Here is a 57,671-nt window from a genome sequence, read left to right on the forward strand (position 1 = left end):
CTCAGGGTCAGAGTACTTTCCGAACGAATGTACTCTGACCCCATAACTCTCTTATCTTCAACAAAAAGTAGTAATCCTAACCAATGTCGAATTGATTCAACGTGATAGCTTGCGTATTCTCAACGTACTTTGTGAGATAACTGCTATAGGTAATAAACGCTGTGTGTGAACTTTTAGGCATGAGTGCTAACACGCCAACCGACCTCTGTTTTAGTTTTACTGGGCTAACTCGTCGCGGTGGTGAAACAGGGCCGCATAAAGATGGCTGGGGCGTCGCTTTTTACGAGGGAAAGGGCGTGCGTATGTTTCACGATCCTGAGCCTTGCGCCACATCACCCATTGCTGATTTTGTTTCGAAGCTGCCTATAAAAAGCAAAAATGCGATATGTCATATTCGTCAGGCAAATGTGGGTAATATCAACTTAGCTAACACGCACCCCTTTACTCGCGAACTGTGGGGAAGATATTGGGTGTTTGCGCACAACGGGCAACTCCCTAACTTTTCACGCCGAACAGGTATTTACGAAGCGGTTGGAGATACCGATAGCGAAGAGCTTTTCTGCGATATTATGAATAATGTCAGGCAAAACCTTCCCCGAGACGCTATGTCTGAGCAGTTAGCCGAAACGCTGGTGGCGCTTTCAAAAGAGTATGCTCAACAAGGTGTATTCAATTGCTTACTGAGTAACGGCGATTGGCTATTTACCTTCTGTAGTACAAAGTTAGCCAGCATTACCCGCAGAGCACCGTTTGGGCCCGCTTGTTTAAGCGATGTTGAGGTGGAAATTGATTTTGCAGCGGAAACCACGCCAAAAGATGTGGTGAGTATTATTGCTACCGAACCACTAACGAATGACGAGCAGTGGGATATTTACGAACGGGGCGAGTGGAAGCTATGGCAAGAGGGGGAAGTTATTGCCTCGGGTAAAGTGGATGTACCTGAACATAAAAGAGAAGCAGAGATGGTAGCGCCCGATCCGTCGCTTCACGACTAATTACGAATTGTGGGGTCAGAGTAACTTTAATAATCTGCTTTCAAAATGCTCGGCGCTTAGTTGGTAAGCCAGCTTAATAATGTACTCTGACCCCCAAGCTTAGCTCAACAATGTACTCTGACCCCCAAGCTTCACCCCAATACTTGTATGATGGCTTGTTTTATTACTTGGTAGCGGGCGGGCAGTTCGCTGTGTGCGGTTTGAACGCTGTAAAGAGGTTCGGTTACGTCGTTTTTTCCGTTGTATACAGTGAGTTTGTCTGCAAAGCTAACAAAGTCTAGTGTGCTGGTGGGGAGCACGGTGAAACCCAGTCCTTCGCTTACCGGCAGCAGAATTTGCGAAAGCTGGTTAATGTAGCCGGCATGAGGCAGCTTGTTCGGGTTGACGTTAGCCAATTCAGGTTCTCCGCAATCATTAAAGTAGCGCTGTAAGTAATGCATCGCATCGGGGTGATTGATGAGCCCTAAAGTGTTGATAATGTCTTTTAAAGCGCTCGTATCATTTAGTTCCAAGTTTCCAGCTCTGGATGAGCGTTGTGTCTTAGCATTAGCAAGCGGAATAGCGCTCTGCTCATTTTTAAATGGATTTGTAGACTTTTCTTCAAGCGCACTCGATAAGCTACTGGGTAGTATAATCCCTAATGCTTCCTCGCCTAAGTATTCGCTATGTATATCCTCGCTCTCTGGCTGGTTTGTCACAATACCAAGTTCAAGCGTATTGTTCGCTATTCCGGATAAAATTGTGCGGCGAGGCGCGACTTCCACATGAATATTAAGCCCGCTATGCTGTTTTTGCAGTACCAGCAGAGCGGGGTAAATACGCTGAGCAATTGCACCTGAGCAGGCCACAATGCACTTACCTTCAAAAGGGGCGTCAAACTTTAAGCTGGCAATAAAATTTTGTTCTTTTAACTGCTGCTCTTTGGCGTAGTGGTAAACACGTTGGCCCTGTTCAGTAAGCTGGATCCCTTTTCCTAAGCGGACCACTAATTCACACTGGCATACCTCTTCAAGTTTTTTTAGGTGCTGGCTTACACCGGGCTGCGTCATAAATCGCTGCTCAGCGGTACGAGTGAAATTTCCTGTTTCTACCAAAGTAATGAAGGTGTCTAGCCAAATAGGGTTTATCATTGAGGTATAATCTTAATTTATCATATTTAGAAAATATCATAATTTCATGTTTTTTCTTTGTCTAGCTACTATGTATGCACGTTCACTTAAGCGGTGTTCGAGTAGGTCTTCTAGTCGAGGAGGTTTGTAATAACGTCTATATCAAACGGCTTATTGAGCCTGCATTGATCTTGAATTTGAACTTGCTTTGATCTGGGCACCGAAACAGCCTAGAGGGCGGCCGCTTAAGCTATTTTATTAACTTGCACTACAGAGGAGTAAGTGATGACTGAAGCAGTAAAAACACCGTATCCACGTACGTTTTCTCATATTGGTATTTCAGTACCTGACTTAGAAGCTGCCGTAAAGTTTTACACCGAAGTACTTGGCTGGTATCTCATCATGAAGCCCACCGAAATTGTTGAAGATGACTCAGCCATTGGTGAAATGTGTACTGACGTATTTGGCGCAGGTTGGGGGAAATTTCGTATTGCGCACCTTTCAACAGGTGATCGCGTAGGCGTTGAAATTTTCGAGTTTAGTAACCAAGAGAACCCTGAAAACAACTTCGAGTATTGGAAAACCGGTATCTTCCATTTCTGTGTTCAAGACCCAGATGTAGAAGGCTTAGCCGAAAAGATTGTTGCCGCTGGTGGTAAGAAGCGAATGAAGGCGCCGCGTTATTACTATCCCGGTGAAAAGCCTTACCGCATGATTTACATGGAAGACCCGTTTGGCAACATTCTTGAAATTTATAGCCACAGCTATGAATTGCACTATGCAAGCGGTGCTTACGAATAAGCATTCATTGCTAATACCTGTTGCATATCGCTATAAGCATGTTTGTAACAGGCATGAAATAAAAAATGCGAGGGCGCTGCAGTTAAACGTACCTCGCCTTTTTCATTTTATTAGTACTTAGGCTACCCAAACCTGCCAGACACATAAGGATTCGTGGCCTTTTCAGTCGCAACGGTAGTGGTTGGTCCGTGGCCCGGGTAAATCGTCATATCATCGGGCAATACCATGATTTTTTGCTTAATAGAGTCGATAAGCTGCTGATGATTTCCCTGTGGGAAGTCGGTTCTGCCAATTGAGCCTGCAAATATCACATCGCCGACAATAACCCGTTTGCTTGAGCGCTCTACCAACACCACATGTCCTGGCGTATGGCCCGGGCAATGAAGCACCTCAAGAGTCAAATTTCCTACCGATATCGTGTCGTTGTCGTTTAACCACTCGTTAGGTGCAAAGGGCTGAGCCGGTGGAAAGCCAAACATCTGGCTTTGCTGCATAAGTGCATCTAACCAGAATTTATCGCCGATATGAGGCCCAACAATAGGTACACCGTAATGTTCTGCGATGGCGACAGTGCCGCCAACGTGATCTAAGTGCCCATGAGTGAGAATTATTTTTTCAATACTCACGCTCTTATTTGTCGCAGCTGCAATAAGCTTTTCAATGTCGCCGCCTGGGTCGACAAACGCACCTTTGTTAGTGGATGAGTCCCAAATTAACGAGCAGTTTTGGGCAAAGGGCGTAACCGGTATAACTTGAATTTCCACTGTTTAACCTTTTGATACTTTTTTGCTTGGAGTGAAATGAAAAAGCGCTAAATAGAGCAGTGCGCCAACTGCTAATTCGCCGAGTAAAAACAACCATGCGTTGGTTGACGACTGTGCAATAGACCATGCGCAAACCGCAAATGCGACAAAGGGTATCAAACGCTTTAACAAGTTTGTAGGACTGACTTTTGAGCCTGCAGTGCCTTGAACAGAAGCGCTCTGCTGAAACGCGCTACGCAAAGAGCTTTGCTGCGCTTTCATCAGCACGACCACACACATGGCGTACACCACAAGCCGCGCCAATACGCTGGAAATCGCAAGCCACACAAAGCTGCCGCTAAGCGCCATAGCACCAGCGAAAAGACCAAGTACTAATATGGACAGATACGGCGTTGCAAACTTGTTGTGAACCCTTCCCAATATATTACCTAGCTTCCCAGGAACGAGTGACTGCTGCGCCATAGAATAGGTAAGGCGGGAGGTGGAAATCATGTTTGCCAGCAAGTTTCCGGCAACCGAGACTACAGCGGTTAGAGTCATAACAAGCGCCCCGGTTTCGCCAAATATCATGTTGGCGAGTGCGATAAGTGGTGCGCTATCGGGTTTCTCTGGTCCGACGGTCTGCCAATAAAGCCACTGCACGCAAAAGTAAAATATGGCAATGCCTGAAACAGTAAGCATTAATGCGCGAGGTATTGTTTTTTTCGGTGAATTGGTTTCGCCACTAGTCACCACCACAGTTTCAAAACCAATAAAGGCATAAAGCGTAAGTAGAGCGCCGGCTGAAATGGTATCAAATGCTGGAATAACCGGAGCAGCAGAGCTGGTTAATGCAGTAGAAAAGTCTAGCTGCCAATAGCCCGCTATAATCAATGCCACGAAGGGCAACAGCTTAAGCACCGAGATAGTATCGAGTGATCGCATGGCGGCTTTAAGTCCGACAATATTCACGAGAATTAATGCTGTTGTCAGTACAACAATCGCAAATGACTTACCTGACCCTGTATTAATTTCCGGCCATATATAGCCTGCGTACAGCAATAAAACATGCATATTAGCTGCTATAGCGGTGGCGCGAGCGAGGTAATAAACAAAGCCGGTTTGAAACGCAGCGGCATCGCCGAACCCTTTGCGCGCATATACTACAGGCCCACCGGTTTCCTGGTACAGGGCTGCCAACTGCCCAAAGCACCACACAATGGCAAGCATGAGCGCGCCAAAAATCAAAAAGATATAAGGGCTAAAGGCACCGAGCTCTGCGGCCATTTTGGCGGGCAGCGCAAAAATACCTGCCCCAATTAGCCCGTTTAATACCAAAAGGGCAGCGCCAATACTGCCGATGCCTTTGGTTAAAAGCCCTTTATTTGAACTACTCATTATTAATGCTTAGCTTCTCTTTAATAAACGCTATTGTTTCGGTGCTTGCTTGGAAAACACTTGTTCACCCGCCACATAGGTTGCGTGTACTTCTGTCTTCCAAATGTCTTTGGCATCAATAGTGAAAATATCTTGATCAACTAGAATAAAATCTGCCCATTTGCCTGGCGTTAACGTACCTAACGAATCCTCCATATGCCCCGAGTAGGCCGCATCGAGCGTAAAACCTTTAAATGCTTGTTTAACAGTTAATGCTTCATGGGCATACCACCCCTTTACCGGCTGGTTATTTCTGTCTTGACGGGTAACCGCCGCGTGAAGACCGTAAAACGGGTTGGCTAATTCAACGGGAAAATCAGAGCCTAATGGGAGTGGGATACCAGAATCTAAAAGTGTCTTCCACGCGTAAGCGCCTTTCATACGGTCTTTACCAATGCGATCCTCTGCCATGTTTTTATCGCTGGTAGCGTGAGTAGGTTGCATGGAGGGAAGTACTTTTAACGATGCAAAGCGCGCTAAATCGTCTGGAGCGATGACTTGAGCGTGCTCAATACGATTGCGCAATTCGCTGCCGCCGATGTTTTCAAAAGTGGCCTCAAATTCATTCAACGCAACATGGTTAGCTTTGTCGCCAATGGCGTGGTAGTTAAGCTGAAAGCCTGCGCCGATAACGGTAGTGAAAAGCTCTGTCATGTCCTCCGGTTGTGTCAGCAATAGGCCATGTTGATGAGGCGCATCTGAGTAGGGTTCTAGCAATGCGGCTCCTCGGCTACCTAATGCGCCATCGCCATAAGCTTTTACCGAACGAATATACAGAAAATCGTCATCATCGCGTATTGGTCCATTACCCAACATGGTTGAAAGTTCAGGGTCAGTAGCGCTTACCATAGCGTAAATACGCACCGGTAAATCACCTTCCACGGCCTCTTTCAAATAGAAATCGTAAACATCTCTGCTCACGCCGGCATCGTGCATTGATGTCACGCCATTTGCTAGTAAGTGCTCACCTGCAGCATTGAGTTGCTGTTCATATATTGCATTGCTGGCTTTAGGTAAATGTTCTTCAATGAGTAGTGATGCGTTGTCAATGAACACGCCAGTAGGGTTGCCGTTTACGTCTTTTATTATTTCGCCGCCAACGGGGGACTTGGTGTCTTTAGTGATACCAGCTAGCTCCATAGCCTTAGTATTAACCCAGGCTGCATGACCATCGACCCGAGTCAGGAATACCGGCCTGTCAGACACGACTTTGTCTAAATCGGTAGCGGTGGGAAAAGCTCTGTCAGACCATAATTCTTGATTCCAGCCGCGGCCAGTAATCCAAGATTGTTGACTATTAGCAAACGCATAGTCAGCAACCATCTTGGCCGCGTCTTGCGCACTGCTACTTTCTCGCAAATTAACTTCGAGTAAGTTTGCCCCTAAGCCAAGTAAATGACCGTGAGCATCAATGAGCCCTGGTAGCATCACTTTGCCATCACCATTAATAGTCTCGTCGATGCTAGCTGTAATATCAGGCGCTGTTTTATTTACGTCTAGGGCAACCACTTTACCCTCATCCATTACAAGGTTTTTGAACGAGATAAGTTCGCCAGCCTCATTAAGCGTATACCCTTTAACATTTTCAACGAGAGTAGCCGCGCTAGCACTTCCTATGGCTGCAAAAGACAGTGCAGTGAATAATGCAGAGCTTATGGCGCCAAGTCTTAATTGTTTTCTCGTTTTTGATTTACGTAAAGTAGAGTTCATGGAGTTTTCTGCCTTTATTTAATTATTCTAAGATTGTTATTCTGCGTAACTTGTATCGTTATTCTTTGAGCTTTTTACGCCTTGGCCTAACTCGTTTCATCAAGCTCGTCGGCCTCGCTAAAATCAAGAATAGGGGGCTGTAGTAAAAAGTCACGTTCCCATATTTTTGCCATGCTCGACTGGCTAATATTTCCGCCGCTTAATATGACCAACGCAGTTTGACCTGGAGGCGTGTTTGCTGCCCATGCTGTAACCGCAGCCATAGTCATGGCGCAAGTTGGCTCAATGTGAAGCTTCAGTAAATGATGAAGCCATTGAGTCCAGTAAGCAATTTGTAGTTCATCAACTTCATAAAAATCGTCAAGTTCTTGAAGAAGTGGGAATGTGACATCGCCAACAGAAGGCGTAGCTGCGCCATCTGCCAAGGTGTCTGGAGTATGGTTTAAAGCAACAATTTCCCCTGCCTGAAGCGACATTGATGCATCATTGGCTTCAGCCGGCTCAGCCCCAATAACCAGTGCGTCGGGTTGTAACGCGCGAGTCGCCAAAAGTGTACCCGACAACAATCCGCCACCGCCGCATGGCGCAAAGACGGCATCTACCTTACCCACCTCATTAAGTGCCTCAAGCGCCGCGGTGCCTTGCCCTGCCACAATATCCTCATGATTGAACGGGGGGATCCAGACAGTATCTGGCGCTTTCGATGCATCTTTAACCGCAGCGTCGGCTTCTAGGCGGTTGGGAAATAGCTTTAATTCAGCACCATAACTTTGTGTGGCCGCGGCTTTGATAGGTGATATCGTTTCGCTTGCAAAAATTGTCGCTTTAACGCCGAAGTGAGCAGCTGCATAGGCTACCGCCTGTGCATGATTCCCAGAACTATTTGCAACCACATGCTTTGGTAAACGGCCTTCTTCTTTTAAACGAGCCAAAAAATTCATTGCACCGCGAATTTTAAACGCCCCGATGGTTTGCAAACATTCTGCTTTAAATAAAATACGGTTACCCATCCATTGGTTAAGCAACGAAGATTCCACGATAGGGGTTTTCTTAACGTTATTTTTTATACGCTCGTAAGCAAGCTTAATGCTATCAAAGCTGGGAGGTGTTCTCATTTTCTGAATGCTCTTTTATTCTTTATTTTTCAATGCATATAAGGTTTTAGCGTTTGTGCCAAAATTGCAAAAGCTACTTTAAGTCTCTGTAACGTTTTATTTTAAACGTCTCAATACGCATCAAAAGAAAACTGATTTCATACAGTGCCAGATACTTTTCACTTACGCCAGTATCCTCACCGCATCGTGTATAAGGCAATTCATATTTATTTCATAATTCTACTTTAGTATACCGCCTGCAGTTTTCGGAGATAGACACATGTTAAGCAAAATAAACCATCGCATATACGCCCTGCCTGCGGTGTTATTTCTGCTTCTTTCTTTAATCTTCATATCTGCAGGCGCCTTTATTCAAAACGACGAACGTGCAGCCCGAATTTCCAAAGCCCAGTCAGTTGCCGAACAAGTAAAGATCAGTCTTGAAGTGTTCTCAAATGAACGCATTAAAGCGGTGCATAACCTTATGCAGAACTGGCCCACCTTTGAACCAAACCAAGTGGATTGGTTTAATGCTCAATCCCTGTCGTTAATGGGTATGCAACAAGGATTTTCCTCGCTAGTATTTGTTGATGCCACTGGAAAAATCGCTTGGGTAACAACGCCCAATACGGGTATCAAGACGCGCATTGACAATACGCTTATTGGGAAGCCAATGGAGGCGCTAGGATTAAACGTCTCTAGCCTGTCTGAAGATTTAGAAAGTACGCTGCTTTATTCTCAGGAAGCTGAACATCATTTTATCGTAGTAGGCAGAGCCATAAGCCCTCAAGAACCCGATCACGGCTATTTAATAGCGGGGTTCGATGTTCAAACCATATTGGGGGTTATGTTGGGTGAATTAGTTGGCCCTCAGTTTAACTTCCAAATCTATTCTGACGACGCCACGTTATTTAAAAGCGGCGAATTTGCTGACGACGGTACGATTGTTTCTTTGGCTCCCTTTACGTTTTTAGAAAGAGACTTTTATCTTTCTATGCAGTCCCAGCTAAGCCCCTACAACGCAGGGCTCCTCATCATACTAACGGGCTTACTGATGTCAGCGCTGGTTAGCTACGTACTGCACAAACAGTTAAAGGGGGCGGTTAGTTTATCGCTCAGCCAACAGCGTTACTTAACCGCCAGCGAAGCCTCTCTCGATGCGTTGCTTATCTATCAGCCTAAAGAAAGCGACTTTTCGCTAGTCGAAGCCAATTCCTATACCCGCTATCTATTTCGCGGGGCGTGTGAAGCACTGCGCTCAATGACATTGGCAGAGCAAATGCGGTATTTAGGGTTGAGTCACGAATTTATAAATGCGCAAAACGTGTATAAGGGTGGCATACCTTATGAAGCCCATATTGCCATTGAAAGTACCGAAATTAGCCCTGAATGGATAAAAGTTCAGGTGGTAAAGGCGGGGGAGAATATCGCTTTAACAATAAGGGATGTTACCGAACGTTTTCGTGCCCAAAATGACCTTAAACGCAGCGAGGAAAAATACCGCCGCTTAGTTGATGGGATGCATAGACACTTTGTTTACACAAAAACTGTCGAGCATAATTTTATCTACGTGAGTGCTGGTATTGAAAAAATTCTTGGCTTTTCTGCGGATGATTTTTGCGTAAATGAATCGCGCTATGTACGCCAAGTACCTGATGAAACTTTCCAGATTCGCCAAACCATTGCTCGTGGCGAAAAGCCTGAACCTTATGTCGTTCATTATCAAGGCAAAGTAGGTGAGCCATTGGCGCTAGAGTTCTCCGACACACCAATATTAGATGAGGAAGGCAGGTTAGTGGCCGTTGAAGGCATAGCGCGAGACGTCACTAAGGAACTAGCGCTTCAGGAAGAAGTCTACTTTCAAGCAAATCATGATCAATTAACAGGGCTCTTCAACCGTTATGCTTTTGATGAAAAGTTAAGAGAGATCCTTAACGACACACATCGCAGCAATAAGCAAAACGCGAGTGGTAAAAACGTTGAGCTCGCCGAGCTAGAAGAGAACAATATCGTAAGTCGCGCGGGTTACAATGAGGTGACCTTCTTAAACATGCCTCATGCTCAACACAAACAAAGTGTGATGTGCTTTATCGACATGGACCGTTTTAAATTGGTGAATGATAGCTGTGGTCATCCCGCTGGCGACAAGCTACTGAAAGAGATATCTACCATATTCAGACAGTATGTAAACGGGCAAGACTTGCTAGCGCGAATAGGCGGAGATGAATTTTGTATTATATTTCGTAATCAAAGTTTAGAAGAGGTGACCAAGCGCCTAGATAAACTATTGTTGGCTATCTCCAATTACCGTTTTGTATATGACGACAAGTTGTTTTTTGTGGGCGCAAGCATTGGCGTAATCGAAATAAACGAAAGCACACAAAGCGCGGAAGCATTGATCAAGGCTGCCGACAATGCCTGCTATAAAGCAAAACACTTGGGGCGAAACCGTTACTTTGTGTTTCACGACAACGACTCACAAATGGCCATCGACGATAGTGAGAATCAAGTACTGCATGCGTTACACCACGCGCTGCAAAACGACGGCTTTGAATTATATAGCCAAGCTATTATGCCGCTTAATGTGCCCAATGAAGATAAAGCGGGACACCTTCAACATTATGAAATATTGCTTCGTCTAAACGCTAGAGAGGGCGGTCTTATCAGCCCAGGATTATTTATCCCGTTAGCTGAACGTCACGGTTTAATGAATAAAGTGGATTTGTGGGTGGTAGATAACACCCTCAAAACCCTTGAAAGTAACCCAGCGCATATTGATAACGTTGGCAAAGTGGCTATTAACTTATCGGGCATAACGCTAGGTGACGAGATGGCTCTTCATAAAATTACGCAAAGAATGCAAAGCACGTCGGTACCTGCAGAGAAGATTTGCTTTGAAATAACAGAGACAACGGCGGTAACGAATTTAAGTGCCGCTAAACACTTTATATCCACGCTGCGAGATTTAGGTTGTAGCTTTGCCTTAGATGATTTTGGTGCAGGTATGTCGTCGTTTACTTACCTTAAGCACCTTGACGTAGACTACGTGAAGATAGACGGTTCCTTTGTGCGAAACATTGTTCACGATCCAATTGATCATGCTACAGTTACTGCGATTAATAATATTGCGCACAGTATGGGTAAACAAACGGTAGCTGAGTTTGTAGTGGACAACGCTACTGCAGAGGTGCTTAGAGAGCTTAAAGTCGACTATGGTCAGGGCTTTGCTTTAGATAAACCCAAGCCACTGGCGCACAGAGTTCAATGGCGAGTAAAACTTGCCTCTGCCTAAAAGGAAATAATTATGGGTTTATTTGATACCATTATGGGTAATGCGAGCGAGACAAGCGCTTCTGATGTACAAGAAGAGCTGACGCCCATACTCGCGGCTAACGAGACCGTTACTTCTGCGTTTAAATTAGTGCGCGATTTAAGTGTATTCACGAACAAGCGCCTGATCCTTATCGATAAGCAAGGGCTTACTGGGCGCAAAGTGAACTATCACTCTATTCCTTACAAATCGATTACGCAGTTCATCGTTGAGACGGCAGGACACTTTGATACGGACGCCGAGCTTAAAATCTGGTTGTCGGGTAAAGCCGATCCTATTGAGATTGAGCTGAGTGCGTCGTCTGCGCAGGCTGTACAGCAAAACCTAGCAACCCAGATGTTTAGCTAGGCACTATTGCCAAGCTAATTTAAGGCTAATAAAAAGAAAGCGAGCAGTATAAAACTGCCCGCTATTTTAGTTTCTTTCTTTAAGATTTCGTTTCCACAATGGTTAGCTCATTATTGCAACCTCTGGCAAAAACATAATCTATGAAAGGTTTAGAAAACAACGCTAACACTTGCTGAACAGGTAGTTGTGCCTGCTTCACACACTTGATAACTATAAGTAGCACCGCCTTTTGAGCTAAGAGCATCGGTATACGCGCCGTCGTTTGCTGTGGTAGCAATCACACTTCCGTTGCGATATATATCAACATTTGACGACATAGCATCAGCCCAAGAAAGATCTACACGTTGTGTGCCTTTTACTTTGTAGCCGGTAGCCGTAAGGGTTAAGTCGCCGGTGCCGCCTGTATCACCGCCACCGTTATCACCACCGCCATTGTCACCACCGCCGTTGCCGCCAGCGCAACCATTTTGAGTTAGGTAAGCATTCATATCGGCCGCTTGAGCGATACCATAGCCAAAGAAGTCGTCTTTACCTGCGGCGCCTGCATCCATTGCAGTCGCTTTAAGCGCGCTACGGATCTCTTCACCGGTACACGTTGGGTGATTTGACCATACCAGCGCAGCAATACCTGCAACGGCTGGCGTCGCCATTGAAGTTCCGCTCATGTAGCCGTAGTCACTTGCGCCAATTGAAATGTCGATAGTAGATGCTGCTACTAATGCGCTTCTATCTTCGAACGCTGCACCTACAGCAGGGATTGAGGTATTGTTAGTATCACCTAGCGTGCCGTAAAGCATGCCTGGTTCGTTGTTGATAATAACGGCACCTACACCACCAGATAGTTCACAGTTGTTAACCTTGTCGTAGAACGACACGCTACCGCGGTCAATAACACAAACCTTGCCCGCTGCGCCAGTATCTACCGCATCGCCTAAGCCTAGGAAGTAAGTCGCCGCTGATACCGTACCGGTATTTTCCATCGCCGATGATGCAAAGCCAACACCGTCAGCGCTCATTGCAGATAGTGACGCACCGCCTGCAGGATAGGTTGAAAGGGTGTCTACGCCACCTGCAGTTACCTCAACACAGATAGTTTCGTCGGTAGTAACGCGCTTACCGCGGCCCGAGCTACACGATGGGTATTGAGAAAAGTCCGCAATATTGTTATCCGCATCGTTTGCGCCAATCATCATCACTGACGAGTAGCCTGCAGGATAAGAACGAACGCTATTGCCGTCATTTCCAGCAGCAGCCACAACTAAGCCGCCCGCTGCAACGAAGTTTTTAAACGCGTTTTCTTCTGTAGAGTTTGCGCCACCGCCACCAAGGCTCATGTTTATGATGTTAGCACCAGCCTGAGAACACAGCTGAGCTGCTTGTGCTAAATCTGATGAATAGCCCCAGCCAGAAGCGTTAAATACCTTGATGATGTGCATATCAACGCCAGGCGCCATGCCCACTACACCAAAGCCGTTATCAGCCGCGCCGATGGTACCGGCTACGTGTGTGCCGTGAGGGCCACCATTTTCAAACCAATTACCAGTGCCAACATCATTATCGCCGGTAATTGCAGACCAGTTGAAATCAGCATTCGATGAATCTAGCCCGGAGTCAATAACACACACTTTCATGCCAGCGTTGCTATCAAATACAACTTGGTCAGCCTGCGATTGATAAACAGCGTATGGCGTTAATTGGGTTTGTGTTGGGTCGCCCGCGTCATCGTTAAATAAGGCCATTGGCACGCGTTTTAGGTCAGCTTCAACTAATTTAACGTGTGGGTTGTTAAGTAACCCTTTCACGTCACTCAAAGATTTACCGCTGAACGTCGCAGCGATGAAGCCATCGGCATCAACGTGAATTTCTGCACCAGATTGTTTTGCCAGTGCTTTCACAATGCCTTTTGCGTTGTTGTCTACCTGAATGATGTAACGGTCGTCGTCTGCAAGTGCTGTAAAGCTTGAAAGTGCTAAGCCAGCTGCGATTAAAGATGGGGTAAATTTATTATTTTTCATAGGTACCACTCTGTTTCACCTGTTGTTTAATCCCACCTTTTTGATTGTTTTTTGTGGTGGGTAAGCGAATTGCTCACTTTCGAACCTACACTATGAAAAAAAATTTAACAAACCTTGTAGCAAAAAATTATTATAAAGTTTAATAACCAAAAAAAAGGGTATAAAGATAAATTATCTTTATACCCCTATATTTCAGTTGTTTATATTTACTTAATCGTTCTATTGAAAAAATTGGTTATGGTTTTGTATAAGTGAATGCCCGTTTGCTTGCCACGAATACTGTGCTTCTTGCCAGGGTAATCCATAGTTTCAAACGGGATGGCCAAGTCTTGAAGGTGCTTGTATAGCATAGTCGAGTGAGTAAACAGTACGTTGTCATCCGCCATACCGTGGTAAATTAAAAGGTCGCCTTTAAGATCTTTTGCGTAAGGGAATACTGAAGATGCAGTATAAGCATCGTCATCCGTGTTTGGGTTACCCATGTAGCGTTCCGTGTAGTGGGTGTCATATAGGCGCCAGTCAGTTACAGGCGCACCCGACACTCCAGCTGCGAAGTAATCGCCCGCTTTGAACATGGTCATGAGAGTCATGTAGCCGCCATAGCTGTGACCGTGAACACCGATACGCTCAGCATCAACGAAAGGAAGTGTGCGTAAGAACTCTACGCCAGCAACCTGATCGTCCACCTCAATAAAGCCCATTTTTTTATAAATAGGATCTTCAAAGCCTTTACCGCGATAATTAGAACCGCGGTTATCTAGCGTAAATACCACATAGCCTTGATCAACCCAATGCTGGAATAACAAACCACGGTTACCCGCCCAGCTGTTTGTTACCACTTGTGCGTGCGGGCCGCCGTAAAGGTAAACAATAACAGGGTGCTTCTGTTTAGGGTTTTGCTTGGCACTGTCAGGCGTGTAAATTCGATACTTAAGGGTTGCGCCGTCCTTTGTGGTGATGTCACCAAACTCAGGTGCTGTCCAGCTATCCATATAGGTGTGCAGCGGGTGGCCTTCTTCAACCTTGTTCTCTTCAAGCCAGGTAATTCGCTCGCCGTTGGCGGTATTTAGGCTAACCTGTGCAGGTGAATTAATGGTCGAGAAACGATCGATAAAAATAGAGGCATCTTTGCTAAACGCAGCGCTGTGATATGCGCCTAGTTCAGTGATACGCGAAATCTCGCCGCCCTCTAAAGGCACGCTGTAAACATGACTTTCAAGTGGCGTGTCTTTGCGACCAGAGAAATACAAACGGTTGTTTGCGGTATCTATAGCTTCAACACTGTCTACAACCCAATCACCTTTGGTTAATTGCTTAACAAGCTTGCCGTTATTGTCGAAAAGGTAAAGGTGTTTATATCCATCGCGCTCAGACGCCCAGATAAACTGGCCTTTTTCTTTCAAGAAATAAAGGTCGTCGTGCAAATTTACCCACGTAGTGCTTTTTTCTGTAAGCAGTACGTTTTCTTTTTTACTATTAAGATCGAAGGCGCGCAGTTCTAAGGTTTGCTGATCTCGCGTTTGCCACTGGTAGGTAAATGTGGTGCTGTTTGGCATCCACTTGCCTCGTGCAAAATAAATGTCTTTATCTTCGCCTAAATCAACCCATGTGCGGTCGCCAGAACTGATGTCTTGAATAGCAAGTTCCACCAACACGTTCGGCGTGCCTGCCTTAGGATATTTTTGTTCGATAAGTTTGATATCGTCAGCATAAATTTCAGAGCGGGTGATCACGTCTACCGGGCTTTCATCCACCTTGGTAAATGCAATTTTTGTTTCATCAGGTGACCACCAATATCCAGTCATGCGGCCCATTTCTTCTTGCGCCACAAACTCCGCCATACCAAACTTGATGTTGCCGCCACCTTCTTTGGTAATGGCGGTTTCTTTACCTGATTCAATGTGTTTCACATAAAGGTTCTGGTCGCGAATAAACGAGATGTAGTTACCTTTTGGTGATAATTTAATATCAGTTTCAAAAGCGTCAGTGTCAAGTAACTGTTTTGCGCCCTTTTCACCGAGTTTGTGATAAAACACGTCGCCGCCTAGCGGGAACAACAACGCTTTGCCATCGTCAGACCATTGGTAGCTAACAATACCGCTGCCTGATAAGCGCATACGTTCCCGTCGCGCTTTTTCTTCATCAGAAAGCACTTCTTCGCCGCTTTGAAGGTCGTTTGAATCGAACAGCATGCGGGTTTGACCGCTTTCAATATGGTATTCCCATAAATCTAAGCGTTCGTAGTCAGTTTGTTTGCCTTTAAGGAATGTAACGCGCTGACCGTCAGGTGATACTTTTAATGAACGGGGGGCGTTGCCATCTAGTGAAGGTGAGGAGAAAATACGCTCAATTGTGAGCGTTTCAGCGTTTAAAGCAGTAGAGAGCATAGCGGCTCCAATTAAAAGGGCTTTTTTCATTTTTATCTGCATATTTGACTGTCGAAGGTTTGATTGTAGTTATATCAATTTATGATACAAGGTGCGACGTATGAAATCCGCAATGGTGCTAGGAGCGACAGGTTTAGTAGGACGAACGCTTGTAAATATGCTGTTACAGGACAGGCGTTACAGTGAAGTCACGTGTTTAGTTAGAAAGCCTCTTTCTTCGAGCATGTTTAAAGACCCTTATAACAAATTAAAACCTGTTGTTATCGACTTTGATTACTTTCAAGATTACCAAGGTTATTTCAGCGTAAACCATGTGTATTGTTGTTTAGGTACAACGCTTAAAAAGGCAGGCTCTAAACAGGCATTTCGCCGCGTCGATTTTGAATACGTCCATGTGGCAGCCCAGCTCACCCGTGCGCAACGCGCAGACAGCTTTGTCTGGATATCTTCGGTAGGTGCCGATGCGAAAAGCAGTAACTTCTATTTGAAGGTAAAAGGTGAGTTAGAAAATGCGATTATGCGTATGCCGCAACTGCCAAATGCCGCGGCGGTAAGACCATCTTTATTGCTTGGTGACAGAGAAGAGTCACGCACTTTAGAAGATTTAGCACAAAAAACCGCACCTATTTGGCAAAGTTTGATGAAGGGACCACTCAAAAAGTACCGGCCAGTACACGCGATTGATGTAGCAAGAAACATGATGTCGCTGCAGCGCTGGTAGTGAACTATCATAACCTTAACGTGAAGCGTTTTAGAACTTGGTATAGAATGCGCGGCTTTTAAACGTCTCGGTAACTTACCCCTCTATGTTTCGCTGCAAACAATTTACGGTGACTCAAGACCGCTGTGCGATGAAGGTGAATACAGATAGCCTGATTTTAGGGAGTTGGGTGAACGTCGGTGCTGCCGCGCATATTCTAGATGTTGGGACCGGCAGCGGCATACTAGCGCTAATGATGGCGCAAAAAGCCTTATCTTCATCGAAGATCGACGCTATAGAGATAGACGATAACGCTGCAGCGCAAGCGGCTTTTAATTTTGATAATGCTAAATGGTCACGCCAGCTGTCTGTTTACCATTGTGATATCTGTAAATTTGAGCCACTTTGCCTTTATGATTTAGTCGTTTCAAATCCTCCATACTTTGATGAAGCACTCAACATTACAAACGCCTATAAAGCTCAAAGTGAAGCTCGAAATCTGGCAAGGCAAACATCAGCCCTTCGCCCCGATACACTTTTCAGCGTAAGTAATGCGGTCTTAAATGAACGAGGTAGCATGTATTGTTTATACCCTTCATCTTTAGACGCCGACATAGTGCAGGTAGCAGAAACTTACGGTCTCCAGTTGCAGAGAATTCTTTACATAAAACATTCAAAAACCAAGTCGCCTTATCTTTGCGCCTTTCATTTTATTAAATCTTCTTCCGCGTCCTCATTACATGGCTGTAAGAACACGCAGGAACAAAACACTTTGGTTAGTAAAAATATACTGACGATAAGGAATGAAAAGGGCGATTACACGGATGAATATAAAGCGCTTTGTGAGCCTTTCTATTTGAAATTTTAATGAGCATTAGCACAGGAATATAGACTCAATGAATATTGTTGCGGAAGCTTTTGGTGCGATTGCTGTAGTTCTGAACTTCATAGGCTATCGTCAAACAAATGTGGACAAATATTTACTTATCTCGGCCTTTGCATTAGCGGCGTTGAGTGCACATTTTTTTATGCTCGACGCAATGGCTGCAGGGGTTGGTACTCTGCTCGCGAGCGTGCGTAACTTTATTGCGATTAAGCATAGAAGTAACGTTATCCTGTTTTTATTTATCGCAATAAATATGGGGTTCTTGGCCTATGAGTGGTTCGTGCTCAACCACAACTGGATAATATTTGTTGCCTATACGTCATCGCTTATTTTCACCGTTGGCTCTCTTGTCATTAGAAATACCCACACCATTAGAAAAGTATTCCTTGTTGCCGAAACCCTAGGGCTAATTTATGCCATTTCTGTTGGCAGTATTTTCGGTACAGTATTTAACGTGAGTAACTTAATAAGCATTGTCAGCAAATTGAGAAAGCCTTAAATATTGAGGTCGAAAATAGTGCTCCCCTTGTCGTATTAGACATATACCAAAGTACCGTATACCAAAGTGCAATGGGCTAAAGTTCAATTTAAAATTAGGTATGTAAGCGTATCATTATTAATCAGTGAGTATAGTTTCAGTAATTTTTCCTTGAGATGAGCGGAAGTAGACTCTGTATGCAGTAGTGAGGAGAGTATACGCGATGAACTCAATTGATAATTCTAAAAAAGTTGAACGCTCTGATTTGCTTGAACAATCATTTCAAAGCGCCATTAACAATGGTGCGGCGGTCAATGTATATGAGCAAGCCCAATTTTTCCGAAACGCCGCTTCGGCAAACGACAAGCCACGTCTAGTTGAAGCTCGAACCAGCCTAGAGACAGAGACGCTTTGGAAAAAGCGACTCTTTATGCTGTTGGAAGCTGAAAACAAATTGTTAAAAGTTATACGCTTACGTAAAATTACTGGTATATTTACAGTATTGAGTGTGGCTGTTTTTATATTTTCCCTGTTTGTAGCCCCTTCGATGTCTCCTAAAGCATTTTACAGCTTGGTCGCTGTGGCAGCATTTGGTATAGCCACTTACCCAGCATGGTTTTTACTTTCAAAAAGCAATAGGAAGCGACGAGACCAAATCTCTAGTTTGTTTTACAAGAGCAATCATGAAGTAGAGACGGCAGATGGCAAAATGACCTTAATAAACAGGGCGAACTATGCAAGTGTAACGCAAATACACATACTGGATCGCAAACTTGGATTATTCCCAAACACATAGGCATCATTATACTTCCAAGCTAATTATAGTACTTTTAGTAGCGTCCCTTATTCTTGGGGCGTTACTGCTAGCGCCCATGGATGCACTCGGGCAACTTCTCTCTTCAATAGTCATTCTTATTTTCATATCGCTTTGCAGTAAAGAAGCGAGGCACACTCAAAAATATCAGCATTTATTTCGCGTGTTCGCACTGGTGTTAGCAATAGCCCTTAGTGTTAGATACTTATTATGGCGAGGTATTTACACGCTGACTTATTCTGACTTTCTTTCAATGATAGCCGTCTTGTTGCTGTTTGGCGCTGAAATATACGCTGGCGTCACATCTGTACTGGGGGCTATCGTTAATGCGTTTCCACTCAGTCGACCTTTACTATCTCTAGAAGGTGTAGATAGATCCACACTGCCTAGTGTAGATGTCATGATCCCAAGCTACAACGAAGATGATGATATATTAGAAGTAACCATTCGAGCCGCGAAAATGCTAGATTATCCAAAGGATAAACTTCATATTCACCTGCTTGATGATGGCGGAACAGACCAAAAAATTAATGCTGAAAACCCAGCTTCAGCAGCGTCGGCAAAACAACGAAGAGAGAGGCTTCAGGGCCTTTGCGAACGTTTGGACATCACCTACCACACGCGGGCAAAAAATGAGTTCGCTAAGGCAGGTAATGTTAATAGTGCAATTCAAAATACCACTGGTGATTTAATAGTTATCTTAGACGCAGACCATGTGCCTACCGCTGACTTTTTAGATAGAACCGTCCCTTGGATGCTCAAAAACGAGAAAGTATTCCTTGTTCAAACCCCCCATTTTATGGCGAACCCTGATCCCGTTGAGCGTAACTACTTCTCGGCATTCACTCGTATGCCGTCAGAAAACGACATGTTTTATGGAACCATACAAAAGGGGTTAGATTACTGGGGAAGCTCATTTTTCTGTGGTTCTGCTGCGCTAATGCGTCGGAAACATTTAGATTTAGTTGGCGGTATTTCTGGCGACTCCATTACCGAAGATGCAGAAACTGCCCTAGATTTGCACAAAATGGGTTACGAATCTGTGTATGTTGATAGGCCCATGGTGAGTGGTTTAGCGCCAGAAACTTTCGATGCATTTATTCAACAGCGTATGCGCTGGGCTCAGGGAATGACTCAGATTCTACTGCTTAAAAAACCTTTTAAAGCCGAAGGTTTAAAATGGTATCAGCGAGTTGGCTACATGAGTTCAATCATGTTTTGGCTATTTCCTTTTGCTCGGATTATTTTTCTACTAATGCCGCTAGCGTATCTTGTATTTGGCCTTCAGGTTTATCACGCCTCTATACTGGAAATTTTTGCGTTCACACTGCCCCACGTTATAGCCACTTACATGATTTCCACTATGCTGTTTGGGCGAACCCGATGGCCTCTGGTTTCCGAGCTTTATGAGATACTCCAATGTGCGTTTACGCTAAATGCTCTGATCAAAGTCTTTTTAAAGCCAAGGGCCCCTTCATTTGTGGTTACGCCAAAGGGTGAAAGCCTAGAAAAAACCTTCATATCACCGTTATCCAACATCTTCTATTGGTTGATATTAATCATAACTTTTGCTCTGGGTAGTGGGGTTTATAAATTTATTACAGAACCGCTTACGAGAGAGTTAACGGTAGTAGTAATGCTATGGAATATTTTCAACTTAATTTTATTATTATCGGTTCTTAGTGTTTTACTTGAGCGAAAACAAGTAAGAAGCCAAGCGCGACTGCCAGCAACAAATAGCGTTGTGATTAAAACGAGTACCGACGAAGCCTGGGTGGGGGATCTGGTCGATCTTTCATTAGGAGGTGCGCGACTAAGACTAAAAGGGGCAGGGGCGCTTGTACCTGAAAGCGCTACTTTTACCTCGTGGAGTCACGCACTTAGTAAAAATGTGCATATACCCATCAAGGTACTGCACTACGACAGTTCGTCGAAAATATTGAGGGTGCGTTTTGCCCCTCAAAACGACGAACAAGAAAACGAAGTTGTCGCTTATTCACTATGTGATAGTTTGCGTTGGATGTCATTTCAACGAAGAAGAACAAGAGCTATTTCATACTGGTTTGGCGCAAAACACGTGCTAAAAGTCGGGCTAAAGCCGGCTTTACTGCATATGCTTGTACTAATGGGGAAATTCGCCGGTAAATTAGGATTACTTGCTAAGCCGGCAAAGGAAAATCAATGATAAAAAAATACCTTATTCCACTATGGCTTTTGTGCATGCCTTTTACCCTTGCAGCACAAACAAACTCGTACCGACTAACCGATTTTTACGGTGGTGACGGAACGGTTCGACTTCAAGGTAAATCCGCGTCGGTAGACATTCCCATTCCCCTGAGTTTCGTCGCAGACGTGGATAGCGCCCTATTAACGCTTGAAGTGGTGAGTTCGCAAGCCTTAATTAGAAAGCGTTCGCAGCTGTATGTCAGATTCAACAATGCAACCATCGGACAGATTGCTTTTGACCCTGACAGACCTTCCCTTGTATCTGAGGTTACTATTCCCAACGCTCTCTGGCGTGCGGGGTTTAACTCACTTACTCTTGCGGTGAGCCAGCACTACGCAGAGCAATGTGTAGACGGCAACGCACCGGAATTGTGGAGTGAAATCAATGTGTATAGTTCTACATTAAAGATAGCCACCTCAATCAATGAGAAGCGTTTCACATTAGATGCATTGAGCGGGTTCTTTAACCCTGGAATTGGCGGTCAGCGTAATGTTCACCTCTATACTGCACGGGAAGTGAACCCATTATTAAAGCAAAAAACACTGCCCATTGTTGCGCAGGCATTGGCCCTTCGAAATCAGTACCAGCCACTTATTATCCAGCAGGAGAGTTTTGATGATGGCTACGTGCTTCCGCAGACCGAAGATGATTTTTGGAATGAGCAAAACATAGCACAATACGAGCGCACCGCGTGGTACCTCGAGCCAGAGCAAGAGCAACCTGTTCACGTGCTAGTGGGTACTGTTGAAGCTTTATCGCCAGTGTTATCTGATGAAGTGATCAACGATATCGACGGCGCATTTTTAAAAGCGCAGCGCACCCCAGCCTTTGTGAAAGACAAAAAGATTATTGTGCCAGCTAGCTATAGGCTGATTGTAAGTGGAACGACACAAAATGAAGTGCTAGAAGCGGCCAAGGCCTTGGCGGTTATGGATGATGCTATCAACCCCGTTTCTCAGGTAAAGGTGCTTTCTCAGTCTCAAATGCAGCCAGATACTCTTCAGCGTAACCGTATCTTGAACCCTGATAACCACTATACGTTTGAAGATTTTGGCGTACCGACAACGCAATTTAGGGATGAGGGCGACTTTAACAAGCGCGTCTCCTTTAGGCTACCCGCTGATTTTTATGTTCCTGAAAACGCATCGGTCAGTTTGCTTTTAGATTTCGGTTACGGTGCAGGATTTGGACCTGGCTCAGTAATGAACGTAAAAGTAAATGATGAGTTGGTCCACGGCTTGGCACTTAACAATATTAATGGTCAATCGTACAGAGATTACCAGTTACGCATTCCTGCTCGATTCTTCAAAGGCGGCGTTAACAATCTAGATTTTGCAGTTACCTTAAGACCTCCGCTCGCCGGCGTAGCGTGCGACGACGTGCCAGGGTCCCATCTCGTTTTTCAGCTAGATAACTCTTCGGTTATTGAGCTTCCAAGTGCGGGACATGTCGCAGTGCAGCCCAATTTAGCCATGCTCTCTGAAACTGCTTATCCATTTGCGCGCTTCAAATCTGCGCCTGTTTCGAGTATTGCAATACCGTCAGATGACTACTTGAATACGGCGTTAACGTTGTCTGCTAAGTTTGCGCAAGCAGCTCAAGCTCCGTTACTAAACGTTGAAATCGTATCGGGGAGTGATATTTCTGCCGAAGGTTCGGTCCTTGTGCTTGGAACGCCAGATACCCTTTCAAGCATTGAGCAGGAAGAATTTAGTACAGCAATAGATGCGACTAAGCGCTGGTCTTACAGACTTCAAAATAATCTGTACAACCAAATAAGAAATATGACGGATGACAAGTCTTTTAAAGAAATGCGAATTGATGGAAACACTGTACAGGAAAGTGATTTGGGGGCGCAGGCGATACTCACAGCGCAAGCACATCCCGTTTCATCAGACACCGATACACTTTTCATCATGGCTGCGCAAACGCCAGAGTTACTTCAAGCGAGAGTAGAAGACTTGGTTAGCTTGTCGTTGTGGGGGCAAATGGCAGGGGATTTCTTTGCTTGGAAAGATGCGTTATCGCCATCGCTTATCATGCAAGTAAGTGAAAAATATGAAGTGGGTGAAGCTGACGATAACTGGCTGCACTTAAGACTTTGGCTTTCCAACAATCCTTGGTATTGGCTGATTGGCTTTATCATTTTGGTCTTTATCGTAAGCATGGTGATTTACCTACTGCTTAAACGTAGAAATGAACAAGTACAAGACTCATGGTAGCGCTAAGAAAAGCAACAAGGGCGCTGTCTTTTATTGGCTTTTTGTGTGTTCTGATGTCTTGTACTACAAAAGACGATAGCGAGTTCAAAGCTCAGTTCATGGCCTACAAAGCGCTATTTATTGATGGCGGTCGCGTAATTGATACGGGAAACGGTGACGTTTCCCATAGCGAGGGGCAGGGCTACGGTATGCTTTTCGCTATTGCCGCCGATGATAAAGAGACCTTTGATGCACTATGGCAATGGACTAAAAGTACGCTTATGCGTAAAGATGGGCTCTTTAGTTGGCGATATCGACCGTGCACCGGCAGCCCGTCTTCTTGTATTGATGATCCTAACAATGCCTCTGATGGAGATTTATTGATTGCGTGGGCGCTTTTAAGAGCAAGTGAAAAGTGGGGCGTGAACGAGCTTAAAGAAGATGCGCGAAACATCGTCGGAGCGATTGAAAGCACCCTGTTGGTTAAGTATGACAAGGCCGTTTTACTTTTGCCGGGTGAGTACGGATTCAGTGTAAAATCAGATGAAATCACCAGCATGCAGCTCAATATGTCCTACTGGATTTTTCCGGCACTTTCTGAGCTATCGTCCCTTTCATCAACGCCATCAAAATGGGACAACCTCTTTGAAACAGGCTTGTTTCTACTTTCGAATATGCAGTTTTCATCTTACCGTTTACCGAGCGACTGGGTTCGCTTTGAACCCAAAAGTGTGGACATCGATAACGATAAGTTTAAAGGCAGGTTGACGTTAGAAAATGTCGTATCACCAGAGTTTGGTTTCAACGCCGTTCGGATCCCGCTCCAATTAGTTTGGTCTGAAGGCGTTCGAGACGATAATGAGTTAGCAGAGCGATTGCTTGAACCCTATTATGAGTGGTGGGCGCTTGAACCAACCCCTGCGACAATAAACCTGCTTACCGAGCAAACGGCTGAGTATGAAATGACAGACGGCATGCGTTCGGTGAAACTTGCAGTAGATGAAATTATGAATTCGAAAGCCGCAAAATGGCCCACAGTTAATCGAAAAATGGATTACTATTCAGCCAGCTTAACTTTGCTTTCCATGCTAGCAGTAGCGGATAACGCCTCGTGAAAGATACATTTAAACGTACTGCTCTCGTGCTTGCTTTGGGTGCCATAACGGCTTTACTTGTGCCAACCCAGGCTATTGGGCAAACAAAAACAACCTATAAAGAGAAGGACTTAGGTCTTCTACCATCACAGCAGGTGCAGCCTGATTTGACCGGTCTTTGGTATCATATCAACGAGCGACAGGTGAAGCAGGCCAATGACGAATTTGGACGTTTAAAGGCGCTTTACCCTGGGTGGCAAGTACCAAAAGAAGTCGAAACTGAACTAAACAGACTAAATGGTAGATTAAAAGGTACATTAAAGCCTGCTCCTGTAAAGCCGCTAGAATCAGACGAGCCCAAACGAGCCTCACAAGAGCGCGAGTCAACGCTTCTCAAAGCGTCACCAAAGGTTTCGGCGCTAGAGGAATTTGCTCAGCGTACGCCAAAGGCCCGCGCCAATGCCTCAGAGCAACAAGTGAGACGATTAGTTGAACTTAGTAACCAATTGAAGCGAACAGACTTTTATTTGTTGATGGGATGGACCGCTATCGATAAAGGTATGCTCGACATAGCGACGAAGCAGTTCTCTTTGGCGTTAGAAACGGCTGTACGTGACATAGATAAGCAGTCGGCGCAGCAGGGACTTGATAGCGTTACGGGTATCTGGTTACAGCAAGCGCTAGCGTTACGAGACTTTGAAGCGCTTGAAACCTTCCTTGAGCTAGATAATAGCAACTATGTCAAAGATGTACTCATAGGAGAGGCGTGGCAGCAATATGATGCTAAAAACTATACATTTTCTGAAGCGCTCTTTCATTTGGTAGATGATGATGAAGGTAAGTACTTAGCGCTGATTGCGCAGGAAACAGAGTCCTCTAAACAAGACGCTTTCGCTTTAGCGTGCAGTATTAATACCGACGTTTTTATTCGTCGCTGTGCTGATGCGCTAGCAACGCGACAAGCGCAGTTTTATGACTCAATGCGTTACAAACAAAGTATTGAGGCGGGTGAAGCACTTTCCCAGTTAAGGCGACTGAGTCTTGATGAGCAAGCCCTGATTGGTTGGGCTGCGAAAGAAATACAAGATACTACAACCGCCACTGCAGCGTTTGAGCGTGTGTTATCGAAAACGCCAAATGATAGCGTTATTGCTAACGAACTGGTTTCACTTAATCAAAGTGACGATACCACATTGAATAGGTTGGCACTTAAATACACTGAAGTAAAACGTATTTTGCAAGAGCGCACTACTCGCAATGCTTGGCCAAGAAAACAGTTTTGGCTCGCTTATCAAAACGACGATCCACGAGGGGTTTTATCACAAACTAAAGATGGTCTAAGTGCTGTCTATGGAATGAATACCCGCAGTCGAAGTGGCGGAGAAGGGCTTGGCAACTTCGACGTTCTGTCGCAATACGTCGGCATTGGCAGCGGTTATAAAAACTGGCTATGGCAAGTATCGCTCGACTACAAGCAGTTCTATAGCGGTCGTCCACAAACTAATGATTGGTTTGGTGATAGGCAATTAGGCAGTACATTTTCAGGAATAAGCGGTTTTGAAGATACAGCCCTTCGGGCTGAAGCGTTTTATCAGGCACCAGACTTTAATTTTTACGTTAATTTAGATTATGCCATGTTTGACCAGCCTGTGAAGGCGGAAGTGACAGGGCAAATCTCGGCAACAAAGTTCTTAGCAAATACTACCGTCGCGGCTACCTTATTTCGAAAAGCGAAAGAAGATAGCTTATTAAGCCAGACCGGCACATTCTATACTGACCATACGCAAGCTTGGGGCTACGTTATAGAAAGTGGGGTTCGGGGTTTGGTGGCTCACTCCATAACTGACAAAGTGTCTGTCGCAGGAACGGCTCAGGTAAGCCGACTCGAAGGCGAACGCGTTGCCAATAATAGCTCGCTATCAGTCCGTGGTGATATGAGTTATGACATTGCAAGTTTGGTCTCCCCCAAACTTGATTACTGGCGTGTTGGGCCATTCTTGAGCTATACAAGCTATGATAAAAATTTAAGTGGCTTTACGGTCGGCAATGGTGGCTACTTTAGCCCAAGCCAGTTCATCAGTATTGGCGGCTATTCAGAGCTATTGACGCTTGAAGCACTTAACTGGCAAATTAAGCTACGAAGCTCACTTGCGTTTTCACGTGTTGAACAAGACGATGATCTGCGCTTTCCTACAGGAGAAGCGTTTCGTCCTCAAGACTTAGATGAGGCTTTTGGTGAAAGCTCAGATACGGGCTTAAGCGGCAACTTTATGGCTGAGGGCCAATATCGTTTCAACGACAACTGGATTGCGGCAGGTTATATTGGAAAAGCGTTCGCTGTTGAGTATCAGGCGTTTGAAGCGGGAATTCAAATTAGATGGAGAGCAGGGAAAGGTGATGGCGTTACCAGCGATGAGTTGTTGCTATCATCCCCAAGAATAAGCGGCTTTGCATTGTAAAGCCGCTTCCAACTGCATTCTTTGCTATCTTTTCTTAAGATTTAAAGATTTTTTGGACGCTAGCTAGTCTTTCTACGCCTGGTTAGCATAAGACATCCTGCGCCAAACAAAATAGCGATTGAAGCCGGTTCACTGACGTTAATAGCGCCAAACCGATAGTTATTTATTTGGCCTGTGGGCGCAACATAGGTTTCGCCATTGTCATTAACCAGCTCCTTGAACGGCGTTTCAAATCTATTAGCAACCACGTTGCCATCAACATGACCATTGTAAAAACTTAGCTCTGCGTATGGCGCTAGTACACTACCTTTTACGCCCACACTGTGCAGGGTAAGATCTACAGCATCAACAAAATTAAATAAAATATTGTTAGTATAACGACCATCGTGACGCTGGCCGACATTGTTGTCGTTGTCTCTATACTGGCCGTTCTCTCTGAAATATTCATTTTCCTGCGTAAACGCGGTATTAAAGAAGCCAGTATTGAAAAGCTCTACCGTCTCACCATACACATTAATAATGTTGTAGCTGGTGGTAGAGAAATCATAAACAATGCCTTTGTCGCCAGCGCTAAACCAACTTGAATCAATGTTATAGATATTTATATCATCAGTGCCAGAAAAGGTGATGGTATGTAGTTTAGTGGTATTAGGATCGCTGCACGTTATCGCTTGTTTGGGATCCTTTACGTCTGTGCAGGACAATGTTGTTGTACCATTCGCGGTCATTGACGCAAATTCTTGAGACTGCGCTGTAGCCTCAGCTGCGATCCCGTTAAAATCAATGTTATTGACGTCGACTTTGTTCACGCTGCCCTGCTTAACAGAAGCGGCTTTTGAGCCATTAATTGCCGAGAAGTTATTGATGTCGTTCAGCGTAACAACGCCTTTCACTTCACTACTATCAAGCTCAACGCCGGACTCAGCAAAAACATTTCCGTTTTCAACCTGAGAGCCATATTCACTGGTATTGCTAATACTGCCATAAACGCTATTAGGCCCACCAAGCTTGACGGTGTTCGCGTAGACATCACCGGAAACTACTTTTGAATTCCCTAGTTTTACGTCGCCTTGCGATGAAATACCGCCAGATTCGACAGTAGAGTTGATTAGGTTTACGGTCTGCTCGGCATTTACTGCCTTATCGAAAGAGAGTTCAGAGCCAAATACCATACCCGATACGGTAGTCGAGCCGCCGTGTACGTCGCCGCGAGTGAAATGCAGGTTACCACCTACAGCAAGCGCCGACTCTGATAAGTCTGGAGACAGCAATAAGCCAACGTTAAAGTCGGTGACGCGCATCTCTCCACCAACAGCAAGACGACCTTCTACATCAGAAGACTTTCCTTCAAAATCTTGGAAGATAAACGCGTTGTAATTAAACGCTTCGCTTAATTCAATTTTGGCTGCCGACACCTGAGGTGCTGACACCACTGCTACTAATACAGCAGTGTTGAGTATTGTTTTGTGCATAATGGCTCCAGTGACATCCGAGTCTGGAACCGAGTTTCAACATGGATTTTCCAGACACACCGAATAGTACGATCTGAACAAAATTCATGCGATAGCACAAGAGATACTTTGGTATAAGACCTTATACGAAAAAAGCCACCCGAAGGTGGCTTTCATATATTTCATAAGTTAATAAGAGCTTGTTAGCTACTCTTCTTAACCAAAACGGATACTTTATCGATACCCGCAATTTTAACTTGGTTCATTACTTCTACCACAGTACCGTGCTCACTGTCTTCGTGTGCCTGGATTGCTGCCGTATCTGTATTGTTTTCCGCTAAGTATGTCTGTGCGTTAGCTACAACACGACGAATATCAACTTCACGACCACCCATCATAATTGTGCCATCGGCATCAATACGAATAGAAAGCGCTTTTGAAGGCTTATCGTTTTTAGCTTGATTATCTTCAGGACGGTTTACATCTAAACCTTTCTCTTTCACGAACGAGGTCGTTACGATGAAGAAAATCAACATGATGAACACGATGTCCAACATGGGGGTCATATCAATCTGAGCCTCGTCTTCAGCCGAGGTATGCTTCTTTCTTTTCATCTCGTCTTCTTTCTTCTGTTACGTTCGAGCCATTTAGTATACTGCTTGTTACAAAAATATACAGACTTTTGTATAAAAACAGTGTGCTCATTAACACTTGTTGTTGAAAAAATACTCAGTTTCACGGTAATAAAACAACAAACTATGTTTGTTTTCGTGAAATAGCGACACCTAATTGGTAAAAATACAACATCAATGCCTGATTGAGTGATGTACGCAAGTTACCATGAGGATAAATGCCAAGTCTAGCTTCCGTTGATTTTTTTGTCCCTTGCACCAAGAACGCATTTTTGATCTCGTGATCTTGGATGCAGGCTTCAAATGCCCGGGCAGCCATCTCCTGAGGCATAGCATAATAATACATTTTTAGCGCGCGATCAGCTTCTACGGATCGCACAAAGTACTCATTTGGCCTTTTTTGATCATTTAAGAAGAGCTGAGAGAAACAATCGCTCAATTTTTGATTCAATGGGTGAGGGTTCATAGGTGCATTGTCCAGCCATGCCTGCGTTGCAAAGCTACCTGCACCAATGCCGTCGAACATGCGTGGTGCTATGTAGTGATCGAACGCGTGAAACCATTCGTGTGCTAACGCACCGGCACCAGCGTTTTTAGCCAGTGCAAGCTGTCGCTTTGCGCTATTGTAATGAGCACTACTGTGTTTTTGTCCTCCGCTACCAAAAGCAAGCGATAGGGAACCGTTCAGCGACAAAACCTGCTCGTTAATGTTTAGGATCGTAACCAGATCGTAAAGCGCATCAAAAAATAAATTGGCTGCGATCTGCTGTTCTTCAGCCGTTACCCATCGACCCACAGTGATCGTAGCGAAATTGAACAGCTTGCGAATATCTTGAAATGAAACGTCAGCGCCGTCTCTGTGGCTTGGACCATTGCGATAAAACTGCTGATGAATACGGCCTTTATTTTCCAACGCTGATATCCAAATATAATGCGGGCTTAGGCCATCGAGACCAGCAACTGCTCACACCATGCTTCGATGCGTGCGTCTGTTTTGTCGTATTGGTTTTCATCGTCAAGAGACAGGCCAACAAACTGAGCTTTATCTTCGGTTAAGGCTTTTGATGCAGTAAACTCATAGCCTTCATTTGGCCAGTAACCGACTATCTTGCAGCCTGAGGGCAAAATTGCATCGTAGAGCATACCTAACGCATCTTGGAACCATTCTCCATAACCGAGCTGATCGCCAAGGCCAAACAGGGCAATAGTTTTCCCAGATAAATCTAAGCCGTGAACCTCTTCCCAGTGAGACTCCCAATCCTCTTGGAGCTCGCCAAAATCCCAGGTTGAAATGCCGAATATAATAATGTCGTAGTCGGCAGTGCGCGTTAGATTCACGTCCTTGATGTTATGAAGGTCAACAATGTCTTCGTCAAAAAGGCTATTGAGCTGCGCTTGGATTTTTTCCGCCGCCATTTCGGTATAGCAGGTTGTGGAGCCGTAAAATAATCCGATGGACAGTGCGCTATCACTCATTAGATACCTCTTTTGAACTAATCGTCTTTAGAAGTTGGGAATTCTACCTCTTTACCGTTGCTCAACAAAGCCTTGCACTGAACATCAGTGTTTTTCTGTGAAATTTTTAATACACCAATGGCGCAACCGTTGAATAATTCACCATACCCCATGCTTGGTTCCCTTGCTTTCACAGACATATTTCTACGTCGGGTAAATACGTTGAGAGGTGACTTCGAGCGGTAAAGCACGCGGTTTAACCTATCTAACCATTTTATCAACCCATCGGGAAAAGCGTTTTTTAAACCGCTACACGTAAACTGAGTAATATGAGGGCTATTGCGTCTGAAGCGCAGACGCACATCGTATACAAAAGAGTAGTGCACATCGCCAGAAAGAATAATGAACTCAGGCGGCGTTTTGTAATGCCTGAAAATATTTAAAATTACGTTAGCCGTACCTTTATGGGCCATCCAGTTCTCAGCATCTACGGTGAGGGCTTTGCCGAAAAAGGTAAACACTTTTTGAATAGCCTCAATGACTTTCACGCCATATATAGGTGCGGCCGAAACCACAATGACAGACTCTTTGCCGATAATGGAATGCTGGAAATCACACAATGCTTCCCAATCCATCAGCCCTGATGGCTTGTTCATATTAGATTCTGAACGCCAGCGCTGTGTGCGCGTGTCTAACACCTCGATGGGAGGGGTTGTATCTATACGGTAATGCCACTGATCAAAGTCCAGCAACTCATCAACAATCTCATTATGGGCGGCCAACCCTTGCTTATCCAACGACGCCTTTACCTTTTGAATCAGTAAAGTTACTTTTTCTGGCGCATTACCCCAGCCCTGGCATAGCAAATAGCCGATAAGGGCGTTGCCAATCATACGTTTCGATAGGGGGTTACCATAGACCTCTTGTTCCCAACCTCGGGTTAAGTTCCAGTCGTCGGTCACGTCATGATCGTCGAAAATCATGTAGGTTGGAACGTGTGCTAACGCTCTACGCACTTGTAAAAGAGGTTTCACAAAGCCGGTAAGCGCTTCATTTTCTTTATCGAATATAGCGTTATACTTTTCTGGGATCCCATCTTTATCAATGACGATATCCGTCCATAGTGTGTCGGACCATACCAGTAAATACATAGCGATAATTTCAGCACTGCCTATTAAGTGATTTTGGGCATTAACTGAAGTAAACACCGGCTTTTTCTTGGCTCCAAAGAAAATTGAAGACAGTACCGTATTAGTCGCGATTTGTGGCAGGAGCTGTTCTCGTTCATAAAAGCCGTGTTCGTGGGTTGCAAGATCACTGGTGTTGTTAACGACCGCTCCCTCAAGTGCTTCGTGATAAAGGCCTAAACGCGCAACTACGCTATGTATGGCTTTAAGCATCGGTCCTGCAACGTCGTCAGCGTAGATCTGATCGCCCGTCATCAACAGTAAGTCAGGGAAACTTGCTTTTTCCTCAAACGCGATTTTGTGAAGATTGTCTACCTGAACAAGTGCATCATCGCCATGAAAATGGGGCTTTCGACATGAGCCGTGCAAAATTGTTTCTGGGGTGCCAGTATAATGAAAGCTCAGACTAGCCTGATCTTTATAAAGCAAAGCGCGTTGCTCTTTTTCCCACGCATTTTGCTGTTGGTGATCATTAAAGATAAGTTTGTAGTTTATTCGTTCTCTGTCTTCAAATGACGTTGATGCAGAAAAAGTAACTAGATGAATAAACGCGTGCTTGCCGACGCGAACAGTGTCGCTTTGACTGTCGCCAGCCAATACCGAATCACCATGAGATAAAGAGAGCGAAGGTGCGTCAGCGTTGCTGCTAACGAGCCACACATGACACGAGTTTGATGTCACTTTTCTAACTATTGGCCCTGCGATAACTTGGGGCAAATGCTGCGTAGAAATAACGATTTCCTCTGACATAAATTGCGCGAAGCGCTAACAAAACTAACTTTAAAACGTGATACACATTCTTGACATGATCAACATGGTTTTTCGCTTTAAATATAACTTTACTCTTTTTTGTGCATAAACGGTATGCTCGTTATACTCCCTTACAATTTTTTAGTAATAGGCCGCGTTGCTCTCTGCTTTAAAAATGTACAGTAAAGAGCATCGCGCCTCAGTAGTAGTTCTCTTTCGCATGAAAGGAGATAGGAATTCAAGACATGTTTAAATACGTAACAAGTGCAGTGATAATGACCATGCTGCTCAGTGCATGCAGTGAGCCGGTAGATGTGGTTATTACGCCTGAACCTAAGGACCTGACAGAAGTAGCAGTTGGTAAATGGATTTTGGATGAGAACGGTAACGTCATGTTCGACCCGCAGACATCAGGGCTGGTTGTAATGAACGACATGCTGGTTACAATTGCAGATGCTAGTGCTGATACAGCTCAGCAGTTAAAGCTTCATCATATTTCGCCTGCTACTGCAATGTTGGTCTCGTCGAGTGAGCGTTTTTCATTTTCGCAAAATGTGCGAAGAAGTTGCTTTTTTAACTACTTAAATGAAGAACCAGATTTAGAGGCATTAGCAGTAGACCCCAGGGATCCGAATGTAGTCTATACGGTCACCGAAGATGCAACTCGAACAGGAGCATTAAGTCCGCGGTGTGAAACTAAGTATGAGGATACTGGCTCTACTGATTATCCCACGTTACTCGTAAAGCTGACACGCAAAGACAATGGAGCTGTTGAGATGGCAGGCGTGCGGCCGTTGCAATTCCCTGTTGAATTTGAAGTGGGGAACTTTCCTAACGATGGGATAGAGGGCCTGACGATGGCTAATGACGGCACGTTATACTTAGCGTTGGAAAAAGACAAAGCAGCGCAACCTCGTATTTTTTCGTTAAATATTGATGATGATTTTTTTGCGTCGAAGGAGTTTGCAACAGTAGATGAGCCTGATTTACAGCTGCCATCATTTACGTCAGGCAATCATCCTCTCAATGGTTTAGCTATGTATACCCATTCAACGGGGGCGTCTTATTTATTTGGCGCAGCAAGAAACGATAACGAACTTTGGGTAATTGATACCAGCGGCAGTAAAGCCACCAAACGCATTCCCATCACTTTTGACGTGGCAAAAGACGAAAGCTGCGACCAATACACGATGGATAACGCGTCAATGGAAGGTTTAGTGTCAATTGACGATACTCTGTGGATTATCAACGATCCTTGGGAAAAAAATTATTTGAAAAATGCCACATGCGATGCGCACTTACGTCGTTACGAGGATTTGGCCCCTCTTCTATTTTCCCTTAAAATTAACAATGCGTGGTTTGAATAGTTTAAACGATACTCATAAGAAAGGGTTGCCAAGCAACCCTTTCTTATTTCTGAACCATTAAGTCAGGCTCTGATTAGATAACTTTTCCATTACGCATCACTGCGAAGGCGTGAAGCAAAGGTCTTTTTAAACTTTGCGAGCTTAGGGGCAACAACCATTGAGCAATATTGGTTCTGCGGATTATTTTTAAAATAGTCCTGATGGTAATCTTCGGCATCATAGTAATTATTCACTTCTACAACCTCGGTCACAACAGGATCTGGCCAAATTTCATCTTCAGTAATTTCTGCAATAATCTTCTCTGCTTCCGCTTTTTGGGCGTCGTCGTGATAGAAAACTGCGCTTCGATACTGTGTGCCCACATCATTTCCTTGCCTGTTTAGCTGGGTAGGATTATGCAGCGCGAAGAAAATTTCTAAAATTTCACGGTAGCTGATGCTATCTGCATCAAATGTTACTTGTACTACCTCAGCATGGCCCGTGTTACCCCCGCAAACTTCTTCATATGTAGGATCAGCTTTATGACCTCCCGCATAACCAGAAATTGCTTTTTCCACACCATCAACACTGTTAAAAGCTGATTCTATGCACCAAAAGCATCCGCCTGCTAAGGTTGCGACTTGTAAATTTGCCATAGTAAAACCTCTATTAATCTTTGAACCTAGTGTGGGTGCGAGCAGCCTGCAACACAAGTCATCCAAGCGTGTTTTTTTATCGTATAAACGAATATTAAATAAGAATAACGCAAAGCGGTCCAAAAAGATTTTAAGCTATTGGCACTTAGAGATAAGTGCTGGTCGCTGTGCGCACGCTTTCAGAAGCAAACGCACTGAAAACGAAGAGACACGCTCGGTTTAGCAGAGGTATTTTAACGTGATTATATTTTACGACGGCTATTGCCCACTTTGCATGGCCGAAATGAAACATTTAAGCAAACGAGACAAGCACAACAAATTGACGTTGGTAGACATTCAGTCTCCGGATTTCTCATCGAATTATCCTACATTAGATTGGGATGCCCTTAACGCCAGAATTCATGGTCTTCGCGACGATGGTACTTTGATAACTGGGCTAGACGTGACTCATGAAGCGTGGAAGGCAGTAGGAATGGGTTGGCTTTATGCTCCGCTTCGCTGGCCGATTATTCGTTATTTCGCGGATGCATTCTACAATGTGTTTGCCAAACATAGGTACACTATTTCCTATTTACTGACGGGGAAAAAACGTCAATGTGATCGCTGCATTCCAGGAGACGCAAATGAAAAATAATGTGCTAATTGTAGGCGCCTCAGGTGGCATAGCCAGCGCACTTATCGAGCAATATCGCCTTAATGACGCGGCAGTTATTGCGGTTAGTCGAGCGCCTGCGTCTGAATTTACGCCAAAAGAAAACGTTACCTATCACCAGATAGCGCAACAAGATGATGCGCATATTGGCGCTTTCGTTAAAAAGTTAAACGAACAGGGTGTCGTGCTAAATACCGTTTTAATTACCACGGGTTTTTTGCATAACGAGGAAAAGGAAGTACACCCTGAAAAACGATTGGAAGACATCAGCGAACAGGCATTGTCAGCTTATTTTTCTACCAACAGCATTACGCCTGCACTGTGGCTTAAGCATCTCGTTAATATTGTTAGTAAAGAGGGTTCAACTCTTGTCTGTTTGAGTGCTCGGGTTGGTAGTATTTCCGATAACGGACTCGGCGGTTGGTACGGTTACCGGGCATCAAAAGCGGCGCTTAACATGTTCGTGAAAACCGCATCGGTCGAATATAAGCGCAGGGTGAAAGACGTTATGCTCGTTTGTTACCATCCTGGAACGGTTGATACAGGACTGTCGAAGCCTTTTCAGAAAAACGTTGCTGCTAAGAAGCTATTTACGCCTGAATTTACCGCAAAACAACTCATTACTCATGTTTCGAAGCTAGATCGAGACCAAGCTTGCCATTTTATCGACTGGAATGGTGAAGTGGTAACTTGGTGATACGCTCTTTCATCGTTTCAACAAGTTCAACATCAAGACTTTTTATTTCACTGCTGTTACCATGCTCTTTTGGGAATGGTGCAGCGTATTGATGAGCCCATAGAGGTAGCAATACAACGCGTTGACGCCACACGTGAGTCATAACAACAAACGCCATCCTGATAATAATTAATACCAGTTCGCGCGGTAAAATAAGTACAAATAAAACGTACACATAAGGTATCGACCCCGCGAATTGCTATAACAATAACTCAACAAGAGGAAGGGATATGAGCGGGGCCAGAGAACAGTTCGGATCGCGCATAGGTTTTATTTTGGCTGCTGCAGGTTCTGCGGTAGGCATTGGTAACTTAGTAGGTTTTCCTGTCGGTGCGGCTAAAAACGGTGGCGGTGCATTTTTATTAATGTACGCGATTTTTGTTTTTGCCATTTGTTTACCGGTTATGCTGGCTGAAATGTCAGTGGGCCGTCATGCTAAAAAAGACCCATTGGGTGCATACAGCGATATTAGCGGCAATGAGAAAAAATGGAAGGTTGCGGGCTGGTTAGCTATTGCTACCCCCTTTATGATCGCCGTTTTTTATATGGTAATTACTGTTTGGCTTTTCGGTTACTTATTTGAAGCCGTAAGCGGCAATTTAGATAAACTCGCGGATCCTAATACGTTCGGAATGTTTATTAATTCCGAATCTATTTTCGCCTACATGGCCGTGGTTGTGGGCGTGGTATACCTCATATTGCAGGGTGGGGTAAAAGAGGGTATCGAAAAAGCGGCAAAGCTTCTTATGCCAGCGCTTTTCGTAATGCTAATAGGCTTAGTCATATTCGTACTTACGCAAGACAACGCAATGGCAGGCGTGACCTTCTACATTGTCCCAGAGTTTTCTAAAATAACAGCAGAAGTGGTTAATGGCGCGCTGTCTCAGGCATTTTTCTCCTTGTCCCTTGGTATGGGTATTCTTATCACTTACGGAAGTTATATCGATAAGCGAGCAGATGTACCAAGCGCTGCAAAGTTGGTGGCGTTAACTGATACTGCAGTTGCGTTCACGGCAGGTCTAATGATTTTGCCAGCTATTTTCTCTTTTAATCCTGATATCAATCCTGATGACTTAAGTGAATCGTCAGTAGGAATGATATTTACTTACCTGCCTAGCATATTCTTGGCGTTGCAGGATTCTATTGGATATATTGGCGCATCGATAGTCGCAAGCTTGTTCTTTTTACTTGTATTCTTTGCTGCTATTACTTCACTCGTCTCTATTTTTGAGGTGCCGGTGGCTGCATTAATGGACGAGAAAGGCGTTAGCCGTAAATGGGCGCTCGGCTCTCTTGGCAGCATTATGATTATTCTGGCAATATTGAGTGCGCTATCTTTTGGTAAAGTTGAAATGCTCACGTCATTTATGCATTACGCCGGTGCCGATAAATCCTTATTTGACGTAATTTACGATGTATTCTACGACACCATTTTACCGCTTAATGGCCTGTTAATTTGCTTGTTTGTTATTTACCGCTGGAAAAGCGCGAACTTTAATGCCTCGCTTGAAGAAGGAAGCCAAGGCTATAAAGGTAGTTGGTTTGAGAAGTACGTAGATGTGTCTTTGAAAACCTTCATACCGCTAATATTGCTCGTGATTTTTGTTAACACCGTTGCGGTTAAATACTTTGGGTTAAGTCTCTTCGGCTAACGTAATTGCAAAATAAAAAACGGCAAGTTTGGAAACAAGCTTGCCATTTTTTTGCTTTAAAACATGCTGTAGGGGTCACTGTACTGTGGCGAAACACCAAGCAGCTGCCAGCTCTTGTGGGCATCGATGACTTTCCCTGAGGGGGAGTTTTCAGTATCTGCAAAGTAGGGCGGTTCAATGTTCAACGCTTTTGCGGCATCAACATAGTAGACCCCTCGCTTTGGATGAGACAAGCTACATAAATGCAATATGCCGTTAATTGGCACACTACCAATAATTTTTTTAAGTGCTTCCACAACATCGTTAATGTGGACAAGATTAACTCTCTTATTACCTGCATCTAGCTCCCGTCCGCTAAGTGAACGTGCGGGGTGACGGTCGGGACCAACAAGGCCGGCTAGTCGAAGAATGCTAACGTCAATTTGGTCTCGTTTTGCAAGCAAATAGTTCTCGATAGCAACATGCGCTTTTGCTGATTCTGTTTGCGGAGCCGTAGCGCTGGTTTCATTTATCAATTCATTAGTGCTATCTCCGTACACCGATGTAGTACTAACAAACACGATATGACGAACGCCAGCACTCACCGCTGCATCTATAAGTGCAGTCATATTGGCAGTGAACGTTTCTAAGTGCGTGCTTTTTCGACCCGGCGGTACATTGAGTAATAGCGTCGCATTTGATAAGTGACGGCATACTACTTCAGGATCATCGCCTAGTGTGTATTCAACTCCTTCAATGCCTTGGTCTTTTAATGCTAAACATTTTTCGTGACTCCGGGTGGTTCCGATAATATTAACATCGCCTGCCAGTGCCTTACCGACGTATCCTGCTAACCATCCATAGCCGGTAATTACTAAATTCTGTGTCATTGTCTAGATACCTTTTCTGTCAATACGCGTTACATCAATTTACTTAAACTATGTTTGTATTCTATAGGGAATCGGTGGGTACTGTGCAATACAAGGTGCTATTGGAATGAGATATTTTTTTAAGGCGAGCGTTGTGAACAATGCCTAGTGGGAATTTGAAAGGGAAACAGCTATTCCTGCATTCCCACGCTTCGCTAGGAAACTTGCCAGCACCTTGTGAGTGGGCAATTATCTATGCAGATTAATGGTATTAAATAAAAAGCTGGCTATGCGTATGACACATAGCCAGCAGGGTGCTTTTAGCTATGAAGTGATAAAGCGATTACATTTTCATTTCTGAATGAAGGTCGATATCCAGCAAATTGAGCCCATCAAGACCAGAAATAGAGGCCTGCATTTTGCCTTCAGCATAGTCGGCTTTTTTGAGTACTTCGCACAGGGCATCACCTTTTTCTTCTAACGACGCCGCTTGGCTTTCTAGACGATACTCTAGGTCTTCACCCCAGCGTTCCATCTTCTCTTCGAATTCAGACATGTCGCCGCCTTCCCAAAGCATTTGAGTGCCAACAGCGATCAAGATTCGACCCATGGATTCACTAATTAAAGACTCAATTTGCGATTCGAACTCTTGTTCCCAGCTTTCGTCAAACCAACCTGGCTCTTCAAATTTGGTTGAATCGATGCGGATATTGCCAGCATCATCATAAAATGAGGTTTGCAATTTCGCATCGAGTGAGTCAAACAACTCGCGAAAATCATCGCCCATCTGGTCACCACCTAACAACTCAGTAAATACTTCAGTTACGGCGACGTTAGCAATTTTCAATCCTTCACTCGCAATGGTAAGCGTCATAGGAATTGCGGTATCTATGTTATTGTAATAATCGCTAACCCATTTCTGTTGCTCACGGTCAAGTGAGACAGGTTCACCATTGATCTTTAGATTGCGCTTCGCGTCAATTTCCATCACCGAACCATTGTCCATGGTTACGGTTAGGTTGCCTTGGTAGTACTGAATGTGACCATCAAGTTCCATGTCACAATTATTGGTTTGAAAGCTCTTGTCATGAGCAAAGGCGTGTCCACTGATTAAAGCGCTGGTAACGGCAACTGAAAGTAATAGTTTCTTAGACATTGGTTATTCCTTAATTCACTCGTGACAAGATTGTATTTGTACAAAACGTAGCCTTGCTCTGTCACTGATTTACTAAAGCTACAAAATGATGTTCTTTGCACTGAATAGAGCAATGCCCTTGCCAAGATTAAATTTCTTTATTTTTCATTGCTTTATTTGTTGTTGAAGCATTGGCTAGCTTTGTGTTTACTAACTATTTGGTGAATATATTAATAAGTTAGCAATTTTGACTAAGATCAATTTTTGGTTCACGGTAGTGTATTAAAACCAATCCAGCATGTTCAAAACTGAATTATTGGTGCATAATACCGCCAATTATTTTAAGGGGTTATCACAATGGCTGATTGGATTAATGCAATTATGTTTGGTGTTGCGCTAATTGCCTTTACGCTAGGGCTAAGCAGCATCGTTATGGGCTTAATGACTGCTAAAGCAGGTGCTGAAGGTATGCAGGAAAAAATCGAGTACGGTTTTTTTGGCGTTACAGGTTTAGTACTGTGCTTACTGATGGCCTATGCCTTGGCGTAAACATTAAGCGTTATAAAAAAACCGGCATTTGTGCCGGTTTTTTTCGCGTATTATTTGGCTTAGGTGCTCAAGCCTCAGTGTTTTGCTCTGCTAGCTTCTGGCTATGCGCTTACTTTGAGAATGAATTGCGCTATTGACCTTCATTACGAGGGGAATCGTAGCTTCCCTCATCGTTTTGACTGTCGCGAGCATTACGCTCTTCGTGTTCTTTCGTATCATGCTTGTATACACTCTGTTCACGGCTTGCCAAAAGTGAGAGATGTCCGTCTCTTTGATAAGCACGCAGGTCGAATAGGTCAAGCATCGCCATTACGTGGTCAAAAATATCAGCCTGTACTTTTTCATACTTCACCCATTCCTTTTCTGCGCTAAAGCAATAAATTTCTAGGGGAAGGCCAAGTTCATTCGGGGGTAATTGTCTAACCATCAAGGTTAGCTCTTGATTAATATTAGGATGCTTGCGTAAGTAAGCTTCCAGATAAGCCCTAAAGGTGCCAATGTTCGTCAGGCGACGGCTATTTAGTAAGTCAGACTCATCAATAGAGTAATCTCTGTGATAAGCACGCAGTTCGTTTTTCTTTTTATCAATGTATTCGTTGATATAGCGAATCTTTGAAAAACGCTCCAACATATCGTTGTCGCAGAGCTTGATTGAATGCACATCGATAAAAATGGCACGCTTAATCCTGCGCCCACCCGATTCCTGCATTCCACGCCAGTTCTTCACTGCCTCTGTAGTAAGACTATAGGTAGGCAATGTCGAAATAGTTTTATCCCAGTTTTGTACCTTAACGTTCGTTAACCCTATCTCAAGAATTTCACCATCTACTTCATACTTGGGCATCGCAATCCAATCGCCGGTATTGAACATACGGTTGGCCGCAATTTGAATGCCGGCAACAAAGCCCAAAATCGTGTCTCTGAAAATTAATAGCAATACCGCAGCAATGGCGGTTAGACCAGACACAATAAGCAGAGGGCTTCTATCTACAATCAACGAAATACTAAGAAGTATGGTGATAATAGCGAAAGCTAGCTTTGTAACCTGAATGAACCCTGTAATGGGCGCTCTGCGTGAAAAGGCCGACGCATTGTAAACGTCTTCTACGGTACTCAGCATTGCGTAGAGGGCCAGTAAACCGCTGTACAACATATAAAGCTGGGCACTTTTAATAACCATGCCATGCATGACGGCTTCGCCATCTATTAAAACCGGTGTGGTGACGTAAATAAACAGCGCAGGGAAAAGATGCATTAAACGCCTAAAAAAGCCGTGCTCTTGAAGTGCGTTATCCCACCTGTTATTCGATTTATATACCCAATTAGCGATTTGAGGGCGCACCAACAATCGCGCGATAACATAAATAAGCGCTGCGATAATCAGAATAGACCCAAGCGCTATCACGCTATATAGAGGGTCCTCTGTTGTTAAATTTGGGAAAACGTCGTTTACCAAATTGATAAAGTGATCGCGTACTGATGCACTGACTTCCATTGACTAGGACTCCAACAGTTTCTTTATACGATTATCTTTATTTTCCCATAGACCGTTTAACCAGTTTTGAAAATAAAGACGAAATTCAGACTCCGTGCGTTCTGACTGCTGTTGTAACTCAGGAACCGGCGTAACGTTTACATCTATGACAATCTTCGTCATTCTGCCGCTTAGCATTGCCATCATAGGGTGGCGCTTGTTCTCGGGATAAAGTAATGAGATATCTAAAACGTTAGTGAATAGCTCACCCATAGCCGACAAGGCAAAGGAAACGCCGCCAGCTTTCGGCGGCAGTAAATTCTTGTACGGGCTTTGTTTGGAAAGATGTTTTTGAGGCGTGAACCGCGTTCCTTCAACAAAATTGATTACCGTAGTAGGCACAGTTCTAAATTTCTCACAGTAGGCTTTGGTTGTTTCCAGATCTTTGCCTCTTTTTTCAGGATATTTTTCTAGATAAGCCCGGGTGTATCTGTGCATAAATGGCATATCCAGAGCCCAGGCCCCAAGCCCTACAAAAGGTAACCAAATAAGCTCTTTCTTTAAAAAGAATTTAGGGGCAGGGATGCGGTGGGTGGCAAATTCAATTAGTAAAATGATATCTAAATAACTCAAGTGATTTGCAATAATCAAATACCAACTATTTTTAGATAACACACCGTGAACAGAACACTGAATATCTACGTTGTTAAAAAGCCTGATTAACAGAACGCTTATACGGCCAAAGCTAAACATCAGCGCATGCATGACCTTATTCCAAGCTGTTCTGATTTTTCCGTTAGGCAGCAGAAGCTTCACCAAGCCTAGCAATATTATAAGTCCACCCCAAAAGGCGAGGTTTAGAATTTGCAGTGTGGTGTGTAAAACAAAAATAAATGGAGCAAGTACTACACGAATCATAATGGCTTCTGAGTTGCGTTAAGTGAATCTAACAGTTGGTCTTTGGCGTGCCAACGTTCGTTTAGCCACGTTTGAAAACGGGCGCGAACTTCGGGGTCGTCAAAATAATTCTCATTGAAAATGCCGTTTTCCATAATTTCTTTGATTGGCATTACGTTTATATTCACGCGAATATTGCGGACCTTGCCGCTTACAAAGTCCCAGAACGAGGGGACGCCGTTCGGGTAGTCAATAGTAACATCAATCAGCTTATGTAAATTATCACCCATTGCAGATAATACAAATGCAACGCCACCTGCCTTGGGCTTGAGTAAGTGAGCAAAAGGCGAGTTTTGCTTATCATGTTTTGCCTGAGTGTAGCGGGTACCTTCTACAAAATTCATGATACTTACCGGCTTGTTACGAAACTTTTCACACGCTTTACGCGTGGTTTCCATATCCTTGCCTTTTAAATGCGGATTTTTGGCTAAAAATGATTTTGAGTAACGTCGCATAAAGGGGAAGTCAAGTGCCCACCAAGCCAGACCTAAAATAGGGACGTAAATAAGCTCTTTTTTGAGGAAAAACTTTAGAAACGGTATCTTTCTGTTGAAAACACGTTGAAGAACTAAGATATCGACCCAAGATTGATGATTAGCAATAACGAGATACCAACCATCTCGGGTTAATTTTTCTAGTCCGTTTACCGTCCAATTTGTGCGGCCACTTATACGCTGGTTGATATTATTTACACCAATCCACGCAGTTGCGCATGCATCTGCCAAATAGGAAATGAATCGTCGCCAAGGCGCGATGGGTATAAGTTTAAAAACCGCCAGTATAAAGATAGGCGTTGACCATATAACTGTGTTTAAGAAATAGCAGATGACCGAAATAGTGCCAACAATATGATGCAGCAGTGCTTTTACCATTGTACTTACCTCAAAAATTAGGCGCTTAGTGTAAACGAACTTGATCTAAAATCCGATAGAGCCTTTACTGATTCCACGATAAAGGTGCAAATTTACGAATTTAAGGAGCTGTAATGGAGCTTATTGGCGAAAATAGAGCATTCGGCGGGCGTCATTTACGCTACACGCATAAAGCTGAAACAACACAGTGCGATATGACCTTCGCAATCTTTCTTCCCCCGTTTGCCTCAAAGGATAAGCCGGTTCCGGTACTTTATTGGCTATCAGGGCTGACTTGTACTGACCAGAATTTTATGCAGAAAGCGGGCGCGATGAAATTGGCGGCCGAGCTTGGAATGGCGATTGTTGCGCCAGATACTTCGCCGCGTGGAGAGGGGGTACCTGACGACGATGAGGGCGCCTACGATTTTGGCCTTGGCGCTGGGTTTTACGTTAATGCAACGCAGTCACCATGGAACACGCATTACAATATGTACAGTTATATCGTTGACGAACTTCCTGCGTTAATAGAAAACGAATTCCCCGTCACCAAAGAACGGGCCATCAGTGGGCATTCCATGGGGGGGCATGGCGCATTAGTTATCGGCATGCGCAATCCGAATAAATTTGTTTCAGTTTCTGCTTTTAGTCCTATTGCTAACCCTAGTGACTGCCCTTGGGGTCGAAAAGCATTGGGCCGATACTTAGGCGATGACAAAGAAGCGTGGAAAGAGTATGACGCTTCTTTGCTTCTGGCGAGCAAAACGCACAATATTCCTCTTTTGGTGGAACAGGGTACCAAAGATGAGTTTTTGCATGAGCAGTTGAAACCCCAGGCATTAGTACATGCTGCCCAACAGTCAGAGACGCAGTTAACGCTTAACATGCATGAAGGTTATGATCATAGTTACTTCTTTATTGCTTCATTTATTGAAGAGCACTTGGAGTTTCACGCGGGGCATATGGGCTTAATTTAAAGCTTCAGGCGCCATAAAAAAAAAAAACCGACATTAGCTCGTAAAAGCTGATGTCGGCCTTGTTAGCAAATATCGAAAATATAAATTCGTTCTCAGGACGTTATCTTAACTTTTTTGCGGACGACACGAACTCTGAAATAGCCACTGGGCGTTGATACAAATAACCTTGCCCATACGTGCAGTGATGGCTTTTTAGAAAATCTTGCTGCTGTTCTGTTTCGATACCTTCGGCAATAATTTTGATATTTAAATTGTGCGCTAGACTCAAAATAGCCTGCACAATCGCTTGATCTTCAGTATTGTCTTCAAGTTCACTAACAAATGAGCGATCAATTTTAAGCTCATCAATAGGTAGCTTTTTCAGATAGACCAATGAACTAAAGCCCGTACCGAAGTCATCAATTGATACAGTTATTCCCATATCGCGAAGTTCGTTTAACAGTATCGACACCGAGTCTAAACTTTCTACAAAAACGCTCTCGGTAAGTTCGATAGATAGACTGGACCCAGATAATTTGTGATCGTCAAGTGCGTTCTTGATCTGCGTTAACAGCGCCAGATCTGTAACTTGTCGTCCTGAGATATTAATTGCTAAGCGAATGTCTAAATTTGCCGCTTTAATTGCTTCAATAGCTTCGCACGCTTCATTAATAAGCCACTCACCAAAAGCAAATATAAGGTCGCTTTTTTCGGCAAGAGGAATAAAAACGTCAGGAGGAATGAACTCACCGCTTGATGTTTTCCACCTTGCTAGCGCTTCGCACTTAACAATTTTTCCGGTTGCCAAATTGACGATTGGTTGTAGGAAAAGGGTTAACTCGTTACCTTCAATCGCCTTGCGAAGTTGGCGCTCGAGTTCATTTGAAGCATTGTGTTGCTTGTGTAATTCTTCGCTGTAGATAAGTACGTTGTTGCGGCCTTGATATTTTGCAGCCTGTAATGCGATGTCGGCGCACTGAAGCAGAGACTCAGCAGAATTACAATCGCTGGGAAAATTAGCAATACCCACGTTTACACCTAAATGGGGTTCACTCCCATTAAGCACATTATAGGTTTGTGTTAATTTCTTTATGAGTTCTTCTGCGTAGTCTTCGCTGGTGTGCTCTCTAAACGTATCACTGCGTTTAACAAGCGCAAATTCGTTACTCCCAATTCTGGCGATAAACCCGTTATTACCCACATAGCTTTGAAGGCGAAGGGCAAAGGTCTTGAGGATCTCATCACCAGACTGATAGCTAAGCGATTCGTTGATTTTCTTAAAGCCACAAATATCAATGAGAAACAGTTCAAATGCACTTTGCTCATTAACTGAGCGTTTAACCGTATCAATAAATAAATTGCGGTTGGCTACTTTTGTTAATGAATCCATCCCACTGGCAATAAGTGCGCCCTCTCCATTGCCGTGAATATGCGTAATATCAGTGAGTAAATAGACCCAGTGAGTAAGTTGGTCACCCTGCAATACCGGATGGATAGTAACTTGTAGCCAAACCTTATAATCATCTACAGGTTGCCAAAAAAGTTCTCCTTGCCAAGGTGTTTTCTTTTCTACTAATGCAGGTAGAAATGTGGGTGGAGCGTCGATGTCTTTTATTAGCTCGCTTATGCGAATGGAACTTGGCGTTGAACTGTTGCAATAAAGAAGCCTGTGAGACGCTTTGTTGTCGAGGACCAAAGCTCCATCATTATCGAGAATAACTACGCCTGTGTCTAAATCGTGAATGGCTTGTTGAATTGGGGGAACGAGTTTCTGTAATCGCGTATTTTTACGCAGCACGTTGTTTAATTTATGCCTTATATATTCGTGCTGCCCAACAATTTCATGGTGGCTTAGCAGCAACTCCCTCGCGGCTTGTAGCGTTCTTCGCTTTTCGTCGAACTGTTCTTCGACGTTCTTTACAACTAGGTAACGTGCTCCAGACTCGCTATTAATCGCTAATGCTTCTAGGCGGAGTAGATGGCTTTCATTTTGCTCAGTCCAGAAACCAGAGGAAAGGCTAAACGAATTGCTGCCCTTCCACACCTCATTAGCGTCTAGAAAAAAATCGTCTAAGAAAATAGAAGGTATATGCTGTTTTTCGAGATTATTGTTAGCATCGAGCGTAACGACTTGGGAAAGCCATGGTAGTTCCGGTGTTAGACATTCAAGCTCATGGGAGTCTGTGTATTTAAACAAGGCACAGTTTGTAATTCCTAATGCATTTAATAAATGGATGTCCATGGAGTTCTCCTACCAAAATGCAATTGTGTTAAATAAGCTCTCTACATTTTCACCGGTTTTCGCGCTAGTTTTGGTCAGTAACGCAAATTTTTGAGAATAGCTGTCTAACTCGTCCTCACTCCAATGCCAGCTAGTGGGTAAGTCAGTCTTGTTTATGACGAAAAAAGCAGGGATATCAGGATAATGCTCTTTTGCCAGTTCAAGAATTTCCATGCCTTCAGTTAGCGATTGTGAACGTGTTTGATCAACAACGACGATATAGGCGCTCGCACCTCTTAGATAGCGGGGATTAAACCCACAATATCTGTCTATACCCTCTAAATCCCAGATCAGAAGCTGTATCCCACGGCCTTCTTTGTTAACTTGTTTTTTGTCTATTTTTACACCAATCGTTGTCTTGTACTTCTCGGAGAAAATACCTTCGACAAACTGCTTTATGAGGCTTGTTTTACCAACCCCTGTAGGTCCTAAAATACACACTTTTTTCTGTATCACTGAGATGTTTCCTTACTACAGTGCACTGGATAATAATACGTTTAACATAACCGAACGTCCCATTGATGGATTTTGTAACGGCAGCTCTCCTAGACTTACAGGAATGAGAACGCTGCTTTCAACACCGAGCGAGATTAATGAATTAACAACATTTTCAGCTCTCTTTTGGCTCAATTCACGATTTCGTGCACTTGAGCCAGAATTATCGCTGGCGCCCATCACAACAATGCTAACTATTGTATTTGTCTTCTTAGCTACAGACAGGAGCTGTTTTACATCATTTGCTAATATTTCTAACTTTGCTAACTGTACTTCAGAAAGCGCCTCTTGGTTAGTAGCAAAAAGTACACTTTGTGAAGAAATTTTATTAACCAAACGGGTCAGAGCGACTTTTTGAAGCGCGGCATTATCGATTTCATACTCTGCTTTAATACTAAGTGGTGAGGTATCTACCTCTAAACTTGAAATACCAGGGAGGTTATTTATTTTTTGCGTAAGGTTTGTGGCTGTGGAGGCAAAAACATCACCCAAGACAATCCACTTATTGTCATTCTGTTTATCGAGGGAAAGGGTTTCGTGCTCGCTCAACGGGTAATCTCGAATGAGTTTTTCTAGCTTGCGTTCTACTATACTCGGTTTGAGTGAAACAAACGGCTCCTCGCTTACTATAATGCGAGAGAGGTCGATGTCGCTGTCGTTAAACCATTTTTCAATATTGTCTGCGGCAGGGTCTCGAAGGATTTTAGTGTGTACTTTGCCATTTGAAATGTAAGCATCAGTGACGACTACCCCAGGTGGCGGGGAGAGTTCATGCAAGTCGCTTTTCAAAATGCTGAGGGATAATCGCAAGAACGAAAGCGTACACAACGCAATGAGAACGACAAGTAGGAGAGCTGCGCCAACAAGCCGCTTTGATTTCTTTCCCTCTCCCTCTTTCTTTTCACTAACCAGGCAGTCGGCAAGTATTGTCTCGCAACCATCAAATGCAGCGTTGTCGCCTTCATAGTTAATGAGCGGTTGCTGATAAAATCTGTGAAAGTCTTCTAGCGCTTGCTGGAGCTTACCGCGAACTTCTGGAGGGATGCTTCCAGTGACGGCAGCGACGAGCAATGCCTGAGGGCCAATCTTGATAAGCAAGGTAAAATCTTCGGTTTTAATTTCACCCAGTTCGTTTTCTGGTTCATTGCTGCTTACGCCAAAAGCATCAGCAACGAAGTCATTGATGGCAACCAGCATAGATGAGATTAAGTCTGCATCTTTTTCTTTTTCGGGATCTGCGGAAATACTGTGAAGCAGCGTGCCGGTCTCGCGGTGGATAACAAGAAGCTGCTGCACTTGATATTGGTATATTTGAGCGGCGACATACTCGGAATACTTTATTCCTGACTGCCAGGCTTTAAAGCGCCAAGAAATGCTCTTTGGACTCAAGCTGTTTTCAATTAACGCGTTGGTTCGCTCTACAAATTCGACCAGAAAAGCGGACACTGCTTTTCTTACAAGCGCACCGACAAGTGGATAAAGCGTACCAACGATTTTTTCGCTGTTTGCTTCAATAGAGCGATTCAACGACTTTTCAACAAGAGGAACGAGTACTTTATTGACAGAACCATCTTTAGACTCCCGCTCCAACAATGCTTCGGACACAACATTGCTCACGAAACCTTTTGCATCGTGGTCTAATTTTTCTCGAACAAATTTGTCGTCCCGCCCAATAAGTAATTCTCTAACTTTTTCTAGAGAATTGTCCGTAAACTCTGACGGTGGCACCTTATCAGTCATTAATTAATGATCAGTTGCGAGATTGGTAGCCATGGTAGAAAGTAAATTCGCCAGCGTTTTTCTATCGGTTTTACTTTCTGAAAGATCGCTCGTTACCTGCTGTAATTTCTCTAGTAGTTCTTGATGACGTTTACTAAACAAATTATCTAACGACTCAAGCTCTTTGACTACGTGCGCTTCTAATGCATCGTTATCATTTTTTGCTGCTGCTTCGGCGATTTCCAGCTCACTTTGTAGCTTATCAGTGGTGTTTTGGAGTTGCTCTTGAACATTACTGTGACTGTCGTTCGCGCTAGCTAGCTGATTAGACAATTCACTGATCTGGTCATCGATAAGTTTACGAATATCGTTAAATTGATTATCAAGGTGCGCGTTCAGCTTCGTGAAACTGTCGTTTACCCGTGACTCTAGGGCAGAAAGATCTGCGCTGAAAGCCCGGTTTGTTTGACCAAATAAAATTTCTCTTAGTTGACCAAGTTCGTCTGTTGGTTGAGGCGCGCTTTCAGTCTCAATACTGTTTTGCACTTGCTGGTCCTTCCGCTTGTTGTCCGCCATAACATGTCTCCGAGGGTTGCAGTGCTATCGCATACTTACGCTATGACGCTGCATTCACATTTTCGTATGTGCTAATAATTATGATTGTAGCTTTATACAATAGCCTCTAATTGCAAACATTGAAATACACTAAAAGCATAATAATGATAATAAATAAGACGAAAAGTATCTCTTTTTCAGCGAGTTGTGAGAATGAGGGGGAAACGAAAAATTAAGAGAAACTAGCGCCTCTTAGTGACAATCTTTTTCATTCGTTTAAATGTACGGAGCTCGACATTGTTTTTTTATTAAACATAGGTACTATACGCCGCTCGCGCTAATTCGCGACTCGTTAAGTAACAATTGTTCCTGAGGTCTTTGCTGTGTCTATCACACCGTTAAATCGTAAATTCTCTGTTGCCCCAATGCTGGATAGTCACGCCTAATTTTAAAAAGCGTTGATATATATGGGGATTTCGGTAAAAAGTGACATTCGTTGTATTCCTATTGTGTTCCTCAGTGTAAGGATATTGACGGAAATATCCAGAAACAACAGATGGTTTTACCCTCCATTTAGCCTATCTTTTATAATCTCTATGAGTATGTCGGCTTCTTCATAACCTGCGACAGTGTACTTTGTTATATCAACCTTTAGGCGCTCTAAGACACTATCGTTGTTTAGCAGAGCCTGCTTTATGTAGGTCAATGTTTTTTCCCTTACTATGGCCGCGACTTCGTCGGCCAACAACATTGCGGTGGCATTCATAATGTCATTATCCTGCGCATCCATATAATCTTGTTCGTAAAGCGCATCTACAACCTCAGGAATCTTGCTGTAGTGTTTTATTACATAATAGATATCAATAGCGTCTTTTCCCTGATACTCGCGCCCTCGTTCAGTCCAGGCGATAAGTTTTAGCAATAGGATGCCTGCCGGAGATGCTACTTTTACACTAAGTTCAGGATTTTTTGACAGGGCAACGTCCCATGCGTTTTGATAGACTTCATCGAACCCTAGCACGCTCATTACAAAATCTTGTTTTGGCGGCCAAGCGATCTGGCCGTGCTCATCACTGACTCCACCAAACGGAATCAAGTCGATTTCCCAAGGCAAGCCGTCACTGTCAGTCGTGTTTAGTTGATGTGCCTTCTTCGAGTGCGGTGTAAATCCCGCTTCTATCAGTGCAGTTCGTAACACTTCGTAATGCTCCCAATTCTGCACTTCGATACCAAAGTCCACATCTTTCGTACCGCGCTCGATAGCAGCGTTATAGCCGTGAACCAAGATAATATCCCGTGCAGTAGCCCCTACAATTAGCAACGGAACACTTAGCTCTGCGGCAATACCGTGGATTTGACTATATACCTCGACAAGCCCTGTGGGCAGTTTTTCGGATACATCAAGCGAGGTGGTCATGGTAGATCCTTTTGGCAGTTTCAAGGTTGCGAGGGTCATCGCTGTTGAGTAGTTCAGCATAGACTAGCAATGGCGCGATATAGCCAGGTAACTCACCCCTAATTTTTTCGATTCCTACAGGCGGCTCTATAATTTTCAGTATATTAACGTCTGTCTCTTCAGCACGTAGTCGGCGTAGCCTGAACGTTTTTAATAGGGCTTTATGTGCTTCAGTATCAGCATATATTTGATATGTTTTGGGAGTAAGGTAATGAGTATAGGCATCAGCGGCGACCTCTCCGCCCCAGAGTGCTCCGTACTTATCTAGCGGTGCGTTACGAAGCTGCTCAATATTCTGAGGAACATATAGCTTTTGCTCCAGTTTTGCTTCCATGTTGTGTGGATAAGCGTCCAGCCATCGCGTTAGAAGCAGATCTTTTTCGTTGAGGACGAGTCCCTTTTTCCCTTTTTCGAGAACAAATGTGAGTTGCTTAAGGTCATCTAACACTTGTTTTACCGTGCCTAAAGCAATTTCAGCTTGCTCCGCAAGTACCCGCATTGGCTGATTAACAAGCTCGGGCTTCAATAACAACATCATGACCAGCTTCATACCTTTAGGTTGAAACGCCTTTCCTGTTAGCTTTCTCGCGTGTTGTATTTGATGCTCTTGAGGTGGTTTCTTGCCTCTAATATCGATATAAAAAGGAGGTATGTTGAGGTGCGCATTACCTGCCAGATCGAGATAATCGATTTGCAATTCCTGGCAAAGCTCGGCAATGTTCTCATTGATATAGGTTGTGACTATAAGTGTTTTTTTGTTGTTAAAAACTATTTTTTCTAGTTGAAGCTTGTGTAGTCTGTGGCGAGTAAGCTTCTCCTTTTCTTCTATACACCAAGTATGTTTCTGGTTTCCGTGAATGATCGTCAGCTGTCCGTCCGTTTCCTCAGCGTTTCGGGCATTGTGATGCGTATAAGTGACATTTAGCTTGGTATTCGCGGCTAATAGTTTCGCAGCTTCAGCTAGTAAGTTATCCATTCGTTCATTTATCTTTTATGTTCACTATTATTGAACGGTACGAAAAAATGAACAATATTGCAATTGTTGTTCATTATTTTTAAGTGTTCACTTTTAGTGAACGTTAGCGTTTAATGAACAAGGAGGTATCTACGTCTAACATTTTGTAAAAGGAGAAAGAGGGGTCGATTCGATTTGGCTTTGTAATTCTCATACTCGACAATCAACTCACCAAAAGACACTTCTTTATAACCTGCGACTAAACTTGTCTCATCTGCCTCTAGTTGCGTTATCAGTCCGCGTGCCCACTTCAGTGCCGATGAGCGTGAAGTGAATGTTTTAGACTTGGAGAAAACTATCTTGCCTTTGTTTTTCTGTTTTACAGAAGTAGAATATACGGTTCGTTCTCCGCGAAGCCGCTTGTTGATTGAGTAAAACGCCATATTTTTGTATTCCTATTGTGTTCCTGAAAGGGAAAAATCGACGGAATACCACGGAAATGTCACTAATTTTGAAATCGGTAAAAATGCGATGAGATTTACTTTTTTACATATTAATCAAGGTTTTAATGTCTATGTCTGACATCTCTTTCAACCGCAAATTCTCAGTCGCTCCAATGCTGGATTGGACAGACCGCCACTGCCGCTATTTCCTGCGTTTGATGTCTAAACATACGCTGCTTTACACAGAAATGGTAACAACAGGTGCGATCATTTATGGTAAAGGTGATTATTTAGGGTACAACAAAGAAGAGCATCCAATCGCCGTGCAGCTTGGCGGAAGTGATCCTTCTGATATGGCTAAGTGTGCTGAGTTATCACAAGAGCGCGGTTACGATGAAGTCAATATCAACGTAGGTTGTCCAAGTGATAGGGTAAAAAACGGAAGCTTTGGTGCTTGTTTAATGGCCCAGCCAGAGGTAGTCGCAAGCTGCGTTAAAGCTATGCAGGCAGCGGTGGATATTCCCGTTACGGTAAAATGCCGCATCGGTATTGATGATATGGATGAAGATGAAGATTTTGCCCGCTTTATTGATATTGTTGCTGATGCTGGCTGCGATACATTTATTGTTCATGCGAGAAAGGCGTGGCTGCAAGGCCTAAGCCCAAAAGAAAATCGCGAAATCCCGCCGTTGAACTACCCGCGGGTTCACAGATTGAAACAAGCGCGTCCTGAATTATCTATCAGTATCAATGGTGGTATCAAAACGCTTGCAGAAACCCAGCAACAGCTAGAATTTGTCGATGGTGTGATGGTGGGGCGTGAGGTTTACGGCAACCCTTATATAATGTCGTCCGTTGATAAAGACATATTCGATGATAGCAGTGCACAGAATTTGTCTCGTCGTGAGATAGTACTTCAAATGCAGCAGTATATTGAACGCCAAGAAGACCCGTATTTTAAACCTTGGCATGCTGCGCGTCACATTCTAGGGCTTTATCAGGGCCAAGCAGGTGGACGTATCTGGCGTAGATACTTAAGCCAGAATGGTACGGGTAAAAATCCTGACCCTAACTTACTTCTCAATGCATTAGACGCCGTAGAAAATGCGCAAAGGGAAGTGAATGAATACAATAGTCAAAAAGACTAACAAAGTAGTCTGTTTGACTAAAGTTTAATATTTGTTCAGTCCCATTCAAATCCGCTTTGGCTCGTGATTTTCAATTAAGTCTATATATATCATTGGTTTATTGTTGGCTTGGGGAGTTGGCACAGCTCTCGCAATCCTCTAGATATCGCAACAACAGCGTGTTGTTGCACTGACTAGATTTAGAGGGACAATATGAAAACTTCACTTATTGCAGCAACCATTTTGACAGCAAGCATGACAAGTAGCGTAGCAAATGCAGAGGAGTCAGTGCTTCAATCGTTTGTCACTAATATGGTTTCAAATGTGGTAGCTACCACGACTTATGAAATTAAAGCTGATGTATATCAAGCAGTGGCAAATGCAGCCTATCATTTTGAACTAAGCCCTACAGAGGCGCGTTCGAATGCAAAGGTCAGCGTGACTGATCTGGTGGCTAGTACACCGTCTGATGAAGACGTTTCTGAGAAAGATGCAGATTAAAAGTATATAAGTTTTGAAAAGCGCCAATAGGCGCTTTTTTTGTGCCTGTATTAACGAAAAATTCGCTTTAGAAGGTGTGTTTCTAAAGTGGTCTAATTTGCAAATACGTTGGTTAAATTCGCTAATAAATTGTATTCAGCTAAATATAATAAAAACGAATTTGTTAGGTAATTTTGAAAAAATCATTAAAAAACAGTTGGTTAAATAAATGGCACAACGATTGTAATAGTTAAGGTGTTGATAAGAACTCAGTCGGCGGTAACCAGCAGCGAGTTTGTAGGAAAGAGCGCTGGAAACCAACACACTATTTTTAACGGAGAAATAATCATGGGTATGTTTTCACGCATTAACGATATTGTTCAAGCAAACATCAACGCGATGTTAGATAAAGCTGAAGATCCTGAAAAAATCATTCGTTTGATTATTCAAGAAATGGAAGAAACCCTAGTTGAAGTTCGCACTGACGCGGCGCGCTTTATAGCTCAGCAGAAAACGCTAGCACGTCAAATCGCGTCAGCAAACAAAGAAGTGGAAGGTTGGCAGCACAAAGCACAAATTGCAATGAACAATGATAAAGAGTCATTAGCAAAAGCGGCTCTCATAGAAAAGCAAAAATATGTGTCTAAACTTGCATCTCTTGAAGAGCAGGAAGCGCACCTTGCAGAAAGTATCGAAAAGATTCAAGGCGACACTGCTCGTTTGAACAGTAAGTTGGCGGAAGCAAAATCGAAACAAAAAACGTTAGTTCAGCGTAAATACTCAGCGCAAACCCGTCTTAAAGTTAAGCAAGCTGATCACGAAGGCAAAATTGATGATGCGATGATGCGTTTTGAAAGCTACGAGCAACGTATTGAGCATCTAGAAGCACAAGTGGATTCATATGATTTAACTAAGTCAACGGAAGCTGCATCACTGCAAGCTGAGTTCGAAGCGATGGAAGCAGATGAAGCCATCGAGAAAGAACTTGCTGAGCTTAAAAAGAAGAAGGTCGCTTAAGCGACCTCGAATTCTGCTTGCCCATATTGTTGATATCGAAAGCTAAAATTTTTGGAGAAGATGATGAAATTACCATCGCAAAAACGAATTTATAGAGACCTTGATGCTGGAATTATCTCTGGTGTATGTGCAGGTGTTGCACGTTATTTTGATATAGATGCAGTATGGGTAAGAGCAGCGGCGGTAGCGGGTTTATTCATCGCTACACCTATTACGCTGGTGGCCTATGTCGCCGCGGTTATATTGTTGCCGAGATTAGTGTAATGAAAAACTTTCTGATTGCGCTGGTGATAGCCATCGTTCTGATGAACTGCCTTGGTAGTTTAGTGGATAGCTGGTTGGGTATGCACTTAATTATGTCGGATGAACTACTAAGCCCCTGGGAAAATGTAGCGGTATTATCATTAATCGGTGTGGCACTCGCCATTGTAGGTTTTGTGGTTGCTGTGAGTGTAATAGGTACAATTCTACTTGCACTGGGTGCTGGATTCTTAGCGCTTTTGGTTATGGGCGTGAGTGCTTTTTGGCCAATTATACTCATCGTTATCGCATTATATGCATTGAAAAACAGAAACTCTGCAGCGTATAAGCAGCAAAATGAGCGAAACATGCACCATACTTTATAACTAATATAATTAAGTTTAAATTGTGTTAACGTAGTAAAAGATGGTGATATAACAGTACCGTCATAAAGGTTTCGCATTTTTCACATAGTATTAATAATTACAAATAGCTGACTGCAGTCGGCTATTTGTTATTTAAAAGGAAGGTTGGTGTTTATATGAGACAATCAATTAACTCAAAACGGATAGCGATTGTCGCTGTGGTGATTGTATTATTGTTCTGGCTTATTGGATGGTACTGGAGTCTTTCTCCTGATACGTTTGATGTTAGAAAGCGTCTTGAGCAAAACTCTTCAGTAGAAAATCCCACGAACATTGCCGGTTACACATTAACGTCTACAATGATTGACGTGTCGCAAACATTACTCGATAAGCCTGGCGGGTATCTTTCTAACGACATTACACCTCCAGGGATTTTTCTAGACAACATGCCAGCCTGGGAGTTTGGTGCATTGGAAATGGTGCGCGACCTTGCGCTTTCAATGCGCAAAGACTTTAGCCGTTCGCAGTCCCAATCTATCGAGAACCCTTACCTTACTAAAGCTCATCCTAAATTCAACATGGATCATAAAAGTTGGGCATTACCGTCTTCTGAATCGAGCTACTCAGACGGTATAGATCTGCTGATAAAATATAGAGACGAGCTTGCGGTTACACGCAATTCTGACAGTCAGTTTTACACCCGCGCAGATAATTTGCGAGAGTGGTTAAAGCAAGTAGAAAAACGACTAGGTAGCTATTCACAAAGACTAAGCGCCAGCGTAGGATCGGCCCGATTGAATACGGATTTAGCCGGCGACTCAAATGCTAAGCAGTCGTCACCCGTTGCCAGTCAGCGCGTAGTGAAAACCAGCTGGTGGAAGTTGGATGATAATTTTTATGAAGCGCGCGGTGCTACGTGGGCTTTGCTACACTTTCTCAAAGCGGTAGAAATTGAATTTTATGATGTGCTTGAAGACAAGAATGCATTGGTAAGTCTTCAGCAGATAATCAGAGAGCTGGAGGCTACCCAACAGTCTGTTTTCAGCCCCATGATTTTAAATGGTAGCGGTTTCGGTATGTTAGCAAATCATTCACTTGTTATGGCTAACTATATTTCACGCGCAAACGCTGCTTTAATTGAACTTTCAGAACTTCTTAATCAAGGATAATTAATGAAAAAGGGTCTTATAGCTGCCGCATTGGGATGCGCATTATTTTCTATTTCATCTCAAGCAGACACTATTGCAGGCGTTTATGTTGGCGCACAAGTATGGCAGACCGAAACGCAAGGTGGTTTTGCTGACACCAACAATACTGCTGATTTTAATTTTGATGATGAAACCAATACAGCGCTATATATTGCCTTCGAGCATCCAGTGCCTTTTTTGCCGAACGTAAAGGTTAATCACACTACGCTGGACAATTCTGGTACAACAACGCTTGATGCGAACTTCACTTTTGATGATCAGTTATTTACACAAAGTGCCGTGGTTAATACTGATATCGAGCTTGATGCCACCGATTTTATTTTATATTACGAGTTATTTGATAACGATTTAGTTAGCTTTGACCTTGGTGTGAACGCCAAGTACATCGATGGGGCATTGTTTGTTGTTGATACCGCTAGCAATACCAGTGGCTCTGCAGAGTTTTCAGGTATTGTTCCTATGGCCTATTCCAAAGTACAGCTTGGTTTGCCTTTCACGGGGTTATCAGCGTATTTTGAAGGAAGCTACTTATCATTCGATGACCATGAACTAAGTGATTACCAAGCAGCTATTCAATATTCTTTCATTGAAAGCTTAGCCGTTGATATGACGCTACAGGTGGGTTACAGAAATGTAACGGTTGATATTGAAGACCTTGACGATGTGTATGCAGATATGGAGTTTGATGGCGTGTTTGCTGGTTTAGAGCTGCATTTCTAAACGCCAGTAAGCGAATTTAAAAGGCGTGATTGCGTTGGCATATCGCGCCTTTTTTGTATCTACAGCTTGCAGCTAACCCGACTTATTACCAAATCATGTAGCCATTAGCACTTTCAGTAATAAAAAAGTCTCTTTTATTCTTTTCTCTTCTTGTTGAAAGCCGTTAGCCTTAGCAGCATTGAAAAAAGGCTAAAAGACTATGTCACAAGATTCTAATTCGAACTCAGCGCCAGGCGCGGTATTAAACGAACAACAGTGGAATGCAATTACGCAAGCCATTGCGGGCTTAAATCGTGATCAACTAACTTGGGTAAGTGGCTATGCTGCTGGTATGGCGGCTGCACAAGGCAGTTCGATTGCTCCAGCGTTACAAAGCGTACCGGCAGCTGCAGGTGACGCTCCGACGCTAACCATTCTATACGGTTCTCAAACCGGCAACGCTAAAGGTCTGGCGGCGCAATGTCAGGCAAAAGCAGAAGAAGCGGGTTTTAATA

The 57,671-nt window shown here is 43.8% G+C and carries 51 protein-coding genes (1 of these 51 running past the window's edge); 26 read left to right on the plus strand and 25 right to left on the minus strand.

Annotation, left to right across the window (positions count from 1 at the left end):
* The first annotated feature begins 161 nt into the window (after nucleotides 1-161).
* Entirely contained in the window at nucleotides 162-995 is an 834-nt protein-coding gene (locus GVO62_RS17680; RefSeq protein ID WP_159120376.1) for a class II glutamine amidotransferase, read from the plus strand.
* A 131-nt stretch (nucleotides 996-1,126) separates the two neighbouring features.
* On the opposite strand, the gene GVO62_RS17685 is transcribed toward GVO62_RS17680, so the two are convergent.
* Nucleotides 1,127-2,125 carry a LysR family transcriptional regulator gene (locus tag GVO62_RS17685; RefSeq protein ID WP_159120377.1) on the minus strand — a complete coding sequence of 333 codons (999 nt, stop codon included), beginning with the start codon at nucleotides 2,123-2,125 and terminating at the stop codon, nucleotides 1,127-1,129.
* 264 nt (nucleotides 2,126-2,389) lie between these two features.
* Between GVO62_RS17685 and GVO62_RS17690 the strand changes: the two genes are divergently transcribed.
* Nucleotides 2,390-2,905 carry a lactoylglutathione lyase family protein gene (locus GVO62_RS17690; protein ID WP_015068113.1) on the plus strand — a complete coding sequence of 172 codons (516 nt, stop codon included), beginning with the start codon at nucleotides 2,390-2,392 and terminating at the stop codon, nucleotides 2,903-2,905.
* A gap of 122 nt (nucleotides 2,906-3,027) precedes the next feature.
* On the opposite strand, the gene GVO62_RS17695 is transcribed toward GVO62_RS17690, so the two are convergent.
* The 4 genes from GVO62_RS17695 to GVO62_RS17710 form a co-directional block, all read right to left on the minus strand.
* The gene (locus GVO62_RS17695) at nucleotides 3,028-3,669 is read right to left on the minus strand and encodes an MBL fold metallo-hydrolase (RefSeq protein ID WP_159120378.1); all 642 of its coding nucleotides are present in this window, start codon (nucleotides 3,667-3,669) and stop codon (nucleotides 3,028-3,030) included.
* 3 nt (nucleotides 3,670-3,672) lie between these two features.
* Entirely contained in the window at nucleotides 3,673-5,046 is a 1,374-nt protein-coding gene (locus GVO62_RS17700; RefSeq protein ID WP_159120379.1) for an APC family permease, read from the minus strand.
* 30 nt (nucleotides 5,047-5,076) lie between these two features.
* Nucleotides 5,077-6,795 carry an amidohydrolase gene (locus GVO62_RS17705; RefSeq protein WP_159120380.1) on the minus strand — a complete coding sequence of 573 codons (1,719 nt, stop codon included), beginning with the start codon at nucleotides 6,793-6,795 and terminating at the stop codon, nucleotides 5,077-5,079.
* Nucleotides 6,796-6,881: 86 nt separating this feature from the next.
* On the minus strand, nucleotides 6,882-7,910 hold the full coding sequence (locus tag GVO62_RS17710) for a serine/threonine dehydratase (RefSeq protein WP_159120381.1): 1,029 nt from the start codon (nucleotides 7,908-7,910) through the stop codon (nucleotides 6,882-6,884).
* A 259-nt stretch (nucleotides 7,911-8,169) separates the two neighbouring features.
* On the opposite strand from GVO62_RS17710, the gene GVO62_RS17715 reads away from it, so the two are divergent.
* Nucleotides 8,170-11,181 (plus strand): putative bifunctional diguanylate cyclase/phosphodiesterase, encoded by a 3,012-nt coding sequence (locus GVO62_RS17715; RefSeq protein ID WP_159120382.1) that lies wholly within the window; start codon nucleotides 8,170-8,172, stop codon nucleotides 11,179-11,181.
* A 12-nt stretch (nucleotides 11,182-11,193) separates the two neighbouring features.
* Nucleotides 11,194-11,568, plus strand: coding sequence for a PH domain-containing protein (locus GVO62_RS17720; protein ID WP_014950757.1), 375 nt, complete (start codon nucleotides 11,194-11,196; stop codon nucleotides 11,566-11,568).
* Nucleotides 11,569-11,717: 149 nt separating this feature from the next.
* Here the strand turns inward: GVO62_RS17720 and GVO62_RS17725 are convergent, their stop codons facing one another.
* Nucleotides 11,718-13,583, minus strand: coding sequence for a S8 family serine peptidase (locus tag GVO62_RS17725; protein WP_159120383.1), 1,866 nt, complete (start codon nucleotides 13,581-13,583; stop codon nucleotides 11,718-11,720).
* A 206-nt stretch (nucleotides 13,584-13,789) separates the two neighbouring features.
* Nucleotides 13,790-16,000: a S9 family peptidase gene (locus GVO62_RS17730; protein WP_159120384.1), complete on the minus strand. Its 2,211-nt coding sequence runs from the start codon at nucleotides 15,998-16,000 to the stop codon at nucleotides 13,790-13,792.
* A gap of 70 nt (nucleotides 16,001-16,070) precedes the next feature.
* Here GVO62_RS17730 and GVO62_RS17735 point away from each other — a divergent pair, with 70 nt between their 5' ends.
* The 8 genes from GVO62_RS17735 (at nucleotide 16,071) to GVO62_RS17770 (ending at nucleotide 26,829) form a co-directional block, all read left to right on the plus strand.
* A complete protein-coding gene (locus GVO62_RS17735) occupies nucleotides 16,071-16,691 on the plus strand; it encodes an NAD(P)H-binding protein (RefSeq protein WP_159120385.1) in 621 nt (206 codons plus the stop codon).
* A gap of 85 nt (nucleotides 16,692-16,776) precedes the next feature.
* Nucleotides 16,777-17,538 (plus strand): tRNA1(Val) (adenine(37)-N6)-methyltransferase, encoded by a 762-nt coding sequence (locus tag GVO62_RS17740; protein ID WP_159120386.1) that lies wholly within the window; start codon nucleotides 16,777-16,779, stop codon nucleotides 17,536-17,538.
* A 28-nt stretch (nucleotides 17,539-17,566) separates the two neighbouring features.
* Nucleotides 17,567-18,055, plus strand: a complete 489-nt coding sequence (locus GVO62_RS17745) for a YgjV family protein (RefSeq protein WP_105930357.1) — start codon at nucleotides 17,567-17,569, stop codon at nucleotides 18,053-18,055.
* Nucleotides 18,056-18,257: 202 nt separating this feature from the next.
* Complete coding sequence (locus tag GVO62_RS17750) at nucleotides 18,258-18,830, plus strand: hypothetical protein (protein WP_159120387.1); 573 nt, start codon at nucleotides 18,258-18,260, stop codon at nucleotides 18,828-18,830.
* Nucleotides 18,808-21,033 (plus strand): UDP-forming cellulose synthase catalytic subunit, encoded by a 2,226-nt coding sequence (bcsA, locus tag GVO62_RS17755; RefSeq protein WP_159120388.1) that lies wholly within the window; start codon nucleotides 18,808-18,810, stop codon nucleotides 21,031-21,033. Before GVO62_RS17750 ends, bcsA begins: the two co-directional genes overlap by 23 nt.
* Nucleotides 21,030-23,297 (plus strand): cellulose biosynthesis cyclic di-GMP-binding regulatory protein BcsB, encoded by a 2,268-nt coding sequence (locus tag GVO62_RS17760; RefSeq protein ID WP_159120389.1) that lies wholly within the window; start codon nucleotides 21,030-21,032, stop codon nucleotides 23,295-23,297. The genes bcsA and GVO62_RS17760 overlap by 4 nt, the downstream gene beginning before the upstream one ends.
* A complete protein-coding gene (locus GVO62_RS17765) occupies nucleotides 23,291-24,391 on the plus strand; it encodes a glycosyl hydrolase family 8 (RefSeq protein WP_159120390.1) in 1,101 nt (366 codons plus the stop codon). The genes GVO62_RS17760 and GVO62_RS17765 overlap by 7 nt, the downstream gene beginning before the upstream one ends.
* The gene (locus GVO62_RS17770; RefSeq protein WP_159120391.1) at nucleotides 24,388-26,829 is read left to right on the plus strand and encodes a cellulose synthase subunit BcsC-related outer membrane protein; all 2,442 of its coding nucleotides are present in this window, start codon (nucleotides 24,388-24,390) and stop codon (nucleotides 26,827-26,829) included. The genes GVO62_RS17765 and GVO62_RS17770 overlap by 4 nt, the downstream gene beginning before the upstream one ends.
* A 59-nt stretch (nucleotides 26,830-26,888) precedes the next feature.
* On the opposite strand, the gene GVO62_RS17775 is transcribed toward GVO62_RS17770, so the two are convergent.
* From GVO62_RS17775 to GVO62_RS17795, 5 genes are all read right to left on the minus strand, one after another.
* A complete protein-coding gene (locus GVO62_RS17775) occupies nucleotides 26,889-28,301 on the minus strand; it encodes a collagen-binding domain-containing protein (RefSeq protein WP_159120392.1) in 1,413 nt (470 codons plus the stop codon).
* Nucleotides 28,302-28,483: 182 nt separating this feature from the next.
* Nucleotides 28,484-28,894 carry an ExbD/TolR family protein gene (locus GVO62_RS17780; RefSeq protein ID WP_105930350.1) on the minus strand — a complete coding sequence of 137 codons (411 nt, stop codon included), beginning with the start codon at nucleotides 28,892-28,894 and terminating at the stop codon, nucleotides 28,484-28,486.
* A gap of 142 nt (nucleotides 28,895-29,036) precedes the next feature.
* Nucleotides 29,037-29,825, minus strand: coding sequence for a CLCA_X family protein (locus tag GVO62_RS17785; protein ID WP_159120393.1), 789 nt, complete (start codon nucleotides 29,823-29,825; stop codon nucleotides 29,037-29,039).
* Nucleotides 29,826-29,851: 26 nt separating this feature from the next.
* Entirely contained in the window at nucleotides 29,852-30,388 is a 537-nt protein-coding gene (gene fldB / locus GVO62_RS17790; protein ID WP_159120394.1) for a flavodoxin FldB, read from the minus strand.
* A 17-nt stretch (nucleotides 30,389-30,405) separates the two neighbouring features.
* Complete coding sequence (locus GVO62_RS17795; RefSeq protein WP_159120428.1) at nucleotides 30,406-32,271, minus strand: alkaline phosphatase family protein; 1,866 nt, start codon at nucleotides 32,269-32,271, stop codon at nucleotides 30,406-30,408.
* 278 nt (nucleotides 32,272-32,549) lie between these two features.
* Here GVO62_RS17795 and GVO62_RS17800 point away from each other — a divergent pair, with 278 nt between their 5' ends.
* The gene (locus tag GVO62_RS17800; protein WP_159120395.1) at nucleotides 32,550-33,671 is read left to right on the plus strand and encodes a hypothetical protein; all 1,122 of its coding nucleotides are present in this window, start codon (nucleotides 32,550-32,552) and stop codon (nucleotides 33,669-33,671) included.
* An 89-nt stretch (nucleotides 33,672-33,760) separates the two neighbouring features.
* Here the strand turns inward: GVO62_RS17800 and msrA are convergent, their stop codons facing one another.
* Entirely contained in the window at nucleotides 33,761-34,306 is a 546-nt protein-coding gene (gene msrA, locus GVO62_RS17805; RefSeq protein WP_159120396.1) for a peptide-methionine (S)-S-oxide reductase MsrA, read from the minus strand.
* Between the two features lie 238 nt (nucleotides 34,307-34,544).
* Between msrA and GVO62_RS17810 the strand changes: the two genes are divergently transcribed.
* Nucleotides 34,545-34,940 carry a thiol-disulfide oxidoreductase DCC family protein gene (locus tag GVO62_RS17810; protein ID WP_105930345.1) on the plus strand — a complete coding sequence of 132 codons (396 nt, stop codon included), beginning with the start codon at nucleotides 34,545-34,547 and terminating at the stop codon, nucleotides 34,938-34,940.
* The gene (locus GVO62_RS17815) at nucleotides 34,930-35,655 is read left to right on the plus strand and encodes an SDR family NAD(P)-dependent oxidoreductase (RefSeq protein WP_159120397.1); all 726 of its coding nucleotides are present in this window, start codon (nucleotides 34,930-34,932) and stop codon (nucleotides 35,653-35,655) included. The genes GVO62_RS17810 and GVO62_RS17815 overlap by 11 nt, the downstream gene beginning before the upstream one ends.
* Here the strand turns inward: GVO62_RS17815 and GVO62_RS17820 are convergent.
* Nucleotides 35,621-35,797 carry a hypothetical protein gene (locus GVO62_RS17820; RefSeq protein ID WP_159120398.1) on the minus strand — a complete coding sequence of 59 codons (177 nt, stop codon included), beginning with the start codon at nucleotides 35,795-35,797 and terminating at the stop codon, nucleotides 35,621-35,623. The genes GVO62_RS17815 and GVO62_RS17820 overlap by 35 nt on opposite strands.
* Nucleotides 35,798-35,924: 127 nt before the next feature.
* Here GVO62_RS17820 and GVO62_RS17825 point away from each other — a divergent pair, with 127 nt between their 5' ends.
* The gene (locus GVO62_RS17825; RefSeq protein ID WP_159120399.1) at nucleotides 35,925-37,346 is read left to right on the plus strand and encodes a sodium-dependent transporter; all 1,422 of its coding nucleotides are present in this window, start codon (nucleotides 35,925-35,927) and stop codon (nucleotides 37,344-37,346) included.
* A gap of 56 nt (nucleotides 37,347-37,402) precedes the next feature.
* Here GVO62_RS17825 and GVO62_RS17830 read toward each other — a convergent pair whose 3' ends face one another.
* Both GVO62_RS17830 and GVO62_RS17835 read right to left on the minus strand, forming a co-directional pair.
* Nucleotides 37,403-38,215, minus strand: a complete 813-nt coding sequence (locus GVO62_RS17830; RefSeq protein WP_159120400.1) for an NAD-dependent epimerase/dehydratase family protein — start codon at nucleotides 38,213-38,215, stop codon at nucleotides 37,403-37,405.
* A 322-nt stretch (nucleotides 38,216-38,537) separates the two neighbouring features.
* On the minus strand, nucleotides 38,538-39,350 hold the full coding sequence (locus GVO62_RS17835; protein WP_159120401.1) for a DUF2884 family protein: 813 nt from the start codon (nucleotides 39,348-39,350) through the stop codon (nucleotides 38,538-38,540).
* Nucleotides 39,351-39,686: 336 nt separating this feature from the next.
* Between GVO62_RS17835 and GVO62_RS17840 the strand changes: the two genes are divergently transcribed.
* Nucleotides 39,687-39,878: a hypothetical protein gene (locus GVO62_RS17840; protein ID WP_159120402.1), complete on the plus strand. Its 192-nt coding sequence runs from the start codon at nucleotides 39,687-39,689 to the stop codon at nucleotides 39,876-39,878.
* Between the two features lie 130 nt (nucleotides 39,879-40,008).
* Here GVO62_RS17840 and GVO62_RS17845 read toward each other — a convergent pair whose 3' ends face one another.
* From GVO62_RS17845 to GVO62_RS17855, 3 genes are read right to left on the minus strand one after another with little or no spacing between them, the layout of a single operon-like run.
* Entirely contained in the window at nucleotides 40,009-41,373 is a 1,365-nt protein-coding gene (locus GVO62_RS17845) for a mechanosensitive ion channel family protein (RefSeq protein WP_236547229.1), read from the minus strand.
* A gap of 3 nt (nucleotides 41,374-41,376) precedes the next feature.
* Nucleotides 41,377-42,270, minus strand: a complete 894-nt coding sequence (locus GVO62_RS17850; RefSeq protein WP_159120403.1) for an acyltransferase — start codon at nucleotides 42,268-42,270, stop codon at nucleotides 41,377-41,379.
* Nucleotides 42,267-43,181, minus strand: coding sequence for an acyltransferase (locus GVO62_RS17855; protein ID WP_159120404.1), 915 nt, complete (start codon nucleotides 43,179-43,181; stop codon nucleotides 42,267-42,269). Before GVO62_RS17855 ends, GVO62_RS17850 begins: the two co-directional genes overlap by 4 nt.
* Before the next feature lie 113 nt (nucleotides 43,182-43,294).
* On the opposite strand from GVO62_RS17855, the gene fghA reads away from it, so the two are divergent.
* The gene (gene fghA / locus GVO62_RS17860; RefSeq protein WP_159120405.1) at nucleotides 43,295-44,137 is read left to right on the plus strand and encodes an S-formylglutathione hydrolase; all 843 of its coding nucleotides are present in this window, start codon (nucleotides 43,295-43,297) and stop codon (nucleotides 44,135-44,137) included.
* Nucleotides 44,138-44,237: 100 nt separating this feature from the next.
* Here the strand turns inward: fghA and GVO62_RS17865 are convergent, their stop codons facing one another.
* The 6 genes from GVO62_RS17865 to GVO62_RS17890 form a co-directional block, all read right to left on the minus strand.
* Nucleotides 44,238-46,358 carry a putative bifunctional diguanylate cyclase/phosphodiesterase gene (locus tag GVO62_RS17865; RefSeq protein ID WP_159120406.1) on the minus strand — a complete coding sequence of 707 codons (2,121 nt, stop codon included), beginning with the start codon at nucleotides 46,356-46,358 and terminating at the stop codon, nucleotides 44,238-44,240.
* A gap of 9 nt (nucleotides 46,359-46,367) precedes the next feature.
* Nucleotides 46,368-46,853: a Rab family GTPase gene (locus GVO62_RS17870; RefSeq protein WP_105930334.1), complete on the minus strand. Its 486-nt coding sequence runs from the start codon at nucleotides 46,851-46,853 to the stop codon at nucleotides 46,368-46,370.
* A 15-nt stretch (nucleotides 46,854-46,868) separates the two neighbouring features.
* Entirely contained in the window at nucleotides 46,869-48,632 is a 1,764-nt protein-coding gene (locus GVO62_RS17875; RefSeq protein WP_159120407.1) for an OmpA family protein, read from the minus strand.
* 3 nt (nucleotides 48,633-48,635) lie between these two features.
* Nucleotides 48,636-49,187: a hypothetical protein gene (locus GVO62_RS17880; protein WP_159120408.1), complete on the minus strand. Its 552-nt coding sequence runs from the start codon at nucleotides 49,185-49,187 to the stop codon at nucleotides 48,636-48,638.
* A gap of 541 nt (nucleotides 49,188-49,728) precedes the next feature.
* Nucleotides 49,729-50,583, minus strand: a complete 855-nt coding sequence (locus tag GVO62_RS17885; RefSeq protein ID WP_159120409.1) for a nucleotidyl transferase AbiEii/AbiGii toxin family protein — start codon at nucleotides 50,581-50,583, stop codon at nucleotides 49,729-49,731.
* On the minus strand, nucleotides 50,567-51,598 hold the full coding sequence (locus GVO62_RS17890) for a type IV toxin-antitoxin system AbiEi family antitoxin (protein ID WP_159120410.1): 1,032 nt from the start codon (nucleotides 51,596-51,598) through the stop codon (nucleotides 50,567-50,569). Before GVO62_RS17890 ends, GVO62_RS17885 begins: the two co-directional genes overlap by 17 nt.
* A gap of 547 nt (nucleotides 51,599-52,145) precedes the next feature.
* Here GVO62_RS17890 and dusA point away from each other — a divergent pair.
* From dusA to GVO62_RS17930, 8 genes are all read left to right on the plus strand, one after another.
* Nucleotides 52,146-53,168 carry a tRNA dihydrouridine(20/20a) synthase DusA gene (gene dusA / locus GVO62_RS17895; RefSeq protein WP_373996030.1) on the plus strand — a complete coding sequence of 341 codons (1,023 nt, stop codon included), beginning with the start codon at nucleotides 52,146-52,148 and terminating at the stop codon, nucleotides 53,166-53,168.
* Nucleotides 53,169-53,360: 192 nt separating this feature from the next.
* Nucleotides 53,361-53,648: a hypothetical protein gene (locus GVO62_RS17900; RefSeq protein WP_105930330.1), complete on the plus strand. Its 288-nt coding sequence runs from the start codon at nucleotides 53,361-53,363 to the stop codon at nucleotides 53,646-53,648.
* 327 nt (nucleotides 53,649-53,975) lie between these two features.
* Complete coding sequence (gene pspA, locus GVO62_RS17905) at nucleotides 53,976-54,644, plus strand: phage shock protein PspA (RefSeq protein WP_159120412.1); 669 nt, start codon at nucleotides 53,976-53,978, stop codon at nucleotides 54,642-54,644.
* 63 nt (nucleotides 54,645-54,707) lie between these two features.
* Complete coding sequence (locus GVO62_RS17910; RefSeq protein WP_159120413.1) at nucleotides 54,708-54,908, plus strand: PspC domain-containing protein; 201 nt, start codon at nucleotides 54,708-54,710, stop codon at nucleotides 54,906-54,908.
* Entirely contained in the window at nucleotides 54,908-55,270 is a 363-nt protein-coding gene (locus GVO62_RS17915) for a hypothetical protein (protein ID WP_159120414.1), read from the plus strand. The genes GVO62_RS17910 and GVO62_RS17915 overlap by 1 nt, the downstream gene beginning before the upstream one ends.
* Before the next feature lie 155 nt (nucleotides 55,271-55,425).
* Nucleotides 55,426-56,418 (plus strand): DUF2333 family protein, encoded by a 993-nt coding sequence (locus tag GVO62_RS17920; protein ID WP_159120415.1) that lies wholly within the window; start codon nucleotides 55,426-55,428, stop codon nucleotides 56,416-56,418.
* Between the two features lie 3 nt (nucleotides 56,419-56,421).
* Entirely contained in the window at nucleotides 56,422-57,177 is a 756-nt protein-coding gene (locus GVO62_RS17925; RefSeq protein WP_159120416.1) for a TIGR04219 family outer membrane beta-barrel protein, read from the plus strand.
* A gap of 199 nt (nucleotides 57,178-57,376) precedes the next feature.
* Nucleotides 57,377-57,671, plus strand: the 5' portion of a protein-coding gene (locus GVO62_RS17930; RefSeq protein ID WP_159120417.1) for an assimilatory sulfite reductase (NADPH) flavoprotein subunit. The gene runs 1,529 nt beyond the window's last position; only the first 295 of its 1,824 coding nucleotides appear in the window; it begins with the start codon at nucleotides 57,377-57,379; its stop codon lies beyond the right edge, outside the window.

Source organism: Alteromonas sp. KUL150 (genome assembly GCF_009811475.1).
Lineage (GTDB): Bacteria > Pseudomonadota > Gammaproteobacteria > Enterobacterales > Alteromonadaceae > Alteromonas > Alteromonas gracilis.

Coding starts and splice junctions, on each gene's coding strand:
- fldB (WP_159120394.1), bottom strand. CDS start 30,388: ATGAGTGATAGCGCACTGTCCATCGGATTATTTTACGGCTCCACAACC.
- GVO62_RS17845 (WP_236547229.1), bottom strand. CDS start 41,373: ATGGAAGTCAGTGCATCAGTACGCGATCACTTTATCAATTTGGTAAAC.
- GVO62_RS17865 (WP_159120406.1), bottom strand. CDS start 46,358: ATGGACATCCATTTATTAAATGCATTAGGAATTACAAACTGTGCCTTG.
- GVO62_RS17835 (WP_159120401.1), bottom strand. CDS start 39,350: ATGTCTAAGAAACTATTACTTTCAGTTGCCGTTACCAGCGCTTTAATC.
- GVO62_RS17685 (WP_159120377.1), bottom strand. CDS start 2,125: ATGATAAACCCTATTTGGCTAGACACCTTCATTACTTTGGTAGAAACA.
- GVO62_RS17815 (WP_159120397.1), top strand. CDS start 34,930: ATGAAAAATAATGTGCTAATTGTAGGCGCCTCAGGTGGCATAGCCAGC.
- GVO62_RS17750 (WP_159120387.1), top strand. CDS start 18,258: ATGAACTCAATTGATAATTCTAAAAAAGTTGAACGCTCTGATTTGCTT.
- GVO62_RS17690 (WP_015068113.1), top strand. CDS start 2,390: ATGACTGAAGCAGTAAAAACACCGTATCCACGTACGTTTTCTCATATT.
- GVO62_RS17850 (WP_159120403.1), bottom strand. CDS start 42,270: ATGATTCGTGTAGTACTTGCTCCATTTATTTTTGTTTTACACACCACA.
- GVO62_RS17735 (WP_159120385.1), top strand. CDS start 16,071: ATGAAATCCGCAATGGTGCTAGGAGCGACAGGTTTAGTAGGACGAACG.
- GVO62_RS17875 (WP_159120407.1), bottom strand. CDS start 48,632: ATGACTGATAAGGTGCCACCGTCAGAGTTTACGGACAATTCTCTAGAA.
- GVO62_RS17710 (WP_159120381.1), bottom strand. CDS start 7,910: ATGAGAACACCTCCCAGCTTTGATAGCATTAAGCTTGCTTACGAGCGT.
- GVO62_RS17715 (WP_159120382.1), top strand. CDS start 8,170: ATGTTAAGCAAAATAAACCATCGCATATACGCCCTGCCTGCGGTGTTA.
- GVO62_RS17780 (WP_105930350.1), bottom strand. CDS start 28,894: ATGAAAAGAAAGAAGCATACCTCGGCTGAAGACGAGGCTCAGATTGAT.
- GVO62_RS17920 (WP_159120415.1), top strand. CDS start 55,426: ATGAGACAATCAATTAACTCAAAACGGATAGCGATTGTCGCTGTGGTG.
- GVO62_RS17745 (WP_105930357.1), top strand. CDS start 17,567: ATGAATATTGTTGCGGAAGCTTTTGGTGCGATTGCTGTAGTTCTGAAC.
- GVO62_RS17820 (WP_159120398.1), bottom strand. CDS start 35,797: ATGACTCACGTGTGGCGTCAACGCGTTGTATTGCTACCTCTATGGGCT.
- GVO62_RS17890 (WP_159120410.1), bottom strand. CDS start 51,598: ATGGATAACTTACTAGCTGAAGCTGCGAAACTATTAGCCGCGAATACC.
- GVO62_RS17825 (WP_159120399.1), top strand. CDS start 35,925: ATGAGCGGGGCCAGAGAACAGTTCGGATCGCGCATAGGTTTTATTTTG.
- GVO62_RS17800 (WP_159120395.1), top strand. CDS start 32,550: ATGTTTAAATACGTAACAAGTGCAGTGATAATGACCATGCTGCTCAGT.
- GVO62_RS17900 (WP_105930330.1), top strand. CDS start 53,361: ATGAAAACTTCACTTATTGCAGCAACCATTTTGACAGCAAGCATGACA.
- GVO62_RS17730 (WP_159120384.1), bottom strand. CDS start 16,000: ATGAAAAAAGCCCTTTTAATTGGAGCCGCTATGCTCTCTACTGCTTTA.
- GVO62_RS17705 (WP_159120380.1), bottom strand. CDS start 6,795: ATGAACTCTACTTTACGTAAATCAAAAACGAGAAAACAATTAAGACTT.
- fghA (WP_159120405.1), top strand. CDS start 43,295: ATGGAGCTTATTGGCGAAAATAGAGCATTCGGCGGGCGTCATTTACGC.
- pspA (WP_159120412.1), top strand. CDS start 53,976: ATGGGTATGTTTTCACGCATTAACGATATTGTTCAAGCAAACATCAAC.
- GVO62_RS17720 (WP_014950757.1), top strand. CDS start 11,194: ATGGGTTTATTTGATACCATTATGGGTAATGCGAGCGAGACAAGCGCT.
- GVO62_RS17760 (WP_159120389.1), top strand. CDS start 21,030: ATGATAAAAAAATACCTTATTCCACTATGGCTTTTGTGCATGCCTTTT.
- GVO62_RS17830 (WP_159120400.1), bottom strand. CDS start 38,215: ATGACACAGAATTTAGTAATTACCGGCTATGGATGGTTAGCAGGATAC.
- GVO62_RS17740 (WP_159120386.1), top strand. CDS start 16,777: ATGTTTCGCTGCAAACAATTTACGGTGACTCAAGACCGCTGTGCGATG.
- GVO62_RS17775 (WP_159120392.1), bottom strand. CDS start 28,301: ATGCACAAAACAATACTCAACACTGCTGTATTAGTAGCAGTGGTGTCA.
- msrA (WP_159120396.1), bottom strand. CDS start 34,306: ATGGCAAATTTACAAGTCGCAACCTTAGCAGGCGGATGCTTTTGGTGC.
- GVO62_RS17765 (WP_159120390.1), top strand. CDS start 23,291: ATGGTAGCGCTAAGAAAAGCAACAAGGGCGCTGTCTTTTATTGGCTTT.
- GVO62_RS17840 (WP_159120402.1), top strand. CDS start 39,687: ATGGCTGATTGGATTAATGCAATTATGTTTGGTGTTGCGCTAATTGCC.
- GVO62_RS17725 (WP_159120383.1), bottom strand. CDS start 13,583: ATGAAAAATAATAAATTTACCCCATCTTTAATCGCAGCTGGCTTAGCA.
- GVO62_RS17855 (WP_159120404.1), bottom strand. CDS start 43,181: ATGGTAAAAGCACTGCTGCATCATATTGTTGGCACTATTTCGGTCATC.
- GVO62_RS17885 (WP_159120409.1), bottom strand. CDS start 50,583: ATGACCACCTCGCTTGATGTATCCGAAAAACTGCCCACAGGGCTTGTC.
- GVO62_RS17910 (WP_159120413.1), top strand. CDS start 54,708: ATGAAATTACCATCGCAAAAACGAATTTATAGAGACCTTGATGCTGGA.
- GVO62_RS17880 (WP_159120408.1), bottom strand. CDS start 49,187: ATGGCGGACAACAAGCGGAAGGACCAGCAAGTGCAAAACAGTATTGAG.
- GVO62_RS17925 (WP_159120416.1), top strand. CDS start 56,422: ATGAAAAAGGGTCTTATAGCTGCCGCATTGGGATGCGCATTATTTTCT.
- GVO62_RS17700 (WP_159120379.1), bottom strand. CDS start 5,046: ATGAGTAGTTCAAATAAAGGGCTTTTAACCAAAGGCATCGGCAGTATT.
- GVO62_RS17915 (WP_159120414.1), top strand. CDS start 54,908: ATGAAAAACTTTCTGATTGCGCTGGTGATAGCCATCGTTCTGATGAAC.
- dusA (WP_373996030.1), top strand. CDS start 52,146: ATGTCTATGTCTGACATCTCTTTCAACCGCAAATTCTCAGTCGCTCCA.